Below are 56,203 nucleotides of genomic sequence, written 5' to 3' on the forward strand. Positions count from 1 at the left end.
TCCTGCGCGGCGACCCGGACGACCGGCTGCCGAACAACGCCCACTTCACCTTCCCCGGCTGCGAGGGGGACTCGCTCCTGTTCCTGCTCGATGCGGCGGGCGTGTCGGTCTCGACCGGCTCCGCCTGCCGCGCGGGCATCCCGGAGGCGTCGCACGTGCTGCTCGGCCTCGGCCTCGACGAGTCGGAGGCCCGCGGGGCGCTCCGGTTCACCCTCGGGCACGACTCCACGATCGACGACGTCGGCGCCCTGCTCGCGGCGCTCCCGGCTGCGGTCGAGCGCGCTCGCGCCGCCGGGCTCGCCGCCCGCGCGACCTCGTTCGCCGTGCATCCCGCCCGCTAGGCTGCCCGCATGCTCGGCAACCTCACCGGATGGCACGTGATCGTCATCCTCGCGGTCGTGGTGCTCCCGGTGCTCGTCATCGCGGGCTTCGCCTGGTTCGGTGCGCGGGTGTACCGGCGACGCCGCGAACTCGCCGGGGCGGAGGCCGACGGGCGGATCGACGAGCTCGAACGCCGCGTCCGCGACCTCGAAGACGACCGACCCGCCTGATCGCGGCACCTCCAGCGCGATCTACACTGGAACGATGCGCGTACTGGCGGCCATGAGCGGCGGAGTGGACTCCGCGGTGGCGGCCGCGCGTGCCGTCGAGGCGGGACACGACGTGGTGGGCGTGCACCTCGCGCTCAGCCGGATGCCGGGCACCCTGCGCACCGGCAGCCGCGGGTGCTGCACCATCGAGGACTCGATGGATGCGCAGCGCGCCGCCAACGCCCTCGGCATCCCGTACTACGTGTGGGACTTCTCGGAGCGCTTCAAGCTCGACGTCGTCGACGACTTCGTCGCCGAGTACACCGCCGGCCGCACGCCCAACCCGTGCATGCGCTGCAACGAACGCATCAAGTTCGCCGCGCTGCTCGAGAAGGCCCTCGCCCTCGGCTTCGACGCCGTCTGCACCGGGCACTACGCCGACATCCGCACGGATGCGTCGGGTCGCCGTGAACTGCACCGCGCCGCCGCGTGGGCGAAGGACCAGTCCTACGTGCTCGGAGTGCTCACCGCCGAGCAGCTCGCCCACGCGATGTTCCCGCTCGGGGCGACCCCGTCGAAGCAGGAGGTGCGCGCCGAGGCCGCCGCCCGCGGACTGAGCGTCGCCGCGAAGCCCGACAGCCACGACATCTGCTTCATCCCCGACGGGGACACCCGCGGGTGGCTCGCCGACCGGCTCGGCGAGACGCCGGGGGAGATCGTCGAGCGCGACGGCACCGTCGTCGGCGAGCACCGCGGGGCCCACGGCTACACGATCGGCCAGCGCAAGGGACTCGCGATCGGCCGACCCGCCGCCGACGGCAAGCCGCGGTTCGTGCTCGAGATCCACCCCAAGCAGAACCGTGTGGTCGTCGGTCCCAGGGAGGCGCTCGAGGTCTCCGAGCTCGCCGGATCCCGTTACACCTGGGCCGGGGCTGCGCCGGAGGCACCGCACGAGGAGTTCGACTGCGACGTGCAGATCCGCGCGCACGCCGACCCGGTTCCGGCCGTCGCCGTCGTGCGCGACGGTGAGCTCGTGCTCACCCCGCGCGAGCCGCTCGGCGGAGTCGCGCCCGGTCAGACCGCCGTCGTCTACGTCGGCACGCGCGTGCTCGGCCAGTGCACGATCGACCGCACCGTCTCGGCCGTTCCGCAGCCCGCATCCTGAGGCTCCGCCGCGAGCACGATCCCGTGCCCGCCCGGCACCGTGGTGACGTCGGGGGTCGCCCGTAGACTCGCGGCGTGAGCGACATCGACACCCAGGTGCCCGAGCACACGGACGCCGGCCTCGCCGCCGCGCGGACCGAGGCGGAGCGCCTCACGGCCCGCATCCTCGAGCTGCGGGACGCCTACTACGAGCGCGACGAGGTGCTCGTCTCCGACGACGAGTACGACGCGATGATGCGCCGGCTCGAGGAGCTCGAGCGACTCCACCCCGAGCTGCAGGGACAGGACAGCCCCACCCAGACCGTCGGCGGTCGAGCGCAGACCACCCTGTTCGACCCGGTCACGCACCGGGAACGGATGCTCAGTCTCGACAACGTGTTCAGCCGTGACGAGTTCCTCGCCTGGGCGGCGAAGGCCGAACGAGACGCGGGCCGGTCGATCGCCTACCTGTGCGAACTGAAGATCGACGGGCTCGCGATCAGCCTCCGCTACGAGAACGGCCGGCTCACGAGCGCCGCGACGCGTGGTGACGGCGTCGTCGGCGAGGACGTGACCGAGAACATCCGGCGGGTGCCGGGCATCCCGCAGCGCCTCGCCGGAACCGGTCACCCGCCGATCGTCGAGGTGCGCGGCGAGGTCTTCTTCACCAACGAGGCCTTCGCCGCCCTCAACGCGGGGCAGGTCGAGGCGGGCGACCGGGTCTTCGCCAACCCCCGCAACGCGGCGTCCGGCAGCCTGCGGCAGAAGCAGGAGGGCAAGGCGCCCGCGGCGCTCGAGCGCATGATCGCCCGACTCGGCCGGCTCAGCATGCTCGTGCACGGCATCGGCGCCTGGCCCGACCCGCCCGTCGCCTCGCAGTCCCAGGTGTACGGGCTGCTCGCCGAGTGGGGCCTGCCGACGAGTTCGCACTACCGCGTCGTCGGCACGGCCGACGAGGCCGCCGCCTACATCGAGCACTTCGGCGAGCACCGGCACAGCGTCGAGCACGAGATCGACGGCGTCGTCGTCAAGGTCGACGAACTCGCCCTGCACGACGAACTCGGCGCCACCAGCCGCGCACCGCGTTGGGCGATCGCCTACAAGTACCCGCCCGAGCAGGTGAACACGAAACTGCTCGACATCGTCGTGAGCGTCGGGCGCACCGGGCGGGCGACCCCGTTCGCCGTCATGCAGAAGGTGCGCGTCGCAGGCAGCGAGGTGCGGCAGGCGACCCTGCACAACCAGGACGTCGTGCGAGCCAAGGGCGTGCTCATCGGCGACACCGTCGTGCTGCGCAAGGCCGGCGACGTCATCCCCGAGGTGCTCGGGCCCGTCGTGGAGTTGCGCGACGGAACCGAACGGGAGTTCGTCATGCCGCGCGACTGCCCGGAGTGCGGCACCGAGCTGCGTCCCGCGAAGGAGGGCGACGTCGACCTGCGGTGCCCGAACGCCCGCAGCTGCCCCGCCCAGGTGCGCGGGCGTGTCGAGCACATCGGCAGCCGTGGAGCCCTCGACATCGAGGGCCTCGGCGAGGTGAGCGCCGCCGCGCTCACCCAGCCCACGATCCCGGCTACACCGCCGCTCGAGACCGAGGCGGGCCTGTTCGAACTGACCCTGCGCGACCTGTTCCCCATCGAGGTCGCGGTGCGGGATGCGGAGACCGGCCTTCCGAAACTCGTCGACGCCGCCGACGGCAGTCAGATCGCGAAGACCGACACCCCCTTCCGTCGCCGCCGCCGCAAGTCGGGCGCGAACGCCGATCCGTCCTTCGACCCCGACGGCGACTTCTTCGGCGACGCCGACTTCGTGCCCTCGAGCGCCGCCGTCGAGCTCATCACCAACCTCGAGAAGGCGAAGACCGCCGAACTGTGGCGGTTCCTCGTGGCGCTGAGCATCCGGCACGTCGGCCCCGTCGCCGCCCGCGCCCTCGCCCGGTACTTCGGCTCGATCGAGGCCATCCGCGCGGCGAGCCGCGACGAACTGGCCGCGGTGGAGGGCGTCGGCGGCATCATCGCCGACGCGCTCATCGAGTGGTTCGAGGTGGACTGGCACCGCGAGATCCTCGAGAGGTGGGAGCGCGCCGGAGCCCAGCTCGCGACGCCCGGGCACCCCGGACCCGGCAACGCTGCCGCCGTCGACGGACCGCTCGCCGGACTCACCATCGTCGCGACCGGCTCCCTCGAGGGGTTCACGCGTGAGGAGGCGCAGGAGGCGATCCTGCGCGGGGGAGGCAAGGCCGCGAACAGCGTGAGCAAGAAGACCGACTTCGTCGCCGCCGGTCCGGGCGCCGGATCCAAGCTCGCGAAGGCCGAGCAGCTCGGGGTGCGGATCATCGACGCGGAGCAGTTCGCCCGACTGGTGGAGAGCGGCCCGAGCGCCATCTGAATGCCCCCTGAACGGGGGTCGAGAGCGATGTCGGGGAGGGCGGATGTGCCGCCCGCCCCCCGAAGGGGGTGCGTTTCCGCTTATGATTCGAGTGCGCGGAGCCGTGTTCGGCGGGGGAACCCGGGTTCGTCGCGAACGATGGGACACCCGGTTTGCTGTTCGACATCGCAGCGCTACTCGTCACCTCGGGGCACCTGGGACTCGCCGCCGAGGCCCCTGTCGTGCCCGAGCGCGCGTCGATCGTCGTCACCCTCACGGTCGCCGACCACCCCGACCGCCTCGCCGCGACTGACGCCCCGCCGCTGCCGACCCGCATCACGGCCGCCGACCCCGTCGCCGTGGGCGGGGGCAAATCGACCGTCCAGCGCCGGCTCATGGCGGTGAGCGGAACGGGCCTGCTCGCCGAACTGGGCCGCCACTCCGCCGACGAACTCGCCGCGTACGTGCGTTCGGACCCCGCGAACCTCCGCGATCTTCTCGCCACGCCTCCCGCACCGCGGGTCGTCGCCGGGTGGTGGTCGGGGCTGGATCGCAGCTCCCGCATGGCCGTCATGTCCGGAGCTCCCGGGGTCGTCGGCAACCTCGAGGGCGTGCCGTTCAGCGTGCGGAACACGGCCAACCGCAGCTACCTCGACATCCAGCTCGAGTCCCTCGACGCCCAGCTTCAATCGGATGCGGGTCGCGGGGAGAGCGCCCGGCTCCAGCAGGGGATCGACGCCCTCCGCGCCGTCGACGCCGCCCTCGGCGACTCCCGCTCTGTGCCGCAGCGCTACCTGCTGTCCCTCGACGGGGAGGGCCGCACGGCCGCCATCGCCGTCGGCAATCCGCAGACCGCCGACTACGTGAGCGTGCTCGTGCCCGGCATGTTCTTCGGCGTGACCGGGCAGATCGACGATTGGACCGACATCGCCGCCCGTCTCTACGACGAGCAGACGAGCTGGCTGCGCCTGTTCGACCGCGCCGACGGGTCGGTGCCGGGCGACGGCGACGACGTCGCCGCGATCGCCTGGATGGGGTACCAGACCCCGAGTCTGCTCAACGTCGGCTCGCTCGACCTCGCGTACGAGGGCCGCGACGAGATCACCGAACTCATCACCGGTCTGCAGACGGTACGCGCCGCGGATCAGCCCTATGTCTCCGTGCTCGCGCACTCCTACGGGTCCACGGCTGCGCTCATGGCGCTCACCGAGGAGCGGTTCCAGGTGGACGCCCTCGCTCTCATCGGCTCCCCGGGCAGCGACGCGCAGAGCGTCGACGAACTCCATGTGCGCGGCGGGAACGTGTTCGTCGGCGAGGCCGCGTGGGACCCGATCCCGAACTCCGCCTACTTCGGAAGCGACCCGGGAGCGGCCGAGTACGGGGCGAGACCGATGAGCGTCGCCGGCGGGGTGGACGCGATCACGAACGAGGTGCTCGCCGCGTCCGTCGGTCACAACGAATACTTCGGCCCGGGCACCGAGTCGCTGCGCAACCTCGCCCTCATCGGCATCGACCGGGAGGAGTTCGTCACCGACGGCTCCGACCACGACGTCACACGCACCCTCGCGGGCGTTCGTCGCTGAGGCCGGGTCTCCGGGTTAAGCTGGAGGATCGCGTCGATGCGATCGCCGTCATGAGAACCTCTCCCGCCGCACTGCTTCCCGTGCTCGTCGCCTCCGCGCTGCTCGGCGGGTGCTCCGCGCCCGGCGGCCTCGACCCCGCAGAGGCACGTGACCGCTTCACGACCGTGCTCGACGACACGCAGAACGAGGTCGGCGGTGAGTGGGAGAACGTCGACGATCCGACGGCCCGCAACTGCACGATCCCGCTCTTCGTCGACGGCACACGCTATCCGGCGCTCCGGCTGGCGGATGCGCCACGGGACGCGTCGGAGGCCGCCGCGGCGGTGACCGAGTACTGGCAGGGCCTGGACTACCGCGTGGACTCCACGGCGGTCGGCGATGTGACCGAGCTACAGGGCAGCGGGCGCGGAGAGGTGCTGGTCTTCCGGGTCTCCGACGACGGCATGACCCTCCAGGGGGAGAGCGAGTGCCGGCCGGACTGACCGGCACCCGCTCGATGCCGACCGCTTACGGGGCGGGGTCGGGACGCGGCTCCGGCACCGGCTGACCCGGGAAGGGGTCGACCTCCGGCGTCGGATAGGGCTCGGGGTCGGATGCCGGGAACGGCTCCGGGTCGGTCGTGGGCACCGGCTCCTGGTCGGGCTCCGGGCGCGGCACGGGGGAGGGTTCCGGTTCCGTGCCGGGAGGACCGGGGATCGGCGAGGGGATCGACGTCGACGATCCGGGGGTCAGGAAGGTCTGCTCGTCCGCTCCGAAGGGTGTCTGCTCGCTCATGTGCCCACGCTAGGTCGGCCGTCCCGCCGGGTCGAGCATCCGCCGCTGTTTCTGCGGCGACTCGGAGGACCGTCTGCACCGTTCGGGTGCCTCGCCGTCCCGCGGGCGGCGGTCGTGCGCGAATAGACTGGCAGCCAACCCCCGCAACGACCTCGACGGAGTCGCATGTCTGAGATCACCCCCGACGTGGTGCGCCACCTCGCCGGCCTGGCCCGCATCGGGCTCACCGAACACGAGATCGAGAAGCTCACCGGAGAGCTCGGTGCGATCGTGGACTCGGTCGCGAAGGTGAGTGAGGTCGCGACGCCCGATGTGCCCGCGACGAGCCACCCGGTGCCGCTGCAGAACGTGTTCCGCCCCGACGTCGTCGGGGATCCGTTGACGCTCGAGCAGGTGCTCTCGGGCGCCCCCGAGCACGACGGCAGCCGCTTCAAGGTCAGCGCGATCCTGGGGGAGGAGCAGTGAGCGACCTCATCCACAAGCCCGCGTCCGAGCTCGCCGATCTGCTCGCCCGGCGGGAGGTGTCGAGCGTCGAGGTGACGCAGGCGCACCTCGACCACATCGAGGCCGTCGACGGCGACGTGCACGCCTTCCTCCACGTCTCGGACGCCGCGCTCGCGACGGCGGCGCAGGTGGACGCGGCGCGCGGCGACGGTGCCCGGCTGGGGCCGCTCGCTGGTGTTCCCGTCGCCATCAAGGACGTGCTCTGCACGCTCGACATGCCCTCCACCGCGGCGTCGAAGATCCTCGAGGGATGGATCCCGCCGTACGACGCGACCGTCGTGCGCAAGCTGCGCGAGGCGCACCTCGTGCCCCTCGGCAAGACCAACATGGACGAGTTCGCGATGGGCTCGTCCACCGAGCACTCCGCGTACGGTCCTACCCGCAACCCGTGGGACCTCGAGCGGATCCCGGGCGGCTCAGGCGGCGGCAGCGCCGCCGCGGTGAGTGCCTACGAGGCGCCCCTCGCGCTCGGCAGCGACACCGGCGGGTCCATCCGCCAGCCGGCCGCGGTCACCGGCTCCGTGGGCATGAAGCCCACCTACGGCGGTGTGTCCCGCTACGGCGCGATCGCCCTCGCCTCCTCGCTCGACCAGGTCGGTCCCGTCGCGCGTTCCGTGCTCGACGCCGGACTGCTGCACGACGTGATCGGCGGCCACGACCCGCGCGACTCGACCTCGCTGCCCGACGTGTGGCCGTCGTTCGCCGACGCCGCCCGTGCGGGACTCACCGGCGACGCCCTGCGCGGCGTGCGGGTCGGTGTGGTCAAGGAGCTCAACGGCGAGGGCTTCCAGGCGGGCGTGCGTCAGCGTTTCAGCGAGACGCTCGAGCTGCTCGCCGAGGCGGGCGCCGAGATCGTCGAGGTCTCCGCCCCGCACTTCGAGTACGCCGTGTCGGCGTACTACCTCATCCTGCCCGCCGAGGCCTCGAGCAACCTCGCCAAGTTCGACTCGGTGCGCTTCGGCCTGCGGGTCGCCCCCGAGGGCGGCGGGACCGTCGAACAGGTCATGGCGGCCACGCGTGAGGTCGGATTCGGCGACGAGGTGAAGCGCCGCATCATCCTGGGCACCTACGCCCTGTCGGCCGGGTACTACGACGCCTACTACGGCAGCGCCCAGAAGGTGCGCACCCTCATCCAGCGCGACTTCGACGCGGCGTTCGCGCAGGCCGACGTGCTCGTGTCGCCGGCGGCGCCGACGACGGCGTTCAAGTTCGGCGAGAAGCTCGACGACCCGCTCGCGATGTACCTCAACGACATCACGACGATCCCGGCGAACCTCGCCGGGGTTCCCGGCATCGGCATCCCGATGGGGCTCGCGCCCGAGGACGGGCTGCCGACCGGGCTGCAGATCATGGCGCCGCTGCGCCAGGATGCGCGGCTCTACACGGTCGGCGCGGCGATCGAGCAGCTGCTCGAGGCCCGCTGGGGTGGTCCGCTGCTGCGCCAGGCGCCGGATCTGGTCGCGGGGGAGATGTTCGCCGCCCGGGAGGGCGCGGTCTGAGCGTTTCATGCGCTCGCATGGAATAACCGGGTGACCGGGTCCGGTTGGGGCGAGGGAACGCTCCGACGAAAGGACCCTCACATGACCATCGCCGTCACGGGCAGCACCGGACACCTCGGCCGCCTCATCGTCGACCACCTGCTGGCGCGCGGTACGGCGCCGGGCGACATCGTCGCCCTCGGCCGCAACGAGGCCCGGCTGGCGGAACTCGAAGGGCTCGGCGTGCGCACCGCTCGCGCCGACTACGCCGACGTCGACGGGCTGAGCCGCGCCCTCGAGGGTGTCGACACGGTCATGCTCGTCTCGGGCGACGCGGTCGGGCAGCGCGTGCAGCAGCACGGCAACGTGATCGACGCCGCCGTCGGAGCCGGCGCCCGCCGCATCGTCTACACGAGCGCACCGCGCGCCACCGACACGACGCTCGTGCTCGCACCCGAGCACAAGGCCACCGAGGAGCGGCTCGCCGCGAGCGGTCTCGCCGTGACCGTGCTGCGCAACAACTGGTACACCGAGAACTACACCGCGACGGTCGAGAGGGCGCGCGAGAGCGGGGTCGTCTCCTCGAGCGTCGGCGACGGGCGCGTCGCCAGCGCGCCGCGTGGCGACTACGCCGAGGCCGCCGCGGTCGTGCTCACCGAGGACGGGCACGAGGGAGCCGTGTACGAGCTCTCCGGTGATGAGGCATGGAGCTCCGCCGAACTCGCCGCCGCCGCATCCGAGGTGCTCGGCCGGCCCGTGGAATACCGTGCCCTCACCCCGGAGGAGCACCTGCGCACACTGCTCGACGCTGGTCTCGACGAGGGCACCGCGGGCTTCGTCGTCGCGCTCGACGGCAACATCCGCGACGGTCTGCTCGGTGAGACCTCGGGGGACCTCTCGCGCCTGATCGGCCGGCCCACCGTGCCGCTCGCCCGAGCGCTCGCCGAAGATCTGAGCTGATCCGTCGCCCTCCCCGCTCGAGAAGGAGCATGATGGGTGCTCACATCGAGCGGGGAGGACGACGATGACCCAGACCCAGCAGCCACAGCAGACCGAGCTCAAGCGGGTGATCGGCCCGAAACTCCTGCTGCTCTTCGTGATCGGCGACATCCTCGGCACGGGCATCTACGCCCTCACCGGTCAGGTCGCCGCCGAGGTGGGCGGCGCCGCGTGGGTGCCGTTCCTCATCGCGTTCGCGGTCGCCCTGTTGACCGCGTTCTCCTATCTCGAGCTCGTGACGAAGTACCCGGAGACGGCCGGCGCCGCCCTGTACGTGCACAAGGCGTTCCGTATCCACGTCGTCACCTTCATCGTGTGCTTCATCGTCATGTGCTCGGGCATCACCTCGGCCTCGACGGCCTCGCAGGCGTTCGCCGCCAACCTCGCGGCCGGATTCGGCCTCGATCTCGCGCCCGGCGGCATCCTGCTCATCGCGCTCGCGTTCATGCTGCTCGTCATGCTCGTCAACTTCCGCGGCGTGAGCGAGAGCATGGGGGTCAACGTCGTGCTCACGCTCGTCGAGCTCTCCGGTCTCGTTCTCGTCATCCTCATCAGCGCGTGGGCGCTCGCGGGCGGGCAGGGCGACTGGTCGCAGGTCGTGCTGTTCCAGTCGCCGGACGACAAGAACACTCTCCTCGCGGTGAGCACCGCGACCTCGCTCGCCTTCTTCGCCATGGTCGGATTCGAGGACTCGGTCAACATGGCGGAGGAGACGAAGGATCCGAGCCGTATCTTCCCGCGCATCATGCTCACCGGGCTCGGGATCGCCGCGGTCATCTACGTGCTCGTGTCCATCTGCGCGGTCGCGCTCGTGCCGATCGGCGAGCTCACCGACAACGAGACGCCGCTCGTCACGGTCGTGCAGACCGCGGCGCCCGACTTCCCGATCGCCGACCTGCTGCCGTTCATCTCGATGTTCGCGGTGGCGAACACGGCGCTCATCAACATGATGATGGCGAGCCGGCTGCTCTACGGCATGAGCAAGAAGGGCGTGCTGCCGGCCTTCCTCGGCCGCGTGCACTCCACGCGCCGCACGCCGTGGACGGCGATCATCTTCACCACGGTCCTCTCGCTCGGGCTCATCACCTTCGTCTCGCTCGGACAGGATTCGCCCGTCGTGGTGATGCTCGGCGGCACGACGTCGCTGTTGTTGCTCACCGTGTTCGCGGTGGTGAACGTGACGGTGCTGGTGCTGCGACGCGACAGAGTGGAGCACAAGCACTTCCACGCCGGCACGGTGTTCCCGATCATCGGCGCTCTCGCGTGCGCCTGGCTCGTGTTCCCGTTCTCCTCCGGCCGGGACCCGCAGCAGTACCTCATCGCGGGTGTGCTGCTCGCGGTCGGGCTCGTGCTGTGGGCGATCACCTACTTCACCGGTGGGCGCCGCGCCTACCGGGAGGACGTGGACACGAGGGTCATCGCGACCACCGACCTCGACGGGCGCGACTGAGCGAGGAACCGGATGCCGGCCGCGGGCACGCGCCCGGACGCCGGCCGCGGGCAGGCGCCCGGGCTCCCGCGTCGCGCCTAGGATTGAGGCATGGCTCGCGCGGAACTCATGGACTTCGATCAGGCCCTCGAACTCTTCGAGCCGGTGCTCGGCTTCGAGGTGCACGTCGAGCTGAACACGAAGACGAAGATGTTCTCCGACGCGCCGAACATCTTCGGCGCGGAGCCGAACACGGCCCTCGTTCCGCTCGACCTCGGCCTCCCCGGCAGCCTCCCCGTCGTCAACGAGCAGGCCGTGCGGTACTCCATCTCGCTCGGGCTCGCCCTCGGCTGCTCGATCGCCGAGTCGAGCCGGTTCGCGCGCAAGAACTACTTCTACCCGGACCTCGGCAAGAACTACCAGATCAGCCAGTACGACGAGCCGATCGCGTACGAGGGCTCCGTCGAGGTCGAGCTCGAGGACGGACGGCTGTTCACCATCCCGATCGAGCGCGCGCACATGGAGGAGGACGCCGGCAAGCTCACGCACGTCGGCGGCGCCACCGGCCGCATCCAGGGTGCCGAGTTCTCGCTCGTCGACTACAACCGTGCCGGTGTGCCGCTCGTCGAGATCGTGACGAAGCCGATCTTCGGTGCCGAGAAGGACGCCCCGGAGCTCGCGAAGGCGTACGTCGGCACGATCCGCGACATCGTGCGCGGTCTCGGGATCAGCGACGCGCGCATGGAGCGCGGAAACCTGCGGTGCGACGCGAACGTGTCGCTGCGCCCGCGCGGTCAGGAGAAGCTCGGCACGCGTACCGAGACGAAGAACGTGAACTCGCTGCGCAGCGTCGAGCGCGCGGTGCGCTACGAGATCCAGCGTCAGGCGGCGATCCTCGCTGCCGGCGGCACGATCACCCAGGAGACCCGGCACTGGCACGAGGACACCGGCACCACCTCCGCCGGTCGCCCGAAGAGCGACGCCGACGACTACCGGTACTTCCCGGAGCCCGACCTGCTGCCCGTGGTGCCGTCGCCCGCCCTCATCCAGGAGCTGCGTGATGCCCTGCCCGAGGCGCCCGCCACGATGCGCCGCCGGCTCAAGGCCGACTGGGGCTTCACCGACGCCGAGTTCCGCGACATCGTGAACTCGAACCTGCTCATCGAGGTCACCGAGACGGTGCGCGAAGGCGCGGCGCCGTTCCAGGCGCGCAAGTGGTGGACCGGCGAAATCGCCCGCATCGCGAACGCGCGCGAGGTCGAGCCGGGAACGCTCGTCTCGCCGCACGACGTGTCCGAGCTCATCGCCCTCGTCGAGAACGGCGACCTCACCGACCGTCTCGCCCGCCAGGTGCTCGAGGGCGTCATCGACGGTGAGGGCTCACCGCACGAGGTCGTCGAGGCGCGCGGTCTCCGCGTCGTGTCGGACGATTCCGCGCTGCTCGCCGCGATCGACGAGGCGCTCGCCGCGCAGCCCGACGTGCTCGCCAAGATCCAGGACGGCAAGGTACAGGCCGCGGGCGCGATCATCGGCGCGGTCATGAAGGCCATGAAGGGCACCGCGGACGCCGCCCGCGTGCGCGAGCTCGTGCTCGAGCGCGCCCAGCAGTAGCCGTGCGGGCCGGGCGCCGCTGGGTGGTCCCCGCCGCGGGTGTGGCGCTCGTGGCGGTCGGTCGCGCGCTGCTCGCTGACCTTGTGGCACGGTTGCTGAGCTGGTCGGAGCGTCACGCGAGTCCCGATCCGCTCGTCGAGTAGCGACGAAGGAGCGTATCGAGACGCCCACGATCGACGGGTCCTGACGGTTGCGCCGTCCCCGGTCGCTGAGCCTGTCGAAGCGGGTCGTGCGGGGTGTTCCCTTCGACGGGCTCAGGGAACGTGGTGCGGCTCGCCCCGCTCGTCGAGTAGCGACGAAGGAGCGTATCGAGACGCCTACGTTCGCTGAGCTTGTCGAAGCGGGTCGTGCGGGGTGTTCCCTTCGACAGGCTCAGGGAACGGGGTGCGGCTCGCCCCGCTCGTCGAGTAGCGACGAAGGAGCGTATCGAGACGCCTACGTTCGCTGAGCTTGTCGAAGCGGGTCGTGCGGGGGTGTTCCCTTCGACGGGATCAGGGGACGCGGGCGCCCAGCCGCGTTCAGGCTGCGCTCGGTGCGTAGGTGGTGCGGATGATCCGTTGCCACTCGGTCTCGTACCATTCGCGGTCGGGATCGGGTGGGAGTCGTTCGAGGTCGTCGGTGTCCGGCGTTGCGTCGACGGCCGCCTCGGGTGGCGGTGTGCCGTATTCGAGGAACGGGTCGGTGGTGTGGATGTATCCGAGCGGTGACACCCACTCCAGAACTCCGGGTGCGGGTCCGGCTCGGAGCTCCCATGGGGTGTGGTGTTTCAGGGTGTGGTGGTGGCGGCAGAGGTGGGCGAGGTTGTCGTGGTCGGTGGTGCCGCCGTGGGCCCAGTCGGTGGTGTGGTCGAGGTCGCAACGGTCGGCGTGTCGTCCACATCCGGGCGCGCGGCAGGTGCCGTCGCGCAGCCGCAACCAGTCGCGCATCGCGGCGGTGGGCCGGTACCTGGTGCGGCCGAGGGAGAGCATCGCGCCGGTCTCCGGGTGGGTGAGGATGCGGGTGAAGGAGGGCGCGTCGGCGGTGAGCCGGCGGGCGGTGTCGATGTCGATGGGTCCGAATCCGTCGAGGATGGCGGGGTCGGTGGTGTGGCCGAGGAGGGTGAGCGCGGGGACGGTGAGGTGCACGGTGGCGGTGATTCCGGCGGTTCCGGTGGCGTGACCGGTGAGGAGCAGTTCGGTGAGGGTGTCGGCCATGAGCTGGTTGCGGGTGCGTTCCTCTTCCGGGTCGTTGCGTAGTCCGGTCGCGGTGTTCTCCAGCCGGTTGAGGATGGCGGTCGCTTCGACGGCGGGGAGGTAGGCGGTCAACCATGCCATCTGGTCGTCGACGTGCTGCACCGACACGTGCCGTGCCTTGGCGGCCTCCCGGTGACGTTCGGCGGCGACCTCGGCGGTGATCTTCTGCCGCAGCATCCGCACCCGCGTCTCGAACCTCGCCGGGTTCAGGCGAGGGGCCACCTGCAGCGCCTGTTCCTCCAGCTCGCGGATCTGCTGCGCGGTGAGCCCGTTGGTGTGGTGGGCCATGGTGTGAGCGTGACGCTCGGAGATGGAGCCGTCGTGGAAGAGGGCGAGCGTGCCGGGGAGGTGGTCGTGGAGCGCCCACCCGGTCTGCAGGAGATGCTCGGCGGCGCGTTCGGTGATGGTGAGCAGGGCGGCGATCTCGGCGCGGAGGGAGCGCCATTCCAGGTCTCCCTGTGGACGGAACCTGACCCCGTCCGACGCCGACGGCGCACCGCACGAGACCCGGAGCCGCTCGACCATCGTCATCCGGGCCGCCGCGGCGATGTTCACCGATCGGTCGATCAGCTGGAGGTCCTCGGCGAGCTCGAACCGCTCAGCCAGAGCGCGCGCCGCAGGCGTCGGCGGGGGATCCGCGACGGCGGTGCTGCTCTGCTCCATATCTGAAGTCGACCAGCAGCCACCGACATTCGACGGCGCTGGAACGGCAGCTCCGTCGACCGCGGATCCGGTGGTGCTGCTCTGCTCCATACCCCCACGAGACCAGCAACCACCGACATTCCGGGTGCCTCGTGATGCTCCCTTCGACAGGCTCAGGGAGCGGGGTCGTGCGGGGTGCTCCCTTCGACAGGCTCAGGGAGCGGAACATGGGCTCAGGGCGCGCGATCAGGTGAGCTCGGCGCCGCTCTCCCGTTGCTGCAGGAGCGCACGCGCGGCCGAGCCGATGATGGCGCTGTACGTCGGGTAGGCGAAGCGCACCCCGGCGAGGGTCGACACGTCGACGCCGGCGGCCATCGCGGTGGTGACGGACTGGATCACCTCGATCGCGTTCTCGCCAACGGCGTGCGCGCCGAGCAGCAGCTCGCGGCGTCCGTCGGAGATGAGCTTGAGGAACCCCTCCTCGCGAGCGTCGATCACCGCGCGGTCGAGCTCCGCGTACGGCACCGTCGCGACGACGCACGCGACATCGCGGTCCCTGACTTCCGCCTCCGAGAGTCCCACCCCCGCGTAGTCCGGATCGGTGAAGCCGCCCGCGGGCAGCAGGTGGTGCGGGGTGCGCCGGTTCGCGCCGAGCACGGCGTTCTCCGCCGCGGCCTCGCCCTCGAACTGGGCCGCCTGCACGAGCATGTCGCGCCCGGTGATGTCGCCGACGGCGAAGATGTGGGGCACGGAGGTGCGGAAGTAGCGGTCGGTGCGGATGGCGGACCGTTCCGTCTCGACGCCCGTGTTCTCCAAGCCGAGGTCGTCGACGTTGCCGGGCCAGCCGGCAGCCATGATCACCGCGTCGTACTCGGCCGACAGGTCGGCGTCGTCCGCGCGCCAGGCGAGCCGGATCGATCCGTCGTCGGTGCGCTCCAATCCGCTCACGGTCTCGATGCCCGCCTGCACCCGCACGCCGCGGGCGGTGAACGCGGCGCTGACGGCGTCGGAGATGGAGGCGTCGGAGGCCATGAGGATGCGTGGCGCGACTTCCAGCAGGGTCACCTCGGACCCGAAGGCATTGAGCACCGTGACGAGCTGCGCCCCGGTGTTGCCGGCACCGATCACGGCCACGCGGCCCGGCAGGTCCGGGAGGTTCAGTACGTCTTCGGGCAGCAGTGCGAGCTCGTTCCCGGGCACGGGGAGGCGCCGGGAGTGGCCTCCCACGCAGACCAGGATCGATCCCGCCGTCACGCGACGGCCGCTGTCGAGCTCGAGCGTGCTGTCGTCCACGAAGCGGGCGCGCCCCTCCTGCACGAGGTGGACGCCCGCCGCGGCGAACCGCTCGGCCTCCCGCTTGATCCCGCGCACGGCGTGGACCCGCTCGTGGACGCGCTGCACCGTCGCCGCCCAATCCACGCGGGGGCTGTTGACCACGATGCCCGCCTCGGCCGCGTCGCGCGTCTCGCGCACCAGGCGCGCGGTCTTCGCGAGCACCCGCGTGGGCACACACCCCGTGTTGACGCACGTGCCCCCGGTGAGGCCGGCCTCGAACACGACGACGCTCGCCCCGAGCTCGCGCGCGCGGAGCGCCGCAGCCGTGCCGGCCGGACCCGATCCGATCACGGCGACGTCGTAGTGGTCGGCGGTCTGCGACATGAGCGCTCCCAGGGTCGGCGCGACCGCACGGTCACGCTGCGGGCGACCCGACATCCGGGTCGTCGTCACTGTATCGAGCGCACCCGAGGCATGCCGGAGCATCGCAGCCGATGCACCGGGAGGAGCGGCGACCGGGTCAGCGGAGGTCGCGCATCCGCTTCTCCGCGTCGTCCACGGCGGTGCGCGCGTCGTCCAGTTCGCGTGCGGCGTCGTCGCGGGTGCCGCGCAAGCGGCGGGTCTCGCGGTCGAGGGTCGCGAGGTCGTCCTCGAGCTCGGCCAGACGCTGCTCGAGCTCTCGCCGTTCCTCGTCGATGCGGGTGCGGCGTCGTTCGGACTGCTCGAGTCGCTTGTCGAGTCCGGAGAGCTCGGCCTCGGCATCGTCGGCCCGCTGTTGCGCCTCCTCGAGCGCGTCCCGCGCGGCGGCGCGTTCGCGAGCGCGTTCCCGTTCGGCGCGCTCCGCGTCGTCGGAGTCCGAGGAGGACGAGGCGCGACGGGTCCGGGTCGTCGGCGTCGTCGAATCGCCCCCCGCGAGCGCACCCGAGAGGTCCACCGATTCGAATCCGGTCGACGTGAGGCTGCGCACGAGCCGGCCGGTCCCGACCGCGGCCGCCGCATCCGGGTCTGCGAGGGCCGCCTGAAGCGTCTGCTCGACCTCCTCGATCGCCCCGCCGCTGACGCGATGACCGAGGTCGGCGCCGACCGAGGCGGCTTCCCGGCCGAGCGCGCCGATGAGCTTGCGTCGCTGTGCCCCGAGAGTGCGCATCGTCTCGCTGTCGAGGTCGTCCTGAGCCCGGCGGAGCGTCTCCCCGAGCTGCAACAGCTGGTCGAACTGATCCCGGCGGTGCCGCACGAACATGTTGACCGTCCACGCCGCCGCCGACGGTTTCGTCAGCTTCGAGACGCGCTGTGCGAGCCCGCGATCCTCCGCGCGCACCTCCTTGGCGCGCGCGTTCCGTTCGCTCGTGAAGTCGTCGAGCGGCAGGGCGTACAGCTCGTCGGCGATCGCGGTGAGCGCGTCATCCGGGGCGTCGTCGGGCACGCTCGAATGCTAGCCCGCACCGCCGGAATGCGGCCGTGGCGTCAGGGGGCGGTCAGCGCCAACCGAGTGCGGGGGCGATATCGCGCACGATCGTGCCGAGCAGGTGCGCGTTGTACTCGACCCCGAGCTGATTCGGCACCGTGAGCAACAGGGTGTCGGCATCGGCGACCGCTGTGTCTTCGGCGAGCTCGCGGACGAGCTGCTCCGGTTCGCCGACGTAGCTCTTTCCGAACCGGGCGAGCCCGCCGTCGAGCCAGCCGACCTGATCCTCCCGGTCCTCCGACCGTCCGCCGAAGTACCTGCGGTCCTCGTCCGTCGTGATCGGCAGGATGCTGCGACTCACCGAGATCCGCGGGGTGCGCTCGTGTCCGGCCTCGCGCCACGCGTCGCGGTACATTGCGATCTGCTCCGACTGGAGCTCGTGGAACGGCACACCCGTGTCTTCGGTGAGCAGCGTCGAGCTCATCAGGTTCATGCCCTGCTCGGCGGTCCACACCGCCGTGGCGCGGGTGCCGGCGCCCCACCAGATCCGGTCCGAGAGGCCGGGGGACTGCGGCTGGATGGGCAGCGCGCCGGTGGCCCCTCCGGTCATCTGCGGGTTCGCCTGCGCGAGGCCCGCCCCGGCGATCGCCGCGCGGAAGAGCTCCGTGTGCGCCCGGGCGAGGTCGGCGTCGGTCATGCCCTCGGGAGGCACGTGCCCGAACGTCTCAGAGCCGCGGAGCGCCGTCTCGGGTGAGCCGCGGCTCACGCCGAGCTGCAGGCGCCCGCCGCTCAGCAGATCCGTGGCCGCCGCCTCCTCGGCCATGTACAGCGGGTTCTCGTAGCGCATGTCGATGACGCCGGTGCCGATCTCGATGCGGCTCGTGCGGGCGGCCATCGCGGCGAGCAGCGGGAACGGCGACGCGAGCTGCCGGGCGAAGTGGTGGACGCGCACGAACGCCCCGTCCGCGCCGAGCTCCTCCGCGGCGACCGCGAGCTCGACGCTCTGCAGGAGGGCGTCCGCCGCGGTGCGTGTGCGCGAGCCGGGCACCGGCTGCCAGTGGCCGAAGGAGAGGAACCCGAGCTTCTTCATGCCCGGTGCAGCGTCTCGATACGTGCGCATATTCCCTAGAGGTCGTCGCCCGGCACCGAGAACGTGTCGCAGGCCGTGCGTCCCTGCTCCCGCCCGATGGTGAACCAACGCTGCCGCATCTCGCTCGAGCCGTGCGTCCAGGTCTCCGGCTGCACCTGCCCGGTCGTCGCCTCCTGGATGCGGTCGTCGCCCACCGCCGACGCCGCGCTGAGCGCGTCGGCGATCTCCGCCGGAGTCGGCGGCTTCAACAGGGGCGTGCTGTTCTCATCGAGCGTGTTCTCCGCTCCGGCCACCCACGCGCCGGCGAAGCAGTCGGCCTGCAGCTCGAGCCGCACGCCGTCGGAGGCGGGGCCGGTCTCGCTGCGGTCCAACCCGTCCATCGCGCCGGTGATGTTCGAGATGTGGTGCCCCCACTCGTGGGCGACGACGTACAGCTGCGCGAGCGATCCCCCGGAGGCGCCGAACCGTCCGCTCAGTTCCGCGTAGAACGACGTGTCGATGTACACGGACTGGTCGGGTGGGCAGTAGAACGGGCCGACCGCGCTCGTCGCGCTGCCGCAACCGGTGTTCGTCGCCTGTTCGAACAGGATGAGCTGCGGCTGCACGTACTGCTGCCCGAGCTGCTCGGACCAGAACGCGTCGAGGGAGTCGGCGGCGCCGACCATCCGGCACTCGACGAGCTCGTTGGCGTCCCGTCCGGTGTCGCACTGCTCCAGGCTCGTGTCCGTGCCGCCGCCGGAGCCGCCCACGGGTGCGCCGCCGACGAGTCCGCTCAGATCGACACCGAGCAGCTGGCCGACGAGGAGGATGGCGATCACGCCGAGTCCGCCGCCACCCACGGCGATCCCGGCGTTGCGTCCGCGCTTGCTCGTGCGGCTGCGACCGATGCGCGCGTCGTCGTTGAAGGTCATGCCGCTCACCGTAGGGAACGACGCGCGCGCGTGCGTGTCGCATCCGGGGTTCTGTCAGGGGAACGCCGACGCTACTGTGTGCGGGAACCGCATCGAGGCGGTCGGAGGGAGAGTCACCTGTGGCGATCGAGATCACCCCGTTCCTGTGGTTCGACGGGCGGCTGGACGAGGCCGTCGAGCTCTACACCGAGACCTTCGAGGGCACTCGGGTGCTCGAGCGGCAGCGGTACCCCGAAGGCGCACCGGTGAACGCGGGCAAGACGATGTCGGTGACGATCGAGCTCACCGGCCGGGTGGTCACGCTGTTCGACGGCGGCCCCGGACATCCGCAGACCGAGGCGTTCTCGCTCATGGTGCGGTGCGACACCCAGGACGAGGTCGACCGGTACTGGGATCGCCTCACGAGCAACGGGGGAGCCGAGAGCATGTGCGGGTGGCTCCTCGATCCGTTCGGGGTGTCGTGGCAGATCGTCCCGGCCGAGTTGCCCGGGCTGTTGCAGCACCCGGATCCCGCCGCGGCACACCGGGTGATGACGGCGATGCTGGGGATGCGCAAGCTCGACGTGGGTGCGCTCAAGGCGGCCGCCGCCGGGTGACCGACACCGAGGCGCGTCAGCGGTGGGTGGTCGACCACCTCGACCTGCGGGGCACGGAGCGCGTGCTCGAATTCGGTTGCGGACCGGGCGTCGCGGCGGCGCTCGCCGCCGGCCGCCTCGCCCGCGGCTCGCTGCTCGCGGTCGACCGGTCCCCGGTCGCCGTCGCACGTGCCCGCGCACGCATCGGCGACGTTCCGCACGCGACGATCGAGCAGACGGCGCTCGCCGACCTCTCCACACCGGAGCCGTTCGACGTGGCCTTCGGGGTCGACGTCAACGTCTTCTGGACGGGCACCGCGCACGCCGAGTGCGACGCGCTCGCCCGCCTGCTGCGGCCGGGCGGACGCCTCGCCCTGTGCTTCTCCCTCGGCCCGACGGGGGCCGACCGCATCGTGCCGAGGGTCAGGGCGGCGCTCGCCGGACATCCCTTCACCGAGCCGACCGTCAGCGAGGGGCCGGGCCTCCTCGCGGTCGACGCGGTGCGCCGACCCTGACGGCGCGTGCGCCTAACCGATACGGTGGGGCGATGTCGCGGTTGCCCTGGACCGAGCTGCCCCCCGCGGTGCGGGCGTGGGCGGCCGAACTGCTGGGCTCCGAAATCGTGCAGTGGCAGTCGCAGCAGGGTGGTTTCTCGCCGGGATCCGCCGACATCGTCACGACCGCCGCCGGCCGTCGGGCGTTCATCAAGGCGGTGGGATTCGAGCGCAACCCCGAGTCGCCCGACATCCACCGCATGGAAGCGCGGATCGCAGCGACCTTCGACCCGCAGCTCCCCGTGCCCCACCTGCTCGGCGTCTACGACGACGGCGACTGGGTCGCCCTCGCCTTCGAACCGGTCGAGGGTGAGCCGCCGACGCTGCCGTGGCAGCGGCGCGACGTCGTCGCGACCCTCGACGCGTGCCAGTCGATCGCGCGCTGGCCCGTGCCCCCGGGCATCCCACACGTGCTCGACTTCTGGCGCAGCGCCGCCGACGACTGGCTGCGCGTGCAGTCGGACCTCGATGCGGCGACGGTCGCCGAGCTGCACCGTCTCGCCGTGGAGGCGGGAGCCCACATCGGCGGCGACCACCTGGTGCAGCTGGATCTGCGGGCGGACAACGTGCTCATCACGAGGTCCGGACGTGCCGTGATCGTCGACTGGCCGTGGGCGCATCGCGGTCCGTCATGGTTCGACGCGCTCACCCTGCTGTTCAACGTGCGTCTCTACGATCCGTCGCACGACGTGGAGGAGTACATCCGCGGTCACTCGGTGTTCGAGACGATGCCTGAGGACGCCGCCGATGCCGTGCTCGCCCTCCTCGCGGGGTTCTTCCTCGCGCGATCGCAGGAACCGCCGTCCCCGGGCGTCGAGCGCGTGCGCGGGTTCCAGCGCGAACAGGCGGAGGCGATCCTGGGCTGGCTCGCGGACCGTTTCACGTCCCGCTGATCCCCGCACCGACGAGGTCGGTGGTCGGGCCTAGCATCGGCTCATGGTGAGCTTCGCCGACAAACCCGTGCTCGAGCTCACGGTCGAGCAGTGGGAGGAGTTCCTCGCCGGCGACCCCGACCCGGGCGGCGTGCGTCTGAAGCTGCGCAAGAAGTCGTCGACCGCGCCCGGCATGACGTGGCAGGAGGCGGTCGAGGTCGCGCTCTGCTACGGCTGGATCGACGGGCAGACCTCGCGGTTCGACGACGACTACACCCTGCAGGCGTTCACACCCCGGCGGAAGAACAGTCCGTGGTCGCAGGTGAACGTCGAGCACGTCGCGCGGCTGACGGCCGAAGGCCGGATGCGGCCCGGCGGCGTCGCCGAGGTGGAGCGGGCGAAGGCCGACGGGCGGTGGGATGCGGCGTACCGGGTGAAGGGTGCGGTCGCCCCGCCGGATCTGCAGCAGGCACTCGACGCGAACCCCGCTGCGGCCGCGTTCCTCGAGGCGCTACCGCGCGCGGACCGCTTCCAGATCTTCTTCCGGATCTCCAACATCAAGACGCCCGCGGTGCGTGCCGCGCGCATCGCCGACGTCGTGGAGAAGGCAGCCCGCGGGGAACGTCACTACCGCTGAGTCGCACAGGCTCGCCCGACGTGTTGCGTTGTGTTGCGGGCGGGGGTGCGCGTCGGCGGCGCTGCCCGCAGCATGAAGGCATGACCCGGCAGATCCGCTTCAACGCCTTCGACATGAACTGCGTCGCCCACCAGTCCTCCGGCCTCTGGCGTCATCCGGACGATCAGGCCCACCGCTACACCGATCTCGAGTACTGGACCGGGCTCGCGAAGCTGCTCGAGTCGGGCACCTTCGACGGCATCTTCATCGCGGACGTGCTCGGCACTTACGACGTCTACGGCGGCACGAACGAGGCCGCCATCCGGCACGGCGCGCAGGTGCCCGTCGGCGACCCGCTCATGCTCGTCTCCGCGATGGCGCTCGTCACCGAGCACCTCGGATTCGGAGTGACCGCCGGCACCGCCTACGAGCATCCGTATCCGTTCGCCCGTCGCATGTCGACGCTCGACCACCTCACGAAGGGCCGGGTCGGCTGGAACGTCGTGACCGGGTATCTGCCGAGCGCGGCCCGCAACATGGGGCACGACGACCAGCTCGAGCACGACGACCGCTACGACCACGCCGACGAGTACCTCGAGGTGCTGTACAAGCTGTGGGAGGGCTCCTGGGAGGACGACGCCGTCGTGCGCGACCGGGAGCGGGGCGTGTACACGGAACCGTCGAAGGTGCACGAGATCGGGCACAAGGGCACGCACTTCACCGTTCCGGGCATCCACATCTCGGAGCCGTCGCCGCAGCGCACCCCCGTGCTCTACCAGGCGGGCGCCTCCCCGCGAGGCATCGCCTTCGCCGCGGCGAACGCGGAGGCGATCTTCGTCGCCGCCCACAGCAAGGACGTGCTCAAGAAGACCGTGTCGCGCATCCGAGACGCCCTCGAGGCGGCCGGCCGTGACCGGTACGCCGCGCGCATCTACACGCTGCTGACGATCATCACCGACGAGACGAGCGAGAAGGCGCAGGCGAAGCTCGAGGAGTACCTCTCCTACGCGAGCGAGGAGGGCGCCCTCGTCTTCATGTCCGGCTGGATGGGCGTGGACCTCTCGAAGTACGACCTCGACGAGCCGGTCGGCAACGTCGAGAGCAACGCGATCAAGTCGGTCGTGTCGAACTTCCAGGAGTCGGCGGCCGCCGGCGACGAGTGGACGGTGCGCGACATCGGCCGGCACGGCGCCATCGGCGGCCTCGGCCCGTACATCGTCGGATCGGGCGCGGAGATCGCCGACCAGCTGCAGGAGTGGGTGGAGGAGACCGACGTCGACGGGTTCAACCTCGCCTACGTCGTGACGCCGGGTACGTTCGAGGATGTCGTGCGCTACGTCATCCCGGAGCTGCGCGCCCGTGGCGCCTATCCGGAGTCGTACGCGGAGGGCACTCTGCGCAACAAGCTGCACGGCCGCGGCGACCGGCTGCCGGAGGAGCACCTCGGGGCGTCGTTCCGCGTGCGTCCGTCGGGGGTCGTCGCCGGCTGAGCGGTGCGCCGCCGGTCGCGCGCCGCACGGCGTCCGCTGCAGACCCGCTCCCTGAGCCTGTCGAAGGGAGCCCGTCATACGTGTCCGCGTCGCGCTACTGTTCCGTGCTCCCGCGCCTGGAGAACCCGTCGCGCGAGTGCGGAACGGGCGCGCGTCGCGGATCGCGCGGCGGCGACGGTTCCCTCCGACGTCGGGGATCCGCACTGACGAAGCGGCGCGGAGGCTGTCTAGGCTCCGCTCATGCTTCGCCGCTCCTTCGCCCTGTTGTGGGTGTCGCAGGCGCTCTCGCAGCTGGGCACGAGCGTGTCGACGCTCGCCTATCCGCTGCTCGTGCTCGACGCGACCGGGTCGGCACTGCAGGCGGGGCTCGTCGGCGCGGTCACGGCTGCCGTCGCGTTCGTGGTGCGGGTGCCCGGGGGAGTGCTCGCCGACCGCTTCCGGTACCGGCCGCTCATGCTCGCGGCCGACGGCATCCGCACGGGCGTGCTCGTCGCCGTCACGGCGATGGTGCTCCTCGATGCGGTGGCGGTGCCGTTGCTGCTCGCCCTCGTGGCGGCTGAGGTCGCGTTCGGCACCGTTTTCGGACCGGCCGAGTTCGCGCTCGTGCGGCTGCTCGTGCCGGTCGAGGAGCGGGCACTCGCCGTCGGACGCATGCAGTCGCGCTCCCAGCTCGCCGGACTCATCGGGCCACTGCTCGGCGGCGTGCTGTACGCGGTGCATCCGGCGCTTCCCTTCGCCGTCGACGCCGCGAGCTACACGGCGTCGTTCCTGCTCGTCTCATTCGTCCGATCGCCGCAAGCCGCCCCCACCGGGGGGACCGGAGCGCGTTGGCGCGACGAGGTGCGAGCCGGATGGCGGTGGTTGCGGTCGGACGGCTTCCTGCTGCGCGCCGGCCTCTGGGTGGGTGCGCTCACCGCCGTCTTCGGCGCCGTGGGCCTCGCCATCCTCGTCTTCGCCCGCGACCGCGGTGCCGGCTCGGCGGAGATCGGCGCGATGTACGCGATCAGCGCCGCCGGGGGAGCGATCGGCGCCCTGCTCACCCCGTGGCTGCAGCGGCGGCTGCGGCCCGTCGCTGTGCTGCGCCTGGCCGCCGCCGTCGACACGGTCGCGACGCTCGCGCTGCTCCCGCTCGAGTCGCCGTACCTCATCGGCGTCGCCGGTGCCGCGGCCTTCTTCCTCGCGCCGGCCGTGGCGGCGGTGCTGTTCGGCGACCTCTCCGCGCGCTGCCCCGACCACCTCGTCACCCGCGCGCAGTCGACCCTGGCGCTGCTGGTCGGCGCCTTCGCCCCGCTCACGCCCGCGCTCATCGGCGCGGTGAGCGACCGCTGGGGCTCCGCCGTCGCGATCCTCGGGTGCGCGGCGGCATTCGCGGTGCTCACCGTGCTCGCCTGGGCGCTGCGCCCCGCGCGGGATGAACGGTGACCCTGGGCATCCGCTCACACGGCGAGCGGCGGTCGAGCGGGTCGTCCTAGCGTGGCGGGGTCCGCCAGCGCGGCGACACGTGATCGGAGGAGAACCATGAGCGACAGCGAACCCACCCCCTCGTTCGGCGAGGTCAGCACGACGGACGCGATCACGGGCACGAATGCGGGCAGCGCCCTCGACGCGTCCGACAGCGCGGGCGTGACCGACGCCGCCGCCGCCGTCGATGCGGAGATGAGTGGCACCGACCTGAGCACGGGCGACCGCCCGAACGACGTCGCCGGCGATGATTCGAGCGAGCGCGAGGAGGGCGACGTCGGGCTCAGCGGCGACGCGGCGCCGAGCACGTCGGTGAGCGACGTCGACCTCGACGAATCCGACGCCATCGCCGGCCGCGTCGCGGACGACGCCGACGACAGCGGGGGCGACGCGCCCCTCGCCGACGACGCTGTCGAGGACTTCCGTTTCGCCAACGACCTGGTCACGAACGATGCCGTCGCGGGCGAGACGGTGCTCGACGAGGACGCGGCACCCGTCGAGGGTGCCCCCTACGCGGCGGAGAACGAGTTGCACGGCGACGTGCAGCTCGACGAAGAGCCCTGACCCCGTGGACGACCGGCGGGCGGCGTCACGGCCGTCGCCCGCCGACGTGCGCGTAGGCTGAGCGCGGGAGGTCCATCGTGCACCGCTGGTATCCGCGACTCGTCGTCGCGCTGACGCTGGCCTTCCTCGTGCTCGCGGTCGCCGACCAGCCGCAATCCGCGGCACTCGTGCTCGGTGGCGCGGCCGTCGTCATGCTCGCGTGCTCGGTGCACCACACCGTGCTGACTCTCGCCGTGAGCGAGCGACTGCGGGGCATCGGCGGACGATCCCGTGAACACCGGCACGTGCTCACGCGCACGCCCGCACCTCAGCACCCGGACACGCCGGGTCGCGCTCGTCCTCGAGCCCCGGGAGGGATGATCCCGGTCGCCTGATCCGTCGCCGACGGACGGGTGGCCACAGGTCATCCATCCGCTCCGACTCGAGGACACCGTGAACATCTACACCTTCCCGCCCGTCGCGGCGGCGCTCGACGCCGCCCACGCCACCGTCTCCGCCCTCGCCGACGCGCTCGCGCCGCTCGCGGGAGCCCATTCCGCGGCCCTCGCGATCGTGGTCGTCGCCCTCATCGTGCGTGCGGCGCTCATCCCCGTCGGCATGGCGACCGCACGTGCCGACGCCGACCGGCGCCGACTGGCTCCCCAGCTGCAGCGCTTGCGCGAGCGCTACCGCACCCAGCCCGAGCTGCTGCAGCGCAAGACGATGGAGCTGTACTCCACCGAGAAGGTGTCCCCGCTCGCGGGATGTCTTCCGCTGCTCGTGCAGGCACCCATCGTCAGCATCGTCTACGGCCTGTTCGTCTCCCCGCACATCAACGGCCACGCGAACGTGCTGCTCGAGGCGCCGCTCGCCGGGGCGCCGCTCGGCACGTCTCTTCCGTCGCTCGTGCTCGCCGGCGCGTGGTGGCCCGACATCGCCGTCGTCGCGGTGCTGCTCGGCATCATCGCGGTCGTCTCCGCCTTCTCGCGGCGCGTGTCGATGCGCTGGGCGGCGCAGAGCCCGAGCCCGGGGATGCCCGCCGGCACCCTCGCGGTGCTGAGCTGGTTGCCCTTCCTCACGGTCGTGTTCGCCGCGATCGTGCCGCTCGCCGCGACCCTGTACCTCACCGTCACGACGACGTGGGCACTCATCGAACGCGTGTTGCTCCGACGGCGGATCGACCGCATCCGGGGAACCGCGTGACCTCCCTGTGCGGAGGACGAGCCCGCCGACGGCAGCACCCTCCGACTCGGTGCGAAGCTGAGTCGGCGCTCGGGTTCCTCGAACGCCCCGGTCCTATCGTGACGAGGTGCACCTTCCGGCCGGCCGTCACTTCGCGCTCACCTGGAGCATCCCCGACCAGTTCGGCGGGATGACGAGCGCGTTGCTGCACCGGTCGCGATCGTTCGTGCACCTCGGCGGAGTCGCGGTGGATGTGCTGACCCTCGACGACCGCGCCGACTACCCCGAGATCGAACGTCGTCTCCGGGAACGCGGCGAGCTCGTGGACGGCATGCGGCTGCTCAACCTCTGGGAGTGGTGGCGGGTGAACGACCCCCGGCCCGGATCGATCGACCTCGGTCGGCACGTGTTCGCTCCCCTCGCGCCGCACGAGGGGGAGCTGCAGTTGCGTGAGGGGGTCCCGATCCGCCGGGTGCGCCGCGACGAGCACGGCGTGACCACGCAGATCGACCACTTGCGCGACGACGGATCGCTCGCCGTGAGCGACCGCCGCGGTGACGATGGGGCGCGGTCGATCGTGGTGTGCGACCGGGACGGCGTGCCCGTGCGCTCCTTCGGCGGCGCGTGGGCGTTCTACCGCCATTGGCTCGACCGGCTGACGGCGAAGCAGCGGTCCTTTCTGATCGTGGACAGCAAGACCACCGCGAACTTCGTGCTCGGATACCGCCGACCGCACGTCGTCACCGTGCACGTCGTGCACAGTTCGCACCTGCAGGGGTCGGCCCGACCGATCGCGCCGCTGCGCGTCTCGCGCGCCCGGGTGTTCGAGAACCTCGACGCGCTCGACGCCGTGGTCGTGCTCAGCGAGCGTCAGCGCGGCGACATCGAGGCTCTGCTCGGACCGGCGGACCACCTCACCGTCATCCCGAACGGGCGCGACATCGCTCCGGCGCTCGCGGCTCCGCTCGAACGCGACCCGTCGCGGGGGATCATGCTCGCGACGCTCACGAGCCGCAAACGGGTGGACCACGCGGTCCGCGCGGTGACCGCCGCGAGTGCGTCGACGCGCGTCACGCTCGATGTGTACGGGGACGGTGAACTGCGCAGCAGGATCGAACGCGCCGCCGCGCTGTCCGAGGGGGTGGTGCGGCTGCACGGGCACGACCCGGACGCCCGCCGTCGGCTCGAGGAGGCCTCGTTCCTGCTCCTCACCTCGCGCAGCGAGGGGTTCCCGCTCGTGCTCGTCGAGTCGATGGCCGCCGGATGCCTCCCGATCGCCTACGACATCTCCTACGGTCCGGCCGACATCATCCGTCACGGCCGCAACGGGATGCTGGTCCCCTCCGGGGACGTGGACGCTCTGTGCGCGGCGATTCTGCAGCTGCAGGCCATGCCCGCCCGACGGGTGCGGCGGATGCGTCGAGCCGCCCGCCGTTCGGCACGCCGCTTCACCGATCGCGCCGTGACCCGACGGTGGAACCGCGAGCTCCGCGCCGCCTGGCGGCGCAAGTCGCGTCCGGACATGTGAGGAACCGGAAGCCGTGCACGGCTGCCGTCGCCGTCCCGGTAGGATCGGAGGCCGGAGGGAGCCACCCATGAAGATCGTCTTGTTCGTCGTCGCCGCCGTGCTCTTCGTCGGCTCGTTCCTCATGTTCGGGTACGCCGACCAGTTCCCCGAGCCGATGAACTTCATCCTCTTCCTCGGTGGGATCCTCGTCGCGTCGCTCGCGCTCATGATCCCGTTCCACCTCGCGGACAAGTTCGACTGACCCCGGCCGTTCCCGCCTCTCCGAACGCCAGCTGAGCGTTCCTTGAGAGGATTTGAACCGTCCGCTGTGGCCTCGGCAGAATCTCGACCGGCGGTCGTTCCGACCACCCCGACCCCGATGACGGGGCCGGATCGGACGGGGTAGGAGGAGCGATGGCGCGAACGACCGAACAAGCCAGGGGACCGCTGGTCAGCCTGGTGCCGGCACGGATGGACCGTCTGCCGTGGACGAGATTCCACTGGTCCGTCGTGGTCGGCCTCGGAGTCGCGTGGATCCTCGACGGACTCGAGATCCAGATCGTCGCCTCCGCCGGCTACCAGAAGGACCTCGGCATGACCGCCGCGGAGGTCGGGATCGCCGGCACCATCTACCTCCTCGGGCAGGTGACGGGGGCCCTCGTCTTCGGTCGGCTCTCGGATCGGCTCGGACGACGCAGGCTGTTCATCCTGACGCTCATCATCTACCTGCTCGGCAGCGGTCTCGCCGGTCTCTCGCCGAACATGTGGGTGCTGTTCTTCTTCCGGTTCATCGCCGGCATGGGCATCGGCGGTGAGTACGCCGCGATCAACTCGGCGATCGACGAGCTGATCCCGTCGAAGTACCGTGGTCGTGTCGACATCGCCATCAACGGCACGTACTGGGGCGGCGCCGCGCTCGGGGCCGCGGCGAACGTGTTCCTGCTCAACCCCGACATCGTCGACGAGAACTGGGGCTGGCGGATCGGCTTCTTCATCGGGCCGGTGCTCGGGCTCGTGATCATCTACCTGCGCCGGCACATCCCCGAGAGCCCCCGCTGGCTCATGACCCACGGACGTGAGGACGAGGCCAAGCGCACGGTCGACGAGATCGAGCGGCGCGTGGAGCACGAGGACGGCCACCGGCTGGAGCCGGTCGACGACTCGAAGGGCATCAAGCTCACCCCGCACGAGCGCGTGCCGTTCCGGCAGATCGCCCACGTGCTGTTCAAGGTGTACCCGCGGCGCACCCTCGTCGGGGCGACCATGATGGTGACGCAGTCGTTCCTCTACAACGCGATCTTCTTCACCTACGCCCTCGTGCTGCAGAACTTCTACGGCACCGACCCCAGCAGCACGGCGTACTTCTTCTTCCCGTTCGCGATCGGCAACCTGCTCGGTCCGTTGCTGCTCGGCCCCCTGTTCGACTCGTGGGGTCGCCGCAAGATGATCTTCCTCACCTACGGGGTGTCGGGAGTGGTGCTCGCCGTCTCCGGGTTCCTGTTCTCGGCGGGCGCGCTCGACGCGACGACGCAGACGATCTTCTGGTGCGTCTCGTTCTTCTTCGCCTCGGCGGGAGCGTCGTCCGCCTACCTGACGGTGAGCGAGCTCTTCCCGCTCGAGATCCGCGCCCAGGCCATCGGCTACTTCTTCGCCCTCGGTCAGATCGCCGGATCGATCGCGCCGACCGTGTACGGAGCGCTCGTCGGCGAGGGTGAGGACCGCGGACCGCTCACCGTCGGCTACCTGCTCGGCGCGGGCATCATGATCGTCGGCGGTGTCGTCGCCCTCATCTTCGGTGTCGATGCGGAGCGGAAGTCCCTCGAGGACATCTCCAAGCCGCTCTCGAGCGCGGACGACTGAGCCGTCGTCGGGTGCTGCGACCGCGATCGCAGCACCCGACGGGCGTCGGAGTGTCGGGTGCCGGCGCTACTCGAGCCACTCGGTGACGAAGCGGTCGTTCGCGTGGATGTGCACCGACTCGAACAGCCCGCGATCGAGCACCTCGAACTTGTGCGCGACCAGCGCGGGGACCACGAGGACCTGACCGCCGGCGACCACGAGCTGTACGTCGCCCGCCGTGAACAGCGCCGCCCCGCGTCTCACGATGAACGTCTCGCTGTACGGGTGCCGATGCAGGCGGGGACCGGTCCCCGCCTTGTCGGTGTACTCCTGGATGATCGAGATCTCGGATCCCGAGACGTATCCCTCGAGATTCTCGTCGAACGCGAGGTCGATGGCCCGAATCGTCATCCCCCCACCCTGCTCGCTCGCGCGCACGCTGTCGAGATGAGGTGAGGGTCAGGCGGCTCCGCGCGTGCCGAGCACATCGGCGGTGAACGACGACAACCGGGTGGCGAGACCGGCCGCGCGCGCGGCGATGACGTCCCGCGGATCGGGCTGCATGTCGGACTTCGGCGGGGCAATGCGGATGATGATCGAGCACGCCAGGTCCGAGCAGATGTAGGTGCCGACGGAGTTCCCGTCCCTGCCCGCCTCTCCCGCTCGGGCGGCGCTGAACAGCGACACCTGATCGGCGGGCTGCGGGGTGCGGCAGAGGGAGCACATCGCGCTGATCCCGCGCGACATGCGGCTCTCGGCCGCACGGAGGGCGATCCCGACGGGCCGGTCCTCGCGCCAGTGCACGATGTACCCGCGCTGCATGGCCCGCGGGTCGCGCCAGCCGAGGTACTCGCGGTCGTCCCAGAGCACCTCGTGCAGCCCGGGAAGGGTCATCCGTTCGGTGTCGCCGCGTGTCGCGTTCACGAACGAGTCACGGATCTGGGCTTCGGTGAGGGCCTGCATCCCGTCCAGCGTAACCGCCGGGGATGCGGATGTCGGCGGCGCTTCCTAGGCTCGGATCCGACGAGCTCTCCGCGGACAGGATGGTCATGGCCGACAGCAGCCCCCAGCGGGCGCCCGCGCTACCGCCGCTGCTGCGTGCGGTACACCCGTTCGTGCATCGGCAATACCGGGTACTCGCTGCGGCGCTCGCCCTGTCGCTGCTCGGCACGGGGGTCTGGCTCGTCGCCTTCGTCTGGCAGGTGATCCAGCTCGGGGGGAGCCCGGTCGAGCTGTCGATCGTCGCGACCGCGAACGCGGCCGGCACCGTGGTGGCGGTGCTGCTCGGTGGAGCGGTCGCCGACCGGGTGCCGCAACGGCGCATCCTCATCGCGGTCGAGCTCACGAAAGCCGTCGCCGTCGGCACGGTCGCGGCCGTCGCCCTCACCGGGGGCCTCGAGATCTGGCATCTGGCGGCGGCATCGCTCGTCTTCGGGCTCACCGACGGGTTCTTCTACCCGGCGTACTCGGCCCTGTTGCCGAGCCTGCTTCCCGAACACGAGCTCCTCGCCGCGAACGGACTCGAGGGCGTGCTGCGGCCGGCGGTCATGCAGGCCGCCGGACCGGCGGCGGCGAGCGGCCTCATCGCGGTCGCCTCGCCCGGCGCGGCGTTCGTGCTCGTCGCCGGCTCGCAAGTGCTTGCGGCGGCCGCGCTCCTGCTGTTGCGACCCACGGCGCTGCGGCGCGAGCTCGACGCCGCCGATCATCCGGTGGGCGGCCTGCTCCGCGACATCCGGGACGGATTCGGGTACATGGTGCGTACGCCCTGGCTGTTCGCGACCCTCGTCTACGCGAGCGTGCTCGTCTTCGTCATCATGGGGCCGATCGAGGTGCTCCTGCCCTTCGCCGTGAAGGATCAGACCGGGGGAGGGGCGGGTGCCTTCGCGCTCGCGATCGGCGCGTTCGGCGTCGGTGGCGCGGTCGGTTCACTCCTCGTGGCGACTCTGCGGTTGCCGCGCCGCTACCTGACCGTCATGAACCTGCTGTGGGGCCTCGGTTGCGTGCCGCTCGTCGTCATCGGCGTCACGGATGCGTTGTGGCTGATGGTCGCGGCCCTGTTCGTCGTGGGCTTCGCGTTCTCGGCCGCCAACGTGATCTGGGGAACGCTGCTGCAGCGGCGTGTGCCCGCGGCCTATCTCGGACGGGTCTCGAGCCTCGACTTCTTCGTGTCGCTCGCGTTCATGCCCGTGTCGATGGCGGTCGCGGGTCCGGTCGGCGAGGCGGTCGGATTCCCGGCCGTCTTCCTCGTCGCCGGTCTCGTGCCGCCCGCCCTCGCGACCGCCGCGATCCTGCTCGCCCGCATGCCGCGGGACGAACTGCGTCATCCGCTCGACCGCACGCCGCCCGACGGCGCCGAGGCCGCCGCCTCCTGACGGATCGTCGCCCGGGTCAGGCGTCGTGACTGCGGCCCGAATCGTCGGGCATGTTCAGGTCGTCCTCGTCGACGCGCACGTCGCCGACGTCATCGGGACCGCCGGTGCCCGGACGCACCTGCACGCCGGGATCATCGGCCTCGTCGGCGACCGCGGCCGACGCGGGCTCGTCCTGCCGCACCTGGGTCTCGCGTTCGCTGCCCGGGCTGTAGTCGGTGTCCTTGTCGATGCCGTCGTCGAAGTGCTGCTGATCGCTCATGCGCTCGACGCTAAGGCGGGAGACGGGCGCCGGCGCAGCGTGCGCAGGAGAAGCCCAGACGATGGGCAGCTAGATCCCACGCACTGCCATCTCGACGACGCGGTCGCGCACACCTTCGAGCATCGGTGAGCCGAGGTGGGCGAGGGGACCCTCGAGATGCAGCATGGCGAGGCCGTGCACGGCCGACCAGGCGAGGAACTCGGCCCCGGGTCGCCGCTCGGCGGGCAGCGCGCCGGCCTCGACGAGCGCGTCGAGCGACACCCCGAGCAGCTCGAACGGGGTGCGTCCCCGCGCTCCCGCCTTCGGCGGCTCGAGCGCGGTTGCGAGGTCGCGGGGCACGGTGAAGGCCGCGCGGAACAGGCCGGGGTCGGTGCACGCGAAATCGATGTAGGCCCGCCCGATGGCGGTCAGCCGGGCGCGGGCGTCGGCGGTCGCATCACCCGTGTCGGGGATCGCGTCGAAGGCGATCTCGATGCGGTCGGCGACGATCGCCTGGGCCTCGTCCGAGACGGCCGCGAGCAGAGCGGCCCGGTCGGCGAAATGGCGGTATGCGGCGTTCGGCGCGACGCCGGCCTGTCGCGTCGCCTCGCGCAGCACGACGGCGTCGGGACCGCCCTGTCTGGCCAGTTCGATACCGACCGCGACGAGTGTCGCGCGAAGATCCCCGTGTCGATATGTCGTGCGCATCGAACCCAGTCCGCTCACGCTTCCCCTCTCGGCGCGGCCGCCCGAGCGGCCGATCTCGCGTTGTGGACAGCGTATCCGAGCCCTCGGGGCGGTTCCGCACCGCATCCGCGCTTGAATGGAGGGATGACCGGCCCGCGTCCCGACCCCGCTTCCATCGACGCCCTGCGCGGGGATCTCCACGAGGCGCGATTCACCGTCGACGCCGTGCGGCAGCTCTGGGGCGAGGGCGCGGACGCCGCGCTCGGTCGGGGACATCGCACCGCGGCTCGACGCGCGCTCGACGCCCTCCCCGCCTCTCCGCTGGCCACCCTGTGCCGCGCCTTCCTGCTCGGGATGGGCGTGACCCCGGATGAGCTCGACGCCGCGCTGCCGCGGCTGCGGGCCGCGGGCGCGTTCCGGCTGGGCCTCGTCGACGAGGAGGGATCGCCGCTCGTGGACCTGCGTCCCTACGAGTTCGTGGATGCCCAGGGCGCCGGCCGGTGGTGGATCGCGAGCGACCTCGGCGAACTCGCCGTCGGGGGTGCGCTCCGCGAGGACCACGTGCTCGGGATCGGCGGCGCCTCCACGACGCTCGCCTCGATCATGATGCCGACCCCGGTCGACACGACCCTCGACCTCGGCACCGGGTGCGGCATCCAGGCTCTGCACGCCGCCCGGTTCTCACGCCGCGTCATCGCGACGGACGTGTCGGAACGCGCCCTCGCGTTCGCGCGATTCAACGCCGCGCTCAACGCCGTCGACGGCATCGAGGTGCGCCGGGGCGACCGTTTCGCGCCGCTCGAGGGGGAGCGGGTCGACCGGATCGTGAGCAATCCGCCGTTCGTCATCACCCCGCGCCGCGCGGGCGTGCCGACGTACGAGTATCGCGACGGGGGACTGGTCGGCGACGCCCTCATCGAGTCGGTCGTGCGGGGAGCCGCAGACGTGCTGACGCCCGGGGGGACCGCCCAGCTGCTCGGCAACTGGGAGTACCGCGCCGGTGAGGACGGACTGCAGCGCGCGGCAGGGTGGGCGCAGCGGGCCGGACTCGACGCCTGGATCGTGGAACGCGAGGTTCAGAGCGCGGAGCAGTACGCGGAGACCTGGATCCGCGACGGGGGCACCCGGCCCGGCGACCCGGCGTTCGACGACCTGCTCGACGCCTGGCTCGACGACTTCACGCGGCGCGGTGTGCAGCGGATCGGATTCGGGTACCTGCTGCTGCGGCGCCCCGCCGGGCGGCCCCGGCCGGTGCGTACCGAACGGCTGCACGGCCCCGTCGGCGGTGCGCTCGGAGCGCATCTGGCCGCGTCCCTCCTCACGATGGACACCCTCGCCGCTCTCGACGACGACGCGCTGCTCGCCCTGCGCCTGCGCCGCGCTCCCGACGTGACGGAGGAGCGCCACTACTGGCCGGGGGACTCGGACCCGACGGTCATCCGCCTGCGTCAGGGCAGCGGCTTCGCCCGCGAACGCGACGCCGGCACCGCGCTCGCGGCCCTCGTCGGCGCGTGCGACGGCGAACTCACCGCCGCGGCGATCGTCGCCGCTCTCGCCGACCTCCTCGACGCGGATGCGGCCGCGCTGCGGGCGGAACTGCTGCCGCAGGTGAGGGAGCTCGTCGCCGACGGGATGCTGCTGCTCCCGGATGACCCGGGATACGCCTGAGGGGGGACGCCGGCGCGCCGACGTCTTCCTAGGCTGGCAGCATGCGTCTGACGGAACTGCTCGCCGTGTCCGCCTCATCGAGCCAAGGGCAGGAGCTCTCCGGCATCCTCGGTCTCGCGACACAGGTCATGGAGGCGCTCAGCGAGTGGGGGGTCGGGCTGCTCACGTTCATCGAGACGGTGTTCCCGCCCATCCCGAGCGAGGTGATCCTGCCGCTCGCGGGATTCCTCGCCAGTCAGGGCCGCATGAACTTCGTGCTCGTGCTCGTCACCGCGACCCTCGGCGGCTTCATCGGCGCTCTGCTGCTGTACTGGCTCGGCCGCGTCGTCGGTGAGGAGCGCAGTGTGCGCCTGCTGTCGAAGCTCCCGCTCGTCGACCGGGAGGACTTCGAGAAGGCGGCCGGGTGGCTGCACCGGCACGGTCGCAGCGCGGTGTTCTTCGGGCGTCTCATCCCCGGCGTGCGCAGCCTCATCTCGCTCCCCGCCGGAAGCACCCGGATGCCGCTGGTCACCTTCACGATCTTCACCGTCGCCGGCACGCTCGTCTGGAACGGACTCCTCGTCGGGCTGGGGGCGGCCCTCGGGTCGCAGTACGAGCTCATCGAGCAGTACTCGGGCGTGCTCGACTACGTCGTCTACGCGGCGATCGCCGGCGTGCTCGTCTGGCTCATCGTGCGGCGGGTGCGACGCGTGCGGGCTCAGCGTGACGGCTGACCCGGCCCGAGCGGATGCACGAGGCGGGTCGCCGAATCCCAGAGCCGCGACTCCGTCGCCGTCGCCGCCAGCACCGGGGCCTCGAGCACCTCGAGGGCGACGGCCACCTGAGCGGGGGTGAGCCGACGGGCCAGCGTCACGTGAGGGGTCCAGGCGTCCGGAACGCTCACCGGCAGCGCGGTCACCGCGCGGCCGACGGCGTCGTGCACCGCGCGGTGCACGGTGAGCAGCGCCGCCGTGACGACCACGGCGCGGGCGAGCACCGCCCCGTGCCGCGAGGGGAAGAGCAGGAGTCCACCGAGCGTCACGGGCACGGGCAGCAGCGCGGCGGCGTCGCGGAGCGAGGCGATCCGGGTCTCCGCACCCTCGGGAGCCACGAGCAGCGTGATGTGCGGTCGATTCGACGCGCCGGTGTGCCGGGCGAGGCTCGGCAGCCCCGCCTCATCCAGCTCGCGCCACTCCTCGCGCACGGCCTCGTCCGCGTCCGCGTCGAGCAGCAGTTCGACGCTCTGCATCAGGACCTGGGCAGCCGCACGAGCCGCACCTCGGTGAGCTCCCCGTCGTGCGCATCGACGACGAGGTAGCTGCAGAACGGCTGGCGCCGGCGGTCGGTGGGCGATCCCGGATTGAGCAGCCGCATGCCGGCCGGGGTGACGGTGTCCCACGGGATGTGGCTGTGGCCGAAGAACAACACATCCAGTCCCGGATGGTCGCGGTCGCAGCGCTGCTCACGACCCTTCGCGTCCCCGGTGATGTGCACGACACCCATCCGCAGGCCCTCGAGTTCCACGTGCGCCACCTCCGGCAGCCGGGATCGCAGCGCCTCGCCGTCGTTGTTGCCCCACACCCCGACGAAGCGGCGGGACCGTCGCTCGAACTCGTCGAGCAGTTCGGGCACCACCCAGTCGCCCGCGTGGACGACGAGATCGGCGGCCTCGATGTCGTGCCACACCGCGTCGGGCAGCCGTTTCGCTCGCGCCGGGACGTGCGTGTCCGCGACGACGACGATGCGCGCCGCCACCTCAGTCCTTGAGCACGTTGAGCGCCGACGCCTTGTGCGCGGCCTGCTTGCCGGACTTGTCCGACTCGACGATGAACGCGGGGTCGTCGTCGGAGGCCCGGAACTGCTGTCCGTCGAAGGTGAAGTCCGACGTGCGCTTGTCGACGACGCGGCCGCGGGTGCGTCCCTGCGGCGTCTTCCAGCTGACGTGGTCGCCGACCGAGGGGGTGGAGGATGCGCTCATGGCGGCACGCTAGCCAGCGGCCCTGGCAGCGTGCTGAGCCTCCGTCAGCCCCGCACGGCGTGCTGCCATACTGGCGGCGATGAGCACTCCGGATGCGGTCGTCGTCGGGGCGGGACCGAACGGTCTCGCCGCCGCGGTGACGCTCGCCCGCCGCGGTCTTCACGTGCGGGTGTACGAGCGCGCGTCGACGGCCGGTGGCGGCACACGCACCCTCGAGCTGACCCTGCCGGGGTTCCGCCATGACTGGGGCTCGGCCGTGCATCCCATGGCGTTCGCGTCACCGTTCTTCCGCAGGCTCGGCATCCGCGACCGGGTCGAATTCGTGACGCCCGAGGTGTCGTACGCACACCCCCTCGACGGCGCGCGGGCCGGCCTCGCCTACCGCGACCTCGACCGTGCGGCCGACGTCCTCGGAGTCGACGGCGCCGCGTGGCGGAACCTCTTCGCCCCGCTCGTCCGCGCCGTGCGCGGAATGACGGAGTTCGTCGGCGGTCCCGTACTGCGGGTGCCGCGTCATCCGGTTACGGCCGTGCGGTTCGGGCTCCGCGCGCTCGAGCAGGGCGGACCGTGGTGGAACGCGAGGTGGCGCGACGAGGTGGCTCCGGCGCTGCTCACCGGGGTCTTCGCGCACACCATCCGCCCGCTGCCGAACCTCGCCCCCGCTGCGGCGGGTCTCGTGCTCGGCGTGCACGCCCACGCGGAGGGGTGGCCCGTGCCGGTCGGGGGCAGTCAGGCGATCGCCGACGCGCTCCTGGGGGAGCTGCTCGCGCGTGGTGGTGAACTGGTGCTCGACCACGAGGTGAGCACCCTCGAGGAGCTGCCGCCGTCGCGCGTGACCCTGCTCGACCTGTCGCCGCGTGCTTTCGTGCGCCTCGCCGGGGACCGTCTCAGCCCGGCGGCGGCCGCGCCGTACCGGCGCTTCCGCTACGGCAACGGCGTCGCCAAGGTCGACTACGCCCTCTCCGGTCCGGTGCCGTGGGCGGCCGCCGGCGTGGACCGCACGGCCACCGTGCACCTCGGCGGTTCCCGCGCGGAGATCGCCGCGTCGGAGCGGGAGGTGTTCCGCGGCCGGCACCCCGAGTCTCCTTACGTGCTCGTCTCGCAGCCCACTCTGTTCGACCGGACCCGAGCCCCCGAGGGTAGGCACACGCTGTGGGCCTATACGCACGTGCCGGCCGGATCGACCGTCGACCGGGAGGACGCGGTCACGGCGCAGATCGAGCGGTTCGCGCCCGGGTTCCGCGACCTGGTGCTCGCCACCTCGAGTCGCACCGCCGCCGATCTGGAACGCGAGAACCCGAACTACGTCGGCGGAGACATCGCCGCGGGCGACGTCTCGCTCGCGCAGCTGCTCGCCCGGCCGGTGGCCGCTTCCGACCCGTGGCGCACGCCGGTCGACGGTGTGTACCTGTGCTCCTCGTCGACGGCTCCGGGACCGGGCGTGCACGGGCTGGCCGGATGGCACGCCGCGCGCGCGGCCCTGCGACGCGAGTTCGGCGGATTGTAGAAGCACCGATCGGTCGCGCGCAAGCCCCTGCGCGTCATGTGGTGGGACCTTGGTCCCGTAGATACGATGTGAGCACCGTGAGGCGCGCCCGTCTCGCCTTCCGGTTCCTTTCCGCTCTCGGCCGTGCGTCGTCAGGAAGGTCGTCCCCGTGCCCCATCGCGTCAACCACCTCCTCGGGGGGCGGTACCGCATCCACACCCCGCTGGGGTCCGGTGGGATGGGCTCGGTGTACCAGGCGACGGACGAGAGCCTCGGGCGGGAGGTCGCCGTCAAGGTCTTCCGGCGCGAAGCCGCGACGGCCGAGGAGGTGCTGCGGCAGGAGCACGAGATCCGGCTGCTCGCCTCACTGAACCACCCGGGACTCGTCAGCGTCTTCGACGCGGGCACCCACATGTTCGACGACGAGGTGCGGCGCTACCTGGTCATGGAGCTCATCGAGGACTCCACGCTCGAATCGCGTCTCGTGGGGGAGCCGCTCGAACTGCACGAGGTGGCCGACCTCGGTTCGCAGATCGCCGAGGCGCTCGCCTACGTGCACGCGCACCAGATCGTGCACCGCGACGTGAAGCCCGCCAACATCCTCATCGCCGAGGGCGGCCAGGGGCTGCGTCGGGTCGCGAAACTCACCGACTTCGGCATCGCCCAGTTCGCCGGCGGCAACCGCATCACCTCGGCGGGCACGGTCATCGGCACGGCGAGCTACCTGAGCCCGGAGCAGACCTCCACCGGTCAGGTCAGCGGGGCGAGCGACGTGTACTCGCTCGGCCTCGTGCTGCTCGAGGCGCTCACGGGCGTGAAGTCCTTCCCCGGCACCGCGATCGAGTCCGTCGCCGCGCGTCTCGTCTCCGACCCCGACATCCCGGCCGACCTCCCGGCCGAGTGGCGTGTGCTGATCGGACGGATGACCGCGCGGAACCCCGAGGACCGCCCGAGCGCCGCCTCGGTCGCCAAGTCGCTGCGCGGCACCGCGGAACTGGACCTGAGTGCCGTCTCGCTCGACGCCACCCAGCCGCACCCGATCGTGCCGGAGGCGGATGCTCGACCCGCCGGCCGCGCGGACGACGAGGCGCCGCGCCGACCGCGTCGCGGCGCCCGGCGTTCCCTCGATGTGCGGATGCTCGCGGGCGTCGGGCTGCTCGCCCTGCTCGGCGCCGTCATCGGCGCCTCCTGGATCAGCGGCACCGTCGGCGGCGGCGCGGACGCCTCGACGGTGGTGCAGTACCCCGCCGTCTCCGGCGACCTCGCCACCCCGTTGCAGCGCCTGCAGGACGCGGTGGAGTTGCGATGAGGGCGTTCGCGCGCCGTGCCCTGACGGGCACAGCGGCGGCGCTCGTCATCGGGGCGCTGGCCGGATGCTCCGCGCCCACCGGTTCCGACGACCGGGGTCTCACCGTGCTGTCGCTGCAGGAACGCGTCTACACGGTGAGCACGCAGATCGCCGAGGGCGACACCGCGGAGGCGGCGGAATCCCTCGAGGACCTCGAGCAGCTCGTCGGGTTCTCCTCCGCCCGCGGCACGCTCAGTGCGGCGGAGGCGGACGAGATCCGCGCCGCGATCGACGACCTCCGGTCGGCTCTGGGCTGACGCCTCAGCGGGAGGCGAGCGCGTCGCTCCACACCTGCTCGACGCGCGGGTAGACGGCGCGGGCCGAGAACTCCGCGTCGAACGACGCGGCCCCGGCGGCGGCGATGCGCTCACGCGCGTGGTCGTCGAACAGCGCCGTGCGGAGCGCCTGCTCGAGCTGCTCGACGTCGCCGGGATCGACGAGCAGGCCGCGGCCCTCGTCGAGCACCGAGGCGATGCCGCCGACGCGGGTCGCGATGACGCAATTGCGGCGCGCGAGCGCCTCGAGGATGAACATCGGCATCGCCTCGTCGCGCGAGGGGAGCACCGCGACGCTCGAGGACTCGAGCAGGTGCATGAGGTGGGCGTGCTCCACGGACCCGAGGAACTCCGCGTCGGGGAGGTCCCGGTCGACGACGGCCTCGTCGGCGACCGGTCCCGCGATGAGCAGCCGCCATCCGCTGCCCGCGCCGACCGCACGCCAGGCGCGCACGAGCACGTCGACGCCCTTGCGGTGCGACACGCTGCCGCCGAAGACGACGGTCCGGCCCTTGGGCGCCTCGTCCCCGTGCGGCACCGCGTTCGGAAGGAGGACAACGCGGTCGGCCGGCACGAAACGGCGGGCGACGTCGGCGGATTCGTCGCTCAGAGTGAGCACGACGGAGGCGGCGGAGAGCACCCGCCGCACGAGGTCGGGGCGACGGTCGGCGAAGTCGCGGAAGCTGCTGCCGTGCAATTGCGCGACGGTCGCGAATCCACGCGCGCGGGCGAGGCGCAGCAGCACCCCCTCGCGCAGGAAGGAGCCCCCCTGCGAGAGGTGCGCGACGATGACATCCGTCCGCCGTCCGCCGAGCGTCGCGAGCCGGGCGGCGGCGCGGGCGAAGAGCGCGAGGGCGCGGGGACCGTGGCTCCCGTCGCGGGAGACGAGCACCCGCACGTCGAACCGGTCGAACGACCACGCGAGGTAGCCGTTGACGACTTGCGTCATCCCGCCCGCGACCTCGCCCCGGCGTCCGATGTGCCAGGCGATCGGCCGGTTCACGCCTGCCGCACCGCCTCGGCGGGTTCGGCGCTGCGGGTCCCACCGAGCGCACGTTCCAGGTCGCCGCGCACGGCCGCGAGGTCGGCGCGCGCCGTCGGCAGCGCCGCGAAGAGCTCGGCGCGTCGATCGGCCACGGTCGCGATGCGCTCGGTGATCGCGGCGGCATCCATCCCCGCGGTCGGGAAGGCGATGTCGGTCACCCCGCCCGCGGCGAAGTGCCGGGCGATCTTGCCCGACCGGTCCACGAGCGGCGCGACGGGCACGGCGCCTTCGGTGAAGGCGGCGAGCAGTACGTGGAGGCGGTCGCTCACGGCGACCGCGGAGCGCCGGTAGAGCTCCCGGAGGCGTTCCTCCTGCCCGGCGTGGTCGGTGCCGTCCCAGTCGAGCACCTCTCCGCCGAGCCGGTCCGCGAGATCGCGGGATCGTGCGGAGTCGCGCAGCACCTGCGTGACCGCGACGACCCGTAACGCCCGCCGGTCGGCGAAGTCGCGCACGCCGGCGATCCAGGCCGCGGAGGGTTCGTCCCGATCGCTGCGCATCGACACGACGAGCGTGTCGCGGGGGAGCGACTCGTCGATGACCGCCTCGCCCTCGCCGAAGGCGAGATCGGGCATGACCCGGCCGCCGAGGTAGGCCGCGGTCTCGCCGTCGCGCCAGGCGGTCAGGTTCGACAGGGCGATCGACGGGGCCATGAGCGCGCGCGGCACGGCCGCGTTGTTGCGCGCTCCGACTCCCACCCGGGCGACGACACCGCCGCGCGCCCGCACGAGCGAGAGCAGCGGCAGCATGCCGACGTGCTCCTTCATGCCGATGAGGCTCAGCTGGATCTCGCCCGGCTTGAACACGTACGAGGTGCGAGCGCGCGCGGCGGTCGCGAGTCCCGCCCGATACCAGGCGCCGAAGGAGCGGTACACGACGTCGTCGGGCGCCAGGCGCAGCCCCTCCGTGTAGCCGGCCGGGGCGGGGCCGACGTAGACGTGGAGGGTGCCGAGCGGCCGCAGCCAGTCGAGCAGCTGGCGGCGCAGGATGATGTCGCCGATGTTGTCGTACTGGCCCACTCCGGGCACGAAGATCGCGTGAGTCATGGGTCCTGTCAGTTGCCGGCCGAGACGCGCGCCGCCTCGGACGTGCCGTCGATGTCGATGCGGTACCGCGCGGCGGCCCGGATGGTGTCGGCATCGAGATCGTCGACCTCGACGCCGGACCCGACACGCAGCTCCCCGATGAGAGCGGCGATCTGCGCCTGGTGGTCGTCGACGTGCTCGTTCCGCGCCGAGCGGCGCACCACCGCCACGGGGTGCACGCCCATCTCGAGCAGACCGAGGATGGTGCCGACACCCGCGTGAGTGACCACGACATCCGCTTCGCGCGCGTACCGTTCGAACTCCGCCGCGGAGACCTGCTCGTACACCTGGCCGGGCAGATCGGTGCGACCGGCCGAGAAGCCGAGTTGCCAGACGGTGCGCTCGTCCGCGAGGCCCGTGGCCAGGACGGCGTCGATCATGGCGTCGAACCGGTACCCCTCGATCGTGCCGAGGGTCACGAACAGGCGCGGTCGCTCCGCGGTGCGGCTCACCTCACGGCGGCGGTAGGTCGCGAGCACCGCGGGGTGGGTGCCCCACCGGCCGCCGGCCCAGCTCGGGTGCTGGGTGCGCAGTTCGGCGAACCGCGTCGCCGCGAGCACCCGCCCGGACAGCGACGGACCCTGCACGCGCGAGATGCTCTCGATGTAGAGGGTCGGCACGCCGTGACGTCGCGCCGCGGGAAGCGCGGCGAGGGCGATGGCGGCGCCCGTGCTCACCGCCTGGGCGAAGCGCTCGCGCTTCAGCAGCGCGCTCACCGTGCGGTACGTGTTGAGCACGCCGGCGAAGTCGCGCGGGCGCACATACGGCACGTACAGCACGCGCTTGCCCGCGAGCAGCGATTCGCTCTGCGGGGAGCGGAAGGTCACCCAGAGGGAGTCGTCGGAGGCCCCGAGACCGGGCGCCAGTCGCACCAGTTGGGCGAGGTGCCCGCCCGTCGATGCCACGAGGAGCAGCTTGCGGCGCGCCCCAGCCACGCTCGATCCGGCCATGGTGTTTTCCCCTATCCCACCGCGTACGCGGTGCCCGCCTGTTGGTTCGTGTCGTCACCCGTGAGGGGTGGCGACCGTTTCGTCGGAGCGAACGGCCGTGGCCGCTCCGTAGACCTGGGAGTCCGGCCCGCGCCTCGGCAGCATCGTGACGACGACACCGGCGACGGGGGCCTGGATGTTGCGGAGCACCTCGAGGGTCGAGGCGAGCTCGCTCTGCTTCACGCGCCCGGCGGCGGCCACGACGATCGTGCCGTCGACCTGTCCGCTGAGCACCGCCGCATCCGTCACCGGAAGCGCGGCGGGGGAGTCGATGATGACGACGTCGAAGGCGGCCGCGAGAGCGGCGATGAGCGTGGACATGCGCTCAGAGCCGAGGAGCTCGGCCGGGTTGTCCGGGCGCTCGCCCGCGGGCAGCACGGTCACCTGGTCGTGCGGCGACCGCAGCAGCGCGTCCCCGGCGTCGAGCGCGCCGGCGAGCACCTCGCTCAGACCGCGAGCGGACGGCACGCCCAGCCGTGCCGCGATGCCGGGGGAGCGCAGGTCGGCGTCGACCACGACGACACGGGAGCCGTTGCGCGCCATCGTGAGCGCGAGGTTGGCCGCGGTCGTCGTCTTGCCCTCGCCCTCGCGCGACGAGGTCACGAGGAACACCTTCTTGTTGCCGTGGCGCGCCACGAACTCGAGGTTGGTGCGCAGCGCCCGGTACGCCTCCGCGGAGGCGCCGACCGGGTTCTCGTACACGACGAGCTGACCGCGGGAGGAGATGCGGTCGGCCTGCAGCCCGCCGAGCACGGCGCGGCCGCTGATCTGTTCGGCCTCGCGAGCGCCGCGCACGCGCTTGTCGAGCAGCACGAGCACGAGCGCGGCGACGACGCCGGCGACGAGGCCGATGAATCCGCCGAGCGCGAGGTTGAGCAGGAGGTTGGGGGAGGACGGCTCCTCGGCGAGCGTCGCGCTCTCGAGCACTTCGATGCGGACGGGGCTGATGCCGCCGCCGACGGGGAGTTCGAGTTCGTTCGTGACGACCTCGGAGAACGTGTCGGAGACCGCCTCGGCGAGGTCGGCCGCCGCGGTGGCGGTGTCGGCGTTCGCGGCGATCGTGATGACCACGCTCTGCGGCTCGGTCGTCGCGCTCACCCGCTGTGCGAGTTCGGCGGTCGTCTCATCGAGGCCGAGCTGGTCGATGACGGGCCCGAGCACGCGTTCGCTCGGCACGATCTCGAGGTAGGCGGCGGTCTTCTGCGCGGCGAAGTTGTTGCCCTGCACCAGGTCGCTCGGGGTCGCCGCGGCGGTGGTCTGCACGGACACGAACAACTTCGTCTCCGACGTGTAGACCGGCGTCATGATGGCGGAGACGAGTGCCGCGGCGCCGAGGCCCACGATCGCGAGCGCGACCATGAGCACCCAGAACTTGCGGAACATCCGCCCGATGACGCTCGACTGCACGTATTCTCCTCACGCTTCGCGGGTGTCCCTCATTCGAGGGGCACCGCGCTCCATTATTCAGTGCTCTGACGGTCCGCGTTACCGCGGCGTCATATTGTTCCGAGATCGAACCCTGCCATTCACGTGCCCGTAACATTCGACGCGGGTCACAATCGCTCCTCGACGAAGTCGAGCATCGTGCGCACGTTCGACGACGTCATGAGCTGCGTTCCGTGCTTCGCGCCGGGCTCGACGACCGTCTGCACGTCGACGCCGGCGGCCCGGAGCGCCTGCTCCATGCCTTCGAGCTGTTCGACGGGGACGAGTTCCCGATCGCCGTTCATCAGCAGCATCGGCGCGTCGCTCGCGTCGACCTGGGTCTGCGGCGAGGCGGCGTCGGTGCTGCCGCACGCGGTGTAGTCCTCCCCGAGGCAACCGAGGTAGGCCTGGATGACCTGCTGCGCCTCCGGGCTCGGCTCGCCCTTGTCCAGCGCGTCCGGTGTCAGGTCCGACGCCCCCGACAGCGACACCACGAGCCGCACGCGCGAACCGGCGTCGAGGGACCCCTCGCCCGCCGTGCCGAGACTCTGGGCGATGATCGCGCCCGCGGAGCTGCCGAGCACGCCGATCCGCGCCGGATCCAGCCCGTAGCGTTCGACCTGCGCCGGCTCGCGCAGCCAGGCGACGGCGGCGGCCGCGTCCTCGACCTGCGCCGGGTACGACGCGGCGGGCAGCAGGCGGTAGTCGATCGACACCCCGACGATGCCGCGCTGGGCGAACTCGTCGCACAGGCGGGGCATGCCGCCCTTGTCGCGGCCGCCCTCTTCGAATCCTCCGCCGTGCAGCAGCACCATGGCGGGGCGGTCCGTCTGCTCGCCCTCGGCGGGCAGGCACGCGTCGGCGAGCAGCTCCTGCCCGTCGATCGAGCGGTACGGCTCGGCGGTGAGGTGCTCGACGCGCGACGCGGAGCCTCCGCCGTCCGAGGCGTCGCCCCCGGACGCGCACCCGGAGAGCGCGACGACCACGAGGGCCGCCGCCGCGACGACCGACCGACGACGGGTCACGGGGCCGCCCGCGTCTCGCTGGCTGCCGGTGACGGATCCGGAGCGCCCGACGTCGATCGCGGCCGGCGCGAGCGGCGTCGCGGCAGCACGTAGAGCCAAGAGAACCTCCGGGTCAGTCGCGCGATGACGAGCGACAGGTAGATGGCGACGGCGGCCACCGTCACCGACAGCAGCAGCGCCACGATGCGGGGCGTGTGGTCGCCCGCGACGAGCGAGACGAGCACGACGGACGCCGCGATCACGAACAGGTGGATGAGGTAGATCTGGTAGCTGTTCGCCCCCAGGTGGCTCACGAACGCGAGCGGGCGCACCCGCACGAGCTGCACCGAGACGGCGATGCCGAGGCCGACGGCGCACACCTGCCCGATGAGGGCGAGGCCCGGGATGTGGGTGCCGCGCAGCAGCAGCAGGAGGGCGACGACCGCGAGGGCTCCGGCGCCGAACGCGACGACGTGCCACCAGCGCGCCTTCGGGGCCGCCCGCACGATCCACTTCGAGAAGTGCACCCCGGCGACGAAGAACACGAGGTAGGCGCCGATCCGGTTCCATCCGACGTTCGTCGTGTTGATCAGTCCCGACGAGAACAGGCTCGAGATCACGGCGGCGGAGGTGATCTGCACCCACACCGGGAGCCTGCGGATCGCCCACGTCACGAAGGTGAAGATCGCGAGCGCATAGATGAACCAGTAGCTGCTGCTCGGCCAGACGAGGATCGCCGCGAGCCCGAGCGGGTTCTGCGCCGAGATCTCCCCGACCTCTCCGCTCGCGCCGGGCACGATCCAGTAGAAGACGAATCGGATGACCGACCACAGGGCGTAGAGGTACAGGTAGAGCAGGATGCGGCGCCGCCACGCCTCGGAGAGCGTCCAGGTGAGCAGGCGTGCGCTGAAGAGCCCCGCGATGATGAAGAACGTCGGCATGGGGAACATCTCGAGCAGCACCTTGAGCCGCCCGCCGCCGCTGTCGACCTCGACCGTGCGCAGCATGAGCACGGCGTGGAAATAGGCCACGAGCACGATCGCCAGGCCCTTGGCGAAGTCGACCCAGTCGCGGTGGCCGACGTCGGGTCGTACGAGCCAGGATGCGCGACGGTTCGGGTCCACGGCACCTCCGAGGGTCACGTCGCCGGGGGCGACCGGGGGTCAGGGGGTTCCGCGGAAGTGTATCCGCGGATTGTTTCCCCCGTATGACGTGTTCGGGGGACTTGTATTAACGCTGGGGAATGGCTATGCGCCATCGTTGCCGATCGGCCCGCGTCATGCAATACTCGGCCACGAGCCGTCGACCGCAACGATGCTGCGAGGAGTTCACACTCGCTCCGACGATCGCCGCTCACGTCCGAGCACCGTCGTCACGGCTCCTCCCAACCACAAGCGGCGAGGTGATGCATGCGCATTCCGACGAGAGCATCGTTGACGCTCGTTCCGCTCGCCGCGATCGGCGTCATCGGCGCGACGGCGGTGGCCGTGCGCTTCCTCGCGGACAGCGGCTGGGAGATCCTCGCCGCCCTCGTGGCGGCCACCGTCTTCGCCGCGACGATGTTCCTGCTGCCGGTCGGATGGCTGCCGGCCGCGGCCGTCGTCGCCTTCGCCGTCGTGCCGAACCGGCTCGTGCCGAGCGAGTCGATCTTCAACGCCCTCCCGCCGATCTCACTCATCCTCGCGATCTGGGTGTTCCGGCGGCTCGTCCTCGGCCAGAGCCCCCCGACCGGGGGTCTGCCCGCCCCCACCACCCCGCCCGCGTTGCGCATCGGCACCTGGATCGCCGCCGCGGCGTTCCTCGCCTGGTCGCTGCTCACCGCCGTGAGGAGCGAGTACTCCGACACCGGGTTCTCGTGGCTGTCGAGCCTCACCGTCGGCATGCTCCTGCCCCTACTCGTGCCGGATGCGCGGGCAGAGGCCCGGACGCTGCGCTCGACCTGGCTCGTCGTCGGACTCGTCGCGGGTGCGTACGCCGCCGTCGAGGTGGTGCTGCAGGGCTCCCCGGTGTGGGGGACGCTCTACGACGCCCTCGGCTACGGATCCAGCCAGCACTGGTCGGTGTACCGGGCGGAGGTGAGCTTCGGGCATCCGCTGTTCGCGGCGGCCTTCCTCACCCCGGCGGCGCTGCTCGGGATCGGCAGCTGGCTCGCTTCCGGACGCACCTGGCACCTCGTCGCCGGGCTCGTCGCCGCCGTCGGTGTTGTCGCGACGGTGTCCCGCGGCGCGATCCTCGCCGTCGCGCTCGGCGCGGGCCTCGCGCTCGTGCTCGCCCTCACCGTGATCCCGCGCCGACCGAGCCGACGCGTCGCGCAGCTCACCGCCCTCGCCGTCGTGGGCGGCATCGGGGTGCTGAACTTCCCCGCCCTCACCGCACGGATGGACTCCCTCGACGCCGTGCGCTCGAGTCAGGCGCGCGACATCGCCACCGAGGTGACGATGCGGGCGGCGGCGAACGCGGGATGGCTCGGCTCCGGACCCGGGACCTCGGGGATCAGCGGTCGCGAGATCTACGACGTCGTGATCGAGAACTCGCTGTTCCAGTTGCTCATCAGCGTCGGCGTCCCCGGGCTCGCCCTCTTCCTCGCCCTCATCGGGCTGCTGCTGCTGACCGCCGCCCGCCGGGGCGACGTCGCCTCGGCCGCCGCGTTGGCCGGATACGTCATCGCGATCACGGGATTCAACGCCATCGACGCCGTGCGGGCCCTGCACCTCATGCTCGGCCTGCTCCTCATCCTCACGCTGCACGGCGCCCCGGCGCCGCGCCTGCACCGTCCACCGCTGTTCCCCCGTTCACCGCAGGAGACACGATTCGAGATCGCCCCCGGCCCGAGCAGACTGTTGAGCCGCTCGTGACCGCCACGGAGTCCACCGCCTCGTCAACACGCGACGTCATCGCCGCGACCGCCCCGTCGTACGCCGACACCCCGGTCGAGCGCCTGCCGCCGGTCGAGGTGGTCCACTCGCTCGCGCCGCCGGACGGGCGCACGAAGTACGTCGACATGATCGTCGAAGGCGCGACCGCGGGGACGACCATCCGCTACTTCACCTGGAAGCGCGTGCTCACCGGCGACTACGACGTCTTCCACGTGCACTGGCCGGAGCTCACGATCCGCGGGCGCAGCCGCACCCACCGGTTCCTGCGCCGCCGCGCCCTCGACCTGCTGCTGCTGCGTCTGCGCGTGAAGCGCATCCCGCTCGTGCGCACCGTGCACAACGTCGAACCGCACGAGCCCGGCAGCGCGGCCGAACGCCGCTCACTGCGTCGATACGACCGGGCGACCGACCTGTTCATCCGGCTCAACCCGACGACCGACCTGGGTCCCGGTCGCGACGTCGTCACGATCCTGCACGGCCACTACCGGGAACGCTTCGCGGGGCACCCGATGCCCTCGATCGAGCCCGGGCGGCTGTTGTACTTCGGCATCATCCGCCCCTACAAGGGCGTGACCCGCCTGATGGACGTGTTCCGCACGCTCGACCGGCCCGACCTGCGCCTGCGCGTGGTGGGCAGCCCGAGCGTCGGGCAGCGGGAGCTCGTGGAGGCCGCGTGCGCCGCCGACCCGCGCATCACGAGCGAATTGCGCTACGTCGACGACGCCGAGCTGGTGGACGAGATCGGCCGCGCGGAACTCGTGATCCTGCCCTATCGCGAGATGCACAACTCCGGCTCGATCCTCGTCGCCCTCTCGCTCGACCGGCCCGTGCTCGTCTCGGCATCACCGTCGAACGACGCCCTCAAGGACGAGGTCGGTCCGGGCTGGATCTACGACTACGAGGGCGAGCTGACCGCCGAGATCATCGAGGCGACGCTCGACCGCGTGCGGTCGACGCCGCGGGAGGACCGGCCGCGACTGTCGGGTCGGGACTGGGATCACATGGGGGAGCTGCACCACCGCGCCTATCTGCGCGCCATCGAACGGCTGCGGGGACGTCGTGACCGTGGGTGATCAGGCGCCACCGCGCGGGGGGCTCGCGGCGGCCGGGGCGAGTGGGGCGATCACCACCTTCGGCGGACAACTGCTGAGGATCGCGATCCAGCTCACCGGAGTCGTCGTGCTCGCGCGCTTGCTCGACCCCAAGGACTACGGCCTCATCGCCATGGTGACGGCGATCATCGGTGTCGGCGAGGTGTTCCGCGACTTCGGCCTCTCGTCGGCGGCGATCCAGGCGAAGAGTGTCTCCCGCGAGCAGAAGAGCAACCTGTTCTGGATCAACACCTCCATCGGACTCGCCCTCGCCCTCATCGTGTGCGCGGCATCCGGCGGCATCGCGGCGCTCTACGACGACGAGCGGCTCGTGCTCGTGAGCCTCGCGCTCTCGTCGACCTTCCTGCTCAACGGGATCATCACGCAGTTCCGGGCCGACCTGACCCGCAAGCTGCAGTTCGTGCGGCTGACCTCCGTCGAGGTGGCCTCGCAGCTGATCGGCCTCGCCGCGGGCATCGTGCTCGCGGCGCTCGGCGCCGGATACTGGGCGCTCGTCGCGCAGCAGGTCGTGCACCACCTCGTGCAGCTCGTGATCCTCGTCATCGTGACGGACTGGTTCCCCGCGGGAATCTACCGTCGGGTCGAGATGAAGCCGTTCCTCGGCTTCGGCGCCAACATCGTGGGGGCTCAGCTGCTCGGCTACGCGAGCCGCAACGCCGACTCCGTGGTGATCGGCGCGACCCTCGGCGCGGGACCGCTCGGTCTCTACAACCGGGCCTTCCAGCTCATGCTGCTGCCGCTCAACCAGCTCAACGCGCCGTCGACGCGGGTGGCGCTGCCGATCCTCTCCCGCCTGCAGGAGGATCGCGACCGGTTCGCGTCGTTCATCATCTTCGGTCAGTCGGTCATGCTCAACGTCGTCTGCTTCGTCTTCGCGTTCGTCGGCGCGCAGGCGTACGCGATCATCGCGATCGCGCTCGGCGACCAGTGGCTCGCGTCGGTGCCGATCTTCCAGATCCTGCTCGTCGCCGGACTCTTCCAGACGGCTGGATACGCCACCTATTGGGCGTTCCTCGCCAAGGGCCTGACGCGGTCCAACCTGCACTACGCGCTCGTCTCCCGGCCGATCATGGTCGTCCTCGTCGTGGTCGGCGTGATCTGGGGTGTCAACGGCGTCGCCGCGGGCTACGCGCTCGGGTCGCTGCTGCTCTGGCCGCTCGGGCTCTGGTGGATCGGCCGCGTGTCCGACGTCCCCGTCGCCGCCATGTTCTGGAACGGCATGCGAGCCCTCATCGCCTACTCGGTGGCGACCGCGGCCTCGTACCTGTCCACCTATTTCATCGACCCGGACGAACTCGTGCTGCGCCTCGCGGTCGGGTTCACGGCGCTCGTCGCCGCGGTCGCCCTCATCGCCTTGATCTGGCCCCGATTCCGCCGCGACCTCGTGGCGATCGCCGGAGCGCGCCGCTACCTGCGGCGTGAGCGCTCCGGCGGGGCCCCGACTCCAGAGGATTCCCCGGAATGATCCGTCGCATCATCGGACGCACCAAGAAGACCACCGCGGAATGGTGGCTGAACACCGGCGCACCGGGCGTCGCCGATCGTCGCGCGTTCCGCGCGGCTCCGGCGCCGACCGCCGACCGTCGCGTGCACGTGCTCGTCGCGCCGCCCGGCGGTGGCAACATCGGCGACCAGGCGCTCGTCGAGGCGTTCCTCGAGAACACCACGGGCCCGGTGCGCGTGATCGTGCGTCGCGCCGCCGACCTCGTGGTGCCCGCCGAGCAGGCGGAGCGCATCGAGGTGGTCGAGCTGCCCGCCCTGCTCTACCGCGTCGACGCCGCCCATCGCCGCGACATCGTGCGCCTCCGCGCGCTGCTCACCGATGCCGTGTCGTTCACGGTCGTCGGCGCCGACATCATGGACGGGCGCTACAGCCCCCGCGGGTCGGTCAACCGCTCGAACGTCGCGGAACTCGCCGCGATCGCCGGCGTCGACTCGCGCATCCTCGGATTCAGCTGGAACGGCGCCGCACGGCCCGCGGCCCGCCGCGCACTCGTGCGCGCGAGCCGCGCCGGCGTGCGGGTGCTGCTGCGCGACCCGCTCTCGGCGGAGCGCGCGCGGCGCGACCACGTGCAGCACGTGCAGGAGGTCGCGGACATCGTGTTCGCCGCCCACACGGTGCAACCCGGCATCGTGCACGAGGTGCTCCCCGCAGGCGCCGGGCAGCCGTTCGCGATCGTCAACGTCAGCGGACTCGTGGCCAAGAAGGTCGGCCAGCTCGACGAGTACGCCCGGGTCATCGAGCACCTGCGCGCGAAGGACATCCCGATCGTGCTGCTGCCGCACGTCATCCGCCCGGGCGCGGACGACCTCGACGCCTGCCGTGCCCTCCTCGGCGCCGTCGGCTCGCGAGGCATCACGCTCGTGGAGCGCGTGCTGCGTCCGGCGGAGGTGCGCGGTCTGTGCGCCGGCGCGTCGTTCGTGGTGACCGGCCGGATGCACCTCGCGATCATGGCGATGATGAACGGCAAGCCCGCCGTCACGCTCTCCACCCAGGGCAAGGTCGAGGGGCTCATGCGGCTGCTCGGGGTGCCGCAGCTCTCCGTGGAGCCGACTCCGGGCTTCGGCTCCCGCATCGTGGATCTCATCGACGAGGTGCGCCCGGACGATTCGCCGGCGCGCGCCGCCATCGCCGAGCACCTGCCCCACCTCGTCGACCTCGCCCGCCGGAACCTCGACGGTCTGCCCGTCACGACGGCGGGGCGGGTCTGATGGCATCGCGATACCGCGGTCGACTCGCCAACGTCATCGCCGCTTCGGGCGTGTGGTCCCCGCGCACGCGAGCCCGCATCCTCCGCCGACTCGGCGCCCGACTCGACCCGAGCGCACGGGTGCACCCGTACGTGCGGTTCATCGGCCGCGTCGACGAGTTCTCGATGGGAGCCGGGTCGTTCCTCAACCTCGGCGTCGTCATCGGGTCGAACGCCCCGGTCACCCTCGGTCGGCGCGTCGCGATCGGCCCCGGCGTGCAACTGCTGCCGACGACGCACAAGCTCGGGACGAGCGACCACCGGTGGGGCGGCGGAAACGTCAGTTCCCCGATCACGATCGAGGACGGGGTGTGGGTCGGAGCGGGAGCGACGATCCTCGGCGGCGTCACGATCGGCCGGGGCACCGTGATCGCGGCGGGTGCCGTGGTCACCAAGGACTGTGAACCCGACAGCGTGTACGGCGGCGTGCCGGCCAAGCTGATCCGGGTGCTCGAGAACGCGGAATGACGGGAGTGGGAATGGAATCGACCGGACTGGCGGAGGATCGCACCGCTGTCACGGGAGGCGACGGCGGCGGACCGCTGCACGTGCTCTTCGTCGTGCCGTCGCTGCACGGCGGCGGCGCCGAATTCGTCGCGCGCACCTGGATGGCGTGGCTCGTCTCCCGAGGCCACCGCGTCACCGTCGTCACGACCTCGGGCAAGCCGACCGACGAGTTCCTGCCCGCCGGCGTCGAGGCCCGCACCCTCGCCGGTCAGCGCGGACAGTCACGGAAGACCGCCGCCTTGCGTCGCATCCTCACGGCCGCGCACCCGGATGTGGCCGTGGCGCTGCAGGCCCACCCCAACCTCGTGCTGCTCGCCGCCGCCCGCGGCATGGGCGCGGCGAAGCCGCCCGTGATCATCAGCGAGCGCAACCTCGTCTCGCTCGGGCTCGCCGGGGCGGACCTGTCGCACCGGATGAAGATCTTCACCGCCAAGCGGCTCTACCGCCACGCCGACCACGTGATCGCGATCTCCCACCCCGTGGCGGGGGAGCTCGTGAGCGGCTTCGGGGTCAGCGGGGAGCGCTGCACGGTCGTGCCGAACCCCGCGACCGCGAAGGTCGCCCCGGGCACGCGCGTGGACCGGGTGCCGGGCACCGCGGCGGGGGTGCAGCTCGTGCTGCCGTGCCGGCTGGTCAAGCAGAAGCGGCCGCACCTGGCGATCCTCGCGGCGGCGGAACTCGCCTCCCGAGGCATCCCGGCCGAGGTCATCTCGTTCGGCGGGGGACCGCTGCTCGACGACCTCGTGAAACTCGCCGAGGAGCGCGGTGTGGTGTTCCGCCCGATGGGCTGGGTCGAGAACTGGTTCGAGCACTTCGGATCCAACTCGGTCGTGCTGCTCCCGTCGGATCGTGAGGGCTTCGGCAACGTGCTCGTGGAGGCCGCCGCCGCCGGTGTGCCGTCGGTCGCCGTCTCGGGCGCACTCGGCGTCGCCGACGCGATCGTGCCCGGCATCACGGGGGAACTCGCGCTCACCGCCGAGCCGTCCGATCTCGCCGACGCGGTGGAACGCGCGGCGGAGCTCGAGCTCACGGGCATCGATCGCTGGCTCGACCGCTTCTCGCCGGCCGGGAGCGGCGCCGCACTCGAGCGCGTGCTGAGGCGCACGATCGCCGCCCGCCGTGGCTGAGGTCACCGCGCCCGACGTCAGCGTCGTGCTGCCCGTCTACAACGGCGCCGAGTACCTCGACGATGCGGTGCGTCGGCTCGCGCGGCAGGAAGGCGCCCGCATCGAGATCGTCGTCGTCGACGACGGGTCGGGCGACGACACCGAACGGATCGGACGCGCCCTCGCCGCCGCCGGGCTCGTCCGCTACTTCCGGCAACCGCAGAACGCGGGCGTCGCGGCCGCCCGGGAGCGAGCGGTGCGGGAGGCGACGGGAGAGTACGTGTGGTTCGTCGACGCCGACGACCGATGGGCCGACGACGCCGTCGCGACGCTGCTCGGGGAGGCGCGACGCTCCGGCGCCGACGTCGTGGTCGCGGGAGCCCACTACGTGTTCCCCGACGGCAAGGACGACAAGCCCGTCGGGTCCCCGCGGCTGAACGGCCCGCTGACCGCCGAGGCGGCCTTCCGGGCGTTCCTGCGCGGTGAACTCACCGGCCACCTCTGGAACAAGCTGTTCCGCCGTGAGCGGGCCCTCGACATCATCTACACGCGCGCCCGCGTGCACTCGGACCAGGCGATGGTCGCCCAGCTGCTCGCCTCCGCCGTGCGCGGGGTCTCGGTGATCCCGGACCTCGTCTACTCGTACCTGCTGCGAGAGGGGTCGATCATCCGCTCCGGCACGCGTCGGGCGGAGTCGCTCGTGCTCGTCGGCGACGCGGTCCGCGACGCCGCCGGTGCCCTCGACCCGGCCATCCTGGCCTCGACCGACTACGAGTACTACGTGCAGCGGTTCATCGTGCTGTCAGCCCTCAAGGACGCGACCTCGCAGTCGTACGACGACGCCGCGGCGCGGGCACTGGCGCGCCAGATCCGGCGCCGCATCAGCCTGCGCGGCCTGCGCGCCGTCGCGGCGCGACGCGACCCGAAGCGGCTCGCCCTGCTCGGCGCGGGGCGATTCGCCCCGCCGCTCTACCGTTTCGCGATGTCACGCGGGCGGGCGCGCGCCTGACCCGGTCGGGCCGGGCGCACGCCCTCGCGGGTCAGCGCCCGAGCCAGCGGCCGAAGGTCGAGATCATGTCGGAGTTGACCCAGCCCGGGATCTGGTGGCCGAGCGCGTGCGTGCGGACCGTCGTCTCGAGCGCGGTGGGCTTCGCGTCACGGATCAGCGCGAGACCGTGCGCCGCCTGCGGCAGCACGACGTCGGGGTGGCTCGAGTCCGAGACGACGACGCGGATGCGCGAGCCCGTCCATGCGCTCCCCGGCAGGTTCGCGGGGTTGTAGGCGCGCATGAGCGCTTCGTCCCAGTTGTACGCGGGGCCGATGCGGTCGGGTGTGGCGCGGTAGCGCTCCTCGACGTCGTAGATCGAGTTGGCCATGTAGAGGCCCGAGATGTACGGCATGAGCTTCTTGCCGAGCGTGAACGAGGCCATCGCCCCGCCACCGGAGTTGGCGCGCAGGAAGTTGGCGCGGATGGTGAACAGGTTCTTGATCCAGTTCCAGCCGGCGACCTGGGCCTCCACGGCCTTGGGGTTCGTGTAGATCGACCCACCGAGGTTCTGGCAGATGCTGATCGCGCCGTTGTCGACCGCGAGCTCCGCCGGGTACTTGAACGCGCTGTTGAGCGAGCTGTGCGTGCTGCCGGTCGCGTGGTAGAACCACACGACGCCGGCGAGCGTCTTGGATCCCGGCCGCACGGACTGCGGCACGAAGATGCGCGCCCGGTCGCCTCCGATCGACACCTCGATGTTGTCGTAGAGCGTTCCGCCCGCCGAGACCTGGTTCGCGAGTCGCGACACCTCGCCCGGCAGCTTCGGGATCGGGTTCGGCGTCGCGGCCCACGCGGTCTGCGTGCCGCCCAGCCCGAGCGCGAACGCTCCGGCGGCCGCCGACGCGAGCAGCGTGCGTCGGCTGGTGCGTCCCGCCGGCGACAGGGATCGTCCCGTAGTGGTCTCGTGCATCATGCCCTCTCCAAAATCCGCGCAATGCGCGAACAGCCCCCAGAAACAGTGACCCCACTCTAGGGGACGCATGTTTCCCGCGGATGCCGCGGCGCCCCACGATTTACACGCCGTTCACGTGGCGGGGGACCCCCGTGCGGGGTACACGCTCCGAAACCGCCCTACGATGGCGGGATGGCGAGACGGCGCGGCAGGTGGATGTTCCGCGCCCTCACCGCACTGGTCTCGGTGATCGCGCTCATCGTCATCGCCGGACTCCCTCTCTACGTGTTCCCGACGTCGGACGAGCCGCGCAAGGTGGACGTCGTCTACGTCATCGGTCCGGCGACCCCGTCGCGACTCGAGCTCGCCCGCCATCTGATCGTCGACGAGGGCATCAGCGACACCCTGCTGATCTCGGTTCCGGAGTACGGGGTGCGCAGCGCGCACCGGTGGTCGAAGTGCGTGAAGGATCCGATCAAGTTCGACGTGCTGTGCGAGCACTCCGAGCCCTTCACGACGCAAGGAGAAGCGCAGACGCTCGCCCGACTCGCCCGAGAGCACGGGTGGGAGTCGGCCGCGGTGATCACGTTCACCCCGCACGTCACGCGCACCCGGCTCATCATGGAGCGGTGTTTCCCCGGCGACGAGCTCGATGTGATCGTGGATCCGGCGCCGCTGCGTCCCGAAGACTGGGTCTGGCACTACGTCTATCAGACCGGTGCCTTCA

Annotated in this window: 58 protein-coding genes (2 of these 58 running past the window's edge); 38 read left to right on the plus strand and 20 right to left on the minus strand. The window is 71.5% G+C overall.

The genetic code is table 11. The features are described from left to right. The 6 genes from CLV46_RS06750 to CLV46_RS06775 all read left to right on the plus strand — a co-directional run. Positions 1-341, plus strand: the final stretch of a protein-coding gene (locus CLV46_RS06750; RefSeq protein WP_100364066.1) for a cysteine desulfurase family protein. Its footprint begins 829 nt before the window's first position; 341 of the gene's 1,170 nt are visible here — the last part of the coding sequence; the start codon falls outside the window, past its left edge; it ends in the stop codon at positions 339-341. Between the two features lie 9 nt (positions 342-350). Further along, entirely contained in the window at positions 351-551 is a 201-nt protein-coding gene (locus CLV46_RS06755) for a pilus assembly protein TadG-related protein (protein WP_100364067.1), read from the plus strand. Between the two features lie 34 nt (positions 552-585). Next, positions 586-1,695 carry a tRNA 2-thiouridine(34) synthase MnmA gene (gene mnmA / locus CLV46_RS06760; RefSeq protein ID WP_100364068.1) on the plus strand — a complete coding sequence of 370 codons (1,110 nt, stop codon included), beginning with the start codon at positions 586-588 and terminating at the stop codon, positions 1,693-1,695. A 74-nt stretch (positions 1,696-1,769) separates the two neighbouring features. Further along, positions 1,770-4,058, plus strand: a complete 2,289-nt coding sequence (gene ligA, locus CLV46_RS06765; protein ID WP_425430404.1) for an NAD-dependent DNA ligase LigA — start codon at positions 1,770-1,772, stop codon at positions 4,056-4,058. 152 nt (positions 4,059-4,210) lie between these two features. Next, positions 4,211-5,620, plus strand: a complete 1,410-nt coding sequence (locus CLV46_RS06770) for an alpha/beta hydrolase (RefSeq protein WP_100364069.1) — start codon at positions 4,211-4,213, stop codon at positions 5,618-5,620. Positions 5,621-5,670: 50 nt separating this feature from the next. Beyond that, the gene (locus CLV46_RS06775) at positions 5,671-6,102 is read left to right on the plus strand and encodes a hypothetical protein (protein ID WP_100364070.1); all 432 of its coding nucleotides are present in this window, start codon (positions 5,671-5,673) and stop codon (positions 6,100-6,102) included. Between the two features lie 25 nt (positions 6,103-6,127). On the opposite strand, the gene CLV46_RS06780 is transcribed toward CLV46_RS06775, so the two are convergent. Beyond that, on the minus strand, positions 6,128-6,394 hold the full coding sequence (locus tag CLV46_RS06780) for a hypothetical protein (protein ID WP_100364071.1): 267 nt from the start codon (positions 6,392-6,394) through the stop codon (positions 6,128-6,130). A gap of 165 nt (positions 6,395-6,559) precedes the next feature. Between CLV46_RS06780 and gatC the strand changes: the two genes are divergently transcribed. The 6 genes from gatC (at position 6,560) to CLV46_RS16650 (ending at position 12,558) form a co-directional block, all read left to right on the plus strand. Continuing rightward, complete coding sequence (gene gatC / locus CLV46_RS06785; protein WP_100364072.1) at positions 6,560-6,859, plus strand: Asp-tRNA(Asn)/Glu-tRNA(Gln) amidotransferase subunit GatC; 300 nt, start codon at positions 6,560-6,562, stop codon at positions 6,857-6,859. Next, entirely contained in the window at positions 6,856-8,397 is a 1,542-nt protein-coding gene (gene gatA / locus CLV46_RS06790) for an Asp-tRNA(Asn)/Glu-tRNA(Gln) amidotransferase subunit GatA (RefSeq protein WP_100364073.1), read from the plus strand. The genes gatC and gatA overlap by 4 nt, the downstream gene beginning before the upstream one ends. Before the next feature lie 81 nt (positions 8,398-8,478). After that, positions 8,479-9,336: an SDR family oxidoreductase gene (locus tag CLV46_RS06795; protein WP_100364074.1), complete on the plus strand. Its 858-nt coding sequence runs from the start codon at positions 8,479-8,481 to the stop codon at positions 9,334-9,336. Positions 9,337-9,400: 64 nt separating this feature from the next. After that, positions 9,401-10,825 (plus strand): APC family permease, encoded by a 1,425-nt coding sequence (locus tag CLV46_RS06800; RefSeq protein WP_100364075.1) that lies wholly within the window; start codon positions 9,401-9,403, stop codon positions 10,823-10,825. Positions 10,826-10,915: 90 nt separating this feature from the next. After that, entirely contained in the window at positions 10,916-12,415 is a 1,500-nt protein-coding gene (gene gatB, locus CLV46_RS06805) for an Asp-tRNA(Asn)/Glu-tRNA(Gln) amidotransferase subunit GatB (RefSeq protein ID WP_100364076.1), read from the plus strand. A gap of 2 nt (positions 12,416-12,417) precedes the next feature. Continuing rightward, on the plus strand, positions 12,418-12,558 hold the full coding sequence (locus tag CLV46_RS16650; protein WP_157802253.1) for a hypothetical protein: 141 nt from the start codon (positions 12,418-12,420) through the stop codon (positions 12,556-12,558). 375 nt (positions 12,559-12,933) lie between these two features. On the opposite strand, the gene CLV46_RS06810 is transcribed toward CLV46_RS16650, so the two are convergent. From CLV46_RS06810 to ypfJ, 5 genes are all read right to left on the minus strand, one after another. After that, on the minus strand, positions 12,934-14,310 hold the full coding sequence (locus CLV46_RS06810; RefSeq protein ID WP_170028542.1) for an HNH endonuclease signature motif containing protein: 1,377 nt from the start codon (positions 14,308-14,310) through the stop codon (positions 12,934-12,936). 225 nt (positions 14,311-14,535) lie between these two features. After that, positions 14,536-15,948 carry a dihydrolipoyl dehydrogenase family protein gene (locus CLV46_RS06815; RefSeq protein WP_245866603.1) on the minus strand — a complete coding sequence of 471 codons (1,413 nt, stop codon included), beginning with the start codon at positions 15,946-15,948 and terminating at the stop codon, positions 14,536-14,538. A 136-nt stretch (positions 15,949-16,084) separates the two neighbouring features. Further along, complete coding sequence (locus tag CLV46_RS06820) at positions 16,085-16,987, minus strand: coiled-coil domain-containing protein (protein WP_100364078.1); 903 nt, start codon at positions 16,985-16,987, stop codon at positions 16,085-16,087. A gap of 52 nt (positions 16,988-17,039) precedes the next feature. Further along, a complete protein-coding gene (locus CLV46_RS06825; protein ID WP_100364079.1) occupies positions 17,040-18,059 on the minus strand; it encodes an LLM class flavin-dependent oxidoreductase in 1,020 nt (339 codons plus the stop codon). 35 nt (positions 18,060-18,094) lie between these two features. Beyond that, a complete protein-coding gene (ypfJ, locus tag CLV46_RS06830) occupies positions 18,095-18,970 on the minus strand; it encodes a KPN_02809 family neutral zinc metallopeptidase (protein WP_100365940.1) in 876 nt (291 codons plus the stop codon). Positions 18,971-19,089: 119 nt separating this feature from the next. Between ypfJ and CLV46_RS06835 the strand changes: the two genes are divergently transcribed. From CLV46_RS06835 to CLV46_RS06885, 12 genes are all read left to right on the plus strand, one after another. Beyond that, the gene (locus tag CLV46_RS06835) at positions 19,090-19,566 is read left to right on the plus strand and encodes a VOC family protein (RefSeq protein ID WP_100364080.1); all 477 of its coding nucleotides are present in this window, start codon (positions 19,090-19,092) and stop codon (positions 19,564-19,566) included. Then, positions 19,563-20,060, plus strand: a complete 498-nt coding sequence (locus CLV46_RS06840) for a class I SAM-dependent methyltransferase (protein ID WP_100364081.1) — start codon at positions 19,563-19,565, stop codon at positions 20,058-20,060. Before CLV46_RS06835 ends, CLV46_RS06840 begins: the two co-directional genes overlap by 4 nt. Positions 20,061-20,092: 32 nt before the next feature. Beyond that, positions 20,093-20,992 carry a phosphotransferase family protein gene (locus CLV46_RS06845; protein WP_100364082.1) on the plus strand — a complete coding sequence of 300 codons (900 nt, stop codon included), beginning with the start codon at positions 20,093-20,095 and terminating at the stop codon, positions 20,990-20,992. Positions 20,993-21,035: 43 nt separating this feature from the next. Then, complete coding sequence (locus CLV46_RS06850; protein WP_100364083.1) at positions 21,036-21,608, plus strand: YdeI/OmpD-associated family protein; 573 nt, start codon at positions 21,036-21,038, stop codon at positions 21,606-21,608. Positions 21,609-21,688: 80 nt separating this feature from the next. Beyond that, positions 21,689-23,077 carry an LLM class flavin-dependent oxidoreductase gene (locus tag CLV46_RS06855; protein ID WP_100364084.1) on the plus strand — a complete coding sequence of 463 codons (1,389 nt, stop codon included), beginning with the start codon at positions 21,689-21,691 and terminating at the stop codon, positions 23,075-23,077. 240 nt (positions 23,078-23,317) lie between these two features. Continuing rightward, complete coding sequence (locus CLV46_RS06860) at positions 23,318-24,499, plus strand: MFS transporter (RefSeq protein ID WP_100364085.1); 1,182 nt, start codon at positions 23,318-23,320, stop codon at positions 24,497-24,499. A gap of 96 nt (positions 24,500-24,595) precedes the next feature. Next, positions 24,596-25,102, plus strand: a complete 507-nt coding sequence (locus tag CLV46_RS16955; protein ID WP_100364086.1) for a hypothetical protein — start codon at positions 24,596-24,598, stop codon at positions 25,100-25,102. A gap of 77 nt (positions 25,103-25,179) precedes the next feature. After that, on the plus strand, positions 25,180-25,476 hold the full coding sequence (locus CLV46_RS06870) for a DUF6412 domain-containing protein (RefSeq protein ID WP_100364087.1): 297 nt from the start codon (positions 25,180-25,182) through the stop codon (positions 25,474-25,476). Between the two features lie 58 nt (positions 25,477-25,534). Next, the gene (locus tag CLV46_RS06875) at positions 25,535-26,284 is read left to right on the plus strand and encodes a YidC/Oxa1 family membrane protein insertase (RefSeq protein ID WP_100364088.1); all 750 of its coding nucleotides are present in this window, start codon (positions 25,535-25,537) and stop codon (positions 26,282-26,284) included. Positions 26,285-26,390: 106 nt separating this feature from the next. Beyond that, a complete protein-coding gene (locus CLV46_RS06880; RefSeq protein ID WP_100364089.1) occupies positions 26,391-27,791 on the plus strand; it encodes a glycosyltransferase in 1,401 nt (466 codons plus the stop codon). Between the two features lie 67 nt (positions 27,792-27,858). Then, positions 27,859-28,032 carry a hypothetical protein gene (locus CLV46_RS16655; protein ID WP_157802254.1) on the plus strand — a complete coding sequence of 58 codons (174 nt, stop codon included), beginning with the start codon at positions 27,859-27,861 and terminating at the stop codon, positions 28,030-28,032. A 152-nt stretch (positions 28,033-28,184) separates the two neighbouring features. Further along, entirely contained in the window at positions 28,185-29,630 is a 1,446-nt protein-coding gene (locus CLV46_RS06885) for an MFS transporter (protein ID WP_245866606.1), read from the plus strand. Positions 29,631-29,696: 66 nt separating this feature from the next. Here CLV46_RS06885 and CLV46_RS06890 read toward each other — a convergent pair whose 3' ends face one another. After that, a complete protein-coding gene (locus tag CLV46_RS06890) occupies positions 29,697-30,020 on the minus strand; it encodes a cupin domain-containing protein (RefSeq protein ID WP_100364091.1) in 324 nt (107 codons plus the stop codon). A 48-nt stretch (positions 30,021-30,068) separates the two neighbouring features. Beyond that, positions 30,069-30,572, minus strand: a complete 504-nt coding sequence (locus tag CLV46_RS06895) for an FBP domain-containing protein (RefSeq protein WP_100364092.1) — start codon at positions 30,570-30,572, stop codon at positions 30,069-30,071. An 86-nt stretch (positions 30,573-30,658) separates the two neighbouring features. On the opposite strand from CLV46_RS06895, the gene CLV46_RS06900 reads away from it, so the two are divergent. Further along, positions 30,659-31,981, plus strand: a complete 1,323-nt coding sequence (locus CLV46_RS06900; protein WP_100364093.1) for an MFS transporter — start codon at positions 30,659-30,661, stop codon at positions 31,979-31,981. 16 nt (positions 31,982-31,997) lie between these two features. Here the strand turns inward: CLV46_RS06900 and CLV46_RS06905 are convergent, their stop codons facing one another. Together CLV46_RS06905 and CLV46_RS06910 are read right to left on the minus strand one after the other, a co-directional pair. Beyond that, positions 31,998-32,240, minus strand: a complete 243-nt coding sequence (locus CLV46_RS06905; RefSeq protein WP_100364094.1) for a hypothetical protein — start codon at positions 32,238-32,240, stop codon at positions 31,998-32,000. A 69-nt stretch (positions 32,241-32,309) separates the two neighbouring features. Next, positions 32,310-32,945, minus strand: coding sequence for a TetR/AcrR family transcriptional regulator (locus CLV46_RS06910; protein WP_245866608.1), 636 nt, complete (start codon positions 32,943-32,945; stop codon positions 32,310-32,312). 105 nt (positions 32,946-33,050) lie between these two features. Here CLV46_RS06910 and CLV46_RS06915 point away from each other — a divergent pair, with 105 nt between their 5' ends. Then, positions 33,051-34,574 carry a DUF7059 domain-containing protein gene (locus tag CLV46_RS06915; protein WP_100364095.1) on the plus strand — a complete coding sequence of 508 codons (1,524 nt, stop codon included), beginning with the start codon at positions 33,051-33,053 and terminating at the stop codon, positions 34,572-34,574. A 41-nt stretch (positions 34,575-34,615) separates the two neighbouring features. Beyond that, positions 34,616-35,287 (plus strand): DedA family protein, encoded by a 672-nt coding sequence (locus tag CLV46_RS06920; protein WP_100364096.1) that lies wholly within the window; start codon positions 34,616-34,618, stop codon positions 35,285-35,287. On the opposite strand, the gene CLV46_RS06925 is transcribed toward CLV46_RS06920, so the two are convergent. The 3 genes from CLV46_RS06925 to CLV46_RS06935 are packed head-to-tail and all read right to left on the minus strand — an operon-like array spanning position 35,272 to position 36,531. Then, positions 35,272-35,802 (minus strand): 2'-5' RNA ligase family protein, encoded by a 531-nt coding sequence (locus CLV46_RS06925; RefSeq protein WP_100364097.1) that lies wholly within the window; start codon positions 35,800-35,802, stop codon positions 35,272-35,274. The genes CLV46_RS06920 and CLV46_RS06925 overlap by 16 nt on opposite strands. Continuing rightward, positions 35,802-36,308 carry a metallophosphoesterase family protein gene (locus CLV46_RS06930; protein WP_100364098.1) on the minus strand — a complete coding sequence of 169 codons (507 nt, stop codon included), beginning with the start codon at positions 36,306-36,308 and terminating at the stop codon, positions 35,802-35,804. Before CLV46_RS06930 ends, CLV46_RS06925 begins: the two co-directional genes overlap by 1 nt. Position 36,309: 1 nt before the next feature. Beyond that, positions 36,310-36,531 (minus strand): hypervirulence associated TUDOR domain-containing protein, encoded by a 222-nt coding sequence (locus CLV46_RS06935; RefSeq protein WP_100364099.1) that lies wholly within the window; start codon positions 36,529-36,531, stop codon positions 36,310-36,312. A 79-nt stretch (positions 36,532-36,610) separates the two neighbouring features. On the opposite strand from CLV46_RS06935, the gene CLV46_RS06940 reads away from it, so the two are divergent. The 3 genes from CLV46_RS06940 to CLV46_RS06950 all read left to right on the plus strand — a co-directional run bounded on the left by CLV46_RS06940 (position 36,611) and on the right by CLV46_RS06950 (position 39,622). Then, complete coding sequence (locus CLV46_RS06940) at positions 36,611-38,038, plus strand: phytoene desaturase family protein (protein WP_100364100.1); 1,428 nt, start codon at positions 36,611-36,613, stop codon at positions 38,036-38,038. 148 nt (positions 38,039-38,186) lie between these two features. After that, the gene (locus tag CLV46_RS06945) at positions 38,187-39,326 is read left to right on the plus strand and encodes a serine/threonine-protein kinase (RefSeq protein ID WP_157802255.1); all 1,140 of its coding nucleotides are present in this window, start codon (positions 38,187-38,189) and stop codon (positions 39,324-39,326) included. Then, complete coding sequence (locus CLV46_RS06950) at positions 39,323-39,622, plus strand: hypothetical protein (RefSeq protein WP_100364102.1); 300 nt, start codon at positions 39,323-39,325, stop codon at positions 39,620-39,622. The genes CLV46_RS06945 and CLV46_RS06950 overlap by 4 nt, the downstream gene beginning before the upstream one ends. A gap of 4 nt (positions 39,623-39,626) precedes the next feature. Here CLV46_RS06950 and CLV46_RS06955 read toward each other — a convergent pair whose 3' ends face one another. The 6 genes from CLV46_RS06955 to CLV46_RS06980 all read right to left on the minus strand — a co-directional run bounded on the left by CLV46_RS06955 (position 39,627) and on the right by CLV46_RS06980 (position 46,309). Further along, positions 39,627-40,643, minus strand: a complete 1,017-nt coding sequence (locus CLV46_RS06955; protein WP_100364103.1) for a glycosyltransferase family 4 protein — start codon at positions 40,641-40,643, stop codon at positions 39,627-39,629. Then, entirely contained in the window at positions 40,640-41,728 is a 1,089-nt protein-coding gene (locus CLV46_RS06960; RefSeq protein WP_100364104.1) for a polysaccharide pyruvyl transferase family protein, read from the minus strand. The genes CLV46_RS06955 and CLV46_RS06960 overlap by 4 nt, the downstream gene beginning before the upstream one ends. A gap of 8 nt (positions 41,729-41,736) precedes the next feature. Then, the gene (locus CLV46_RS06965) at positions 41,737-42,717 is read right to left on the minus strand and encodes a glycosyltransferase (RefSeq protein ID WP_100364105.1); all 981 of its coding nucleotides are present in this window, start codon (positions 42,715-42,717) and stop codon (positions 41,737-41,739) included. A gap of 54 nt (positions 42,718-42,771) precedes the next feature. Beyond that, complete coding sequence (locus tag CLV46_RS06970) at positions 42,772-44,163, minus strand: tyrosine-protein kinase domain-containing protein (protein ID WP_100364106.1); 1,392 nt, start codon at positions 44,161-44,163, stop codon at positions 42,772-42,774. A 146-nt stretch (positions 44,164-44,309) separates the two neighbouring features. Next, complete coding sequence (locus CLV46_RS06975; protein WP_170028544.1) at positions 44,310-45,206, minus strand: alpha/beta hydrolase; 897 nt, start codon at positions 45,204-45,206, stop codon at positions 44,310-44,312. After that, entirely contained in the window at positions 45,203-46,309 is a 1,107-nt protein-coding gene (locus CLV46_RS06980) for an acyltransferase family protein (protein WP_157802256.1), read from the minus strand. The genes CLV46_RS06975 and CLV46_RS06980 overlap by 4 nt, the downstream gene beginning before the upstream one ends. A gap of 309 nt (positions 46,310-46,618) precedes the next feature. On the opposite strand from CLV46_RS06980, the gene CLV46_RS06985 reads away from it, so the two are divergent. Genes CLV46_RS06985 through CLV46_RS07015 form a run of 7 tightly spaced genes read left to right on the plus strand, consistent with a single transcriptional unit; the run spans position 46,619 to position 54,545 of the window. Further along, positions 46,619-48,040 carry an O-antigen ligase family protein gene (locus CLV46_RS06985; RefSeq protein ID WP_100364109.1) on the plus strand — a complete coding sequence of 474 codons (1,422 nt, stop codon included), beginning with the start codon at positions 46,619-46,621 and terminating at the stop codon, positions 48,038-48,040. Continuing rightward, positions 48,037-49,134, plus strand: a complete 1,098-nt coding sequence (locus tag CLV46_RS06990; RefSeq protein WP_211282161.1) for a glycosyltransferase — start codon at positions 48,037-48,039, stop codon at positions 49,132-49,134. The genes CLV46_RS06985 and CLV46_RS06990 overlap by 4 nt, the downstream gene beginning before the upstream one ends. Further along, positions 49,121-50,638 (plus strand): lipopolysaccharide biosynthesis protein, encoded by a 1,518-nt coding sequence (locus CLV46_RS06995; protein ID WP_157802257.1) that lies wholly within the window; start codon positions 49,121-49,123, stop codon positions 50,636-50,638. Before CLV46_RS06990 ends, CLV46_RS06995 begins: the two co-directional genes overlap by 14 nt. Further along, the gene (locus CLV46_RS07000) at positions 50,635-51,885 is read left to right on the plus strand and encodes a polysaccharide pyruvyl transferase family protein (protein WP_100364111.1); all 1,251 of its coding nucleotides are present in this window, start codon (positions 50,635-50,637) and stop codon (positions 51,883-51,885) included. Before CLV46_RS06995 ends, CLV46_RS07000 begins: the two co-directional genes overlap by 4 nt. Then, positions 51,885-52,391 carry an acyltransferase gene (locus CLV46_RS07005; protein ID WP_100364112.1) on the plus strand — a complete coding sequence of 169 codons (507 nt, stop codon included), beginning with the start codon at positions 51,885-51,887 and terminating at the stop codon, positions 52,389-52,391. Before CLV46_RS07000 ends, CLV46_RS07005 begins: the two co-directional genes overlap by 1 nt. Then, positions 52,388-53,557, plus strand: coding sequence for a glycosyltransferase (locus CLV46_RS07010; RefSeq protein WP_100364113.1), 1,170 nt, complete (start codon positions 52,388-52,390; stop codon positions 53,555-53,557). Before CLV46_RS07005 ends, CLV46_RS07010 begins: the two co-directional genes overlap by 4 nt. After that, the gene (locus CLV46_RS07015) at positions 53,550-54,545 is read left to right on the plus strand and encodes a glycosyltransferase family 2 protein (protein WP_100364114.1); all 996 of its coding nucleotides are present in this window, start codon (positions 53,550-53,552) and stop codon (positions 54,543-54,545) included. The genes CLV46_RS07010 and CLV46_RS07015 overlap by 8 nt, the downstream gene beginning before the upstream one ends. Positions 54,546-54,576: 31 nt before the next feature. Here CLV46_RS07015 and CLV46_RS07020 read toward each other — a convergent pair whose 3' ends face one another. Next, positions 54,577-55,494 (minus strand): hypothetical protein, encoded by a 918-nt coding sequence (locus tag CLV46_RS07020; protein WP_157802258.1) that lies wholly within the window; start codon positions 55,492-55,494, stop codon positions 54,577-54,579. Between the two features lie 174 nt (positions 55,495-55,668). On the opposite strand from CLV46_RS07020, the gene CLV46_RS07025 reads away from it, so the two are divergent. Continuing rightward, a protein-coding gene (locus CLV46_RS07025; protein WP_100364116.1) for a YdcF family protein crosses the window boundary here: on the plus strand, positions 55,669-56,203 show its 5' portion. 32 nt of this gene lie beyond the right edge of the window; the window shows 535 of its 567 coding nt (coding positions 1-535); its start codon is at positions 55,669-55,671; the stop codon falls past the right edge of the window.

This window comes from Diaminobutyricimonas aerilata, assembly GCF_002797715.1.
In the GTDB taxonomy this organism is placed as follows: Bacteria; Actinomycetota; Actinomycetes; order Actinomycetales; family Microbacteriaceae; genus Diaminobutyricimonas; species Diaminobutyricimonas aerilata.

Excerpts from the sequence above, each read along its gene's own strand:
- CLV46_RS06755 (WP_100364067.1), top strand. The coding sequence starts at position 351 with ATGCTCGGCAACCTCACCGGATGGCACGTGATCGTCATCCTCGCGGTC.
- mnmA (WP_100364068.1), top strand. The coding sequence starts at position 586 with ATGCGCGTACTGGCGGCCATGAGCGGCGGAGTGGACTCCGCGGTGGCG.
- CLV46_RS06775 (WP_100364070.1), top strand. The coding sequence starts at position 5,671 with ATGAGAACCTCTCCCGCCGCACTGCTTCCCGTGCTCGTCGCCTCCGCG.
- CLV46_RS06780 (WP_100364071.1), bottom strand. The coding sequence starts at position 6,394 with ATGAGCGAGCAGACACCCTTCGGAGCGGACGAGCAGACCTTCCTGACC.
- gatC (WP_100364072.1), top strand. The coding sequence starts at position 6,560 with ATGTCTGAGATCACCCCCGACGTGGTGCGCCACCTCGCCGGCCTGGCC.
- CLV46_RS06795 (WP_100364074.1), top strand. The coding sequence starts at position 8,479 with ATGACCATCGCCGTCACGGGCAGCACCGGACACCTCGGCCGCCTCATC.
- CLV46_RS06800 (WP_100364075.1), top strand. The coding sequence starts at position 9,401 with ATGACCCAGACCCAGCAGCCACAGCAGACCGAGCTCAAGCGGGTGATC.
- gatB (WP_100364076.1), top strand. The coding sequence starts at position 10,916 with ATGGCTCGCGCGGAACTCATGGACTTCGATCAGGCCCTCGAACTCTTC.
- CLV46_RS06810 (WP_170028542.1), bottom strand. The coding sequence starts at position 14,310 with ATGGAGCAGAGCAGCACCGCCGTCGCGGATCCCCCGCCGACGCCTGCG.
- CLV46_RS06815 (WP_245866603.1), bottom strand. The coding sequence starts at position 15,948 with ATGTCGCAGACCGCCGACCACTACGACGTCGCCGTGATCGGATCGGGT.
- CLV46_RS06825 (WP_100364079.1), bottom strand. The coding sequence starts at position 18,059 with ATGAAGAAGCTCGGGTTCCTCTCCTTCGGCCACTGGCAGCCGGTGCCC.
- ypfJ (WP_100365940.1), bottom strand. The coding sequence starts at position 18,970 with ATGACCTTCAACGACGACGCGCGCATCGGTCGCAGCCGCACGAGCAAG.
- CLV46_RS06845 (WP_100364082.1), top strand. The coding sequence starts at position 20,093 with ATGTCGCGGTTGCCCTGGACCGAGCTGCCCCCCGCGGTGCGGGCGTGG.
- CLV46_RS06850 (WP_100364083.1), top strand. The coding sequence starts at position 21,036 with ATGGTGAGCTTCGCCGACAAACCCGTGCTCGAGCTCACGGTCGAGCAG.
- CLV46_RS06855 (WP_100364084.1), top strand. The coding sequence starts at position 21,689 with ATGACCCGGCAGATCCGCTTCAACGCCTTCGACATGAACTGCGTCGCC.
- CLV46_RS06860 (WP_100364085.1), top strand. The coding sequence starts at position 23,318 with ATGCTTCGCCGCTCCTTCGCCCTGTTGTGGGTGTCGCAGGCGCTCTCG.
- CLV46_RS16955 (WP_100364086.1), top strand. The coding sequence starts at position 24,596 with ATGAGCGACAGCGAACCCACCCCCTCGTTCGGCGAGGTCAGCACGACG.
- CLV46_RS16655 (WP_157802254.1), top strand. The coding sequence starts at position 27,859 with ATGAAGATCGTCTTGTTCGTCGTCGCCGCCGTGCTCTTCGTCGGCTCG.
- CLV46_RS06885 (WP_245866606.1), top strand. The coding sequence starts at position 28,185 with ATGGCGCGAACGACCGAACAAGCCAGGGGACCGCTGGTCAGCCTGGTG.
- CLV46_RS06890 (WP_100364091.1), bottom strand. The coding sequence starts at position 30,020 with ATGACGATTCGGGCCATCGACCTCGCGTTCGACGAGAATCTCGAGGGA.
- CLV46_RS06895 (WP_100364092.1), bottom strand. The coding sequence starts at position 30,572 with ATGCAGGCCCTCACCGAAGCCCAGATCCGTGACTCGTTCGTGAACGCG.
- CLV46_RS06900 (WP_100364093.1), top strand. The coding sequence starts at position 30,659 with ATGGCCGACAGCAGCCCCCAGCGGGCGCCCGCGCTACCGCCGCTGCTG.
- CLV46_RS06905 (WP_100364094.1), bottom strand. The coding sequence starts at position 32,240 with ATGAGCGATCAGCAGCACTTCGACGACGGCATCGACAAGGACACCGAC.
- CLV46_RS06915 (WP_100364095.1), top strand. The coding sequence starts at position 33,051 with ATGACCGGCCCGCGTCCCGACCCCGCTTCCATCGACGCCCTGCGCGGG.
- CLV46_RS06920 (WP_100364096.1), top strand. The coding sequence starts at position 34,616 with ATGCGTCTGACGGAACTGCTCGCCGTGTCCGCCTCATCGAGCCAAGGG.
- CLV46_RS06925 (WP_100364097.1), bottom strand. The coding sequence starts at position 35,802 with ATGCAGAGCGTCGAACTGCTGCTCGACGCGGACGCGGACGAGGCCGTG.
- CLV46_RS06935 (WP_100364099.1), bottom strand. The coding sequence starts at position 36,531 with ATGAGCGCATCCTCCACCCCCTCGGTCGGCGACCACGTCAGCTGGAAG.
- CLV46_RS06940 (WP_100364100.1), top strand. The coding sequence starts at position 36,611 with ATGAGCACTCCGGATGCGGTCGTCGTCGGGGCGGGACCGAACGGTCTC.
- CLV46_RS06950 (WP_100364102.1), top strand. The coding sequence starts at position 39,323 with ATGAGGGCGTTCGCGCGCCGTGCCCTGACGGGCACAGCGGCGGCGCTC.
- CLV46_RS06960 (WP_100364104.1), bottom strand. The coding sequence starts at position 41,728 with ATGACTCACGCGATCTTCGTGCCCGGAGTGGGCCAGTACGACAACATC.
- CLV46_RS06965 (WP_100364105.1), bottom strand. The coding sequence starts at position 42,717 with ATGGCCGGATCGAGCGTGGCTGGGGCGCGCCGCAAGCTGCTCCTCGTG.
- CLV46_RS07000 (WP_100364111.1), top strand. The coding sequence starts at position 50,635 with ATGATCCGTCGCATCATCGGACGCACCAAGAAGACCACCGCGGAATGG.
- CLV46_RS07005 (WP_100364112.1), top strand. The coding sequence starts at position 51,885 with ATGGCATCGCGATACCGCGGTCGACTCGCCAACGTCATCGCCGCTTCG.
- CLV46_RS07010 (WP_100364113.1), top strand. The coding sequence starts at position 52,388 with ATGACGGGAGTGGGAATGGAATCGACCGGACTGGCGGAGGATCGCACC.
- CLV46_RS07020 (WP_157802258.1), bottom strand. The coding sequence starts at position 55,494 with ATGCACGAGACCACTACGGGACGATCCCTGTCGCCGGCGGGACGCACC.